This is a genomic window from Simiaoa sp. (assembly GCF_051972595.1).
Lineage (GTDB): Bacteria > Bacillota > Clostridia > Lachnospirales > Lachnospiraceae > Acetatifactor > Acetatifactor hominis.
This window is the reverse complement of record NZ_JBOKRY010000002.1, coordinates 115,343-157,858: the sequence shown is the minus strand read 5'-3', so window position 1 is coordinate 157,858 and position 42,516 is coordinate 115,343. Positions and strand designations below refer to the sequence as shown.

The 42,516-nt window shown below is 48.1% G+C and carries 28 protein-coding genes (1 of these 28 running past the window's edge); 23 read left to right on the top strand and 5 right to left on the bottom strand.

All coding sequences use genetic code 11. The features are described 5' to 3' along the window. Window positions 1-67 precede the first annotated feature (67 nt). Window positions 68-562 carry a QueT transporter family protein gene (locus ACTRDR_RS01440; protein WP_176865191.1) on the bottom strand — a complete coding sequence of 165 codons (495 nt, stop codon included), beginning with the start codon at window positions 560-562 and terminating at the stop codon, window positions 68-70. 612 nt (window positions 563-1,174) lie between these two features. Here ACTRDR_RS01440 and ACTRDR_RS01435 point away from each other — a divergent pair. The 9 genes from ACTRDR_RS01435 to ACTRDR_RS01395 all read left to right on the top strand — a co-directional run bounded on the left by ACTRDR_RS01435 (window position 1,175) and on the right by ACTRDR_RS01395 (window position 19,996). Next, complete coding sequence (locus ACTRDR_RS01435; RefSeq protein WP_440525892.1) at window positions 1,175-8,290, top strand: InlB B-repeat-containing protein; 7,116 nt, start codon at window positions 1,175-1,177, stop codon at window positions 8,288-8,290. 30 nt (window positions 8,291-8,320) lie between these two features. After that, on the top strand, window positions 8,321-9,262 hold the full coding sequence (locus ACTRDR_RS01430) for a S8 family peptidase (protein WP_440525891.1): 942 nt from the start codon (window positions 8,321-8,323) through the stop codon (window positions 9,260-9,262). 85 nt (window positions 9,263-9,347) lie between these two features. Continuing rightward, window positions 9,348-9,920: an aminoacyl-tRNA hydrolase gene (gene pth, locus ACTRDR_RS01425; RefSeq protein ID WP_440525890.1), complete on the top strand. Its 573-nt coding sequence runs from the start codon at window positions 9,348-9,350 to the stop codon at window positions 9,918-9,920. A gap of 28 nt (window positions 9,921-9,948) precedes the next feature. Continuing rightward, on the top strand, window positions 9,949-13,515 hold the full coding sequence (gene mfd, locus ACTRDR_RS01420) for a transcription-repair coupling factor (RefSeq protein WP_440525889.1): 3,567 nt from the start codon (window positions 9,949-9,951) through the stop codon (window positions 13,513-13,515). A gap of 339 nt (window positions 13,516-13,854) precedes the next feature. Further along, a complete protein-coding gene (locus tag ACTRDR_RS01415; RefSeq protein ID WP_440525888.1) occupies window positions 13,855-14,889 on the top strand; it encodes a sugar kinase in 1,035 nt (344 codons plus the stop codon). 232 nt (window positions 14,890-15,121) lie between these two features. Then, window positions 15,122-15,790, top strand: coding sequence for a hypothetical protein (locus ACTRDR_RS01410; RefSeq protein WP_440525887.1), 669 nt, complete (start codon window positions 15,122-15,124; stop codon window positions 15,788-15,790). An 81-nt stretch (window positions 15,791-15,871) separates the two neighbouring features. Next, on the top strand, window positions 15,872-16,528 hold the full coding sequence (locus ACTRDR_RS01405; protein ID WP_440525886.1) for an NUDIX hydrolase: 657 nt from the start codon (window positions 15,872-15,874) through the stop codon (window positions 16,526-16,528). A 130-nt stretch (window positions 16,529-16,658) separates the two neighbouring features. Continuing rightward, window positions 16,659-18,866, top strand: coding sequence for an alpha-galactosidase (locus ACTRDR_RS01400; protein WP_440525885.1), 2,208 nt, complete (start codon window positions 16,659-16,661; stop codon window positions 18,864-18,866). Between the two features lie 110 nt (window positions 18,867-18,976). Further along, window positions 18,977-19,996 (top strand): substrate-binding domain-containing protein, encoded by a 1,020-nt coding sequence (locus ACTRDR_RS01395; RefSeq protein WP_440525884.1) that lies wholly within the window; start codon window positions 18,977-18,979, stop codon window positions 19,994-19,996. On the opposite strand, the gene ACTRDR_RS01390 is transcribed toward ACTRDR_RS01395, so the two are convergent. After that, on the bottom strand, window positions 19,944-20,891 hold the full coding sequence (locus ACTRDR_RS01390; protein ID WP_440525883.1) for a helix-turn-helix domain-containing protein: 948 nt from the start codon (window positions 20,889-20,891) through the stop codon (window positions 19,944-19,946). The genes ACTRDR_RS01395 and ACTRDR_RS01390 overlap by 53 nt on opposite strands. A gap of 337 nt (window positions 20,892-21,228) precedes the next feature. On the opposite strand from ACTRDR_RS01390, the gene ACTRDR_RS01385 reads away from it, so the two are divergent. From ACTRDR_RS01385 to manA, 8 genes are all read left to right on the top strand, one after another. Beyond that, on the top strand, window positions 21,229-22,668 hold the full coding sequence (locus tag ACTRDR_RS01385) for an ABC transporter substrate-binding protein (RefSeq protein ID WP_440525882.1): 1,440 nt from the start codon (window positions 21,229-21,231) through the stop codon (window positions 22,666-22,668). Between the two features lie 108 nt (window positions 22,669-22,776). Further along, on the top strand, window positions 22,777-23,787 hold the full coding sequence (locus tag ACTRDR_RS01380) for an ABC transporter permease subunit (protein WP_176865209.1): 1,011 nt from the start codon (window positions 22,777-22,779) through the stop codon (window positions 23,785-23,787). A gap of 1 nt (window position 23,788) precedes the next feature. Beyond that, the gene (locus tag ACTRDR_RS01375; protein ID WP_440525881.1) at window positions 23,789-24,655 is read left to right on the top strand and encodes a carbohydrate ABC transporter permease; all 867 of its coding nucleotides are present in this window, start codon (window positions 23,789-23,791) and stop codon (window positions 24,653-24,655) included. A gap of 20 nt (window positions 24,656-24,675) precedes the next feature. Then, window positions 24,676-25,866 carry an AGE family epimerase/isomerase gene (locus ACTRDR_RS01370; RefSeq protein WP_440525880.1) on the top strand — a complete coding sequence of 397 codons (1,191 nt, stop codon included), beginning with the start codon at window positions 24,676-24,678 and terminating at the stop codon, window positions 25,864-25,866. Window positions 25,867-25,971: 105 nt separating this feature from the next. Then, entirely contained in the window at window positions 25,972-27,150 is a 1,179-nt protein-coding gene (locus ACTRDR_RS01365) for a glycoside hydrolase family 130 protein (protein WP_440525879.1), read from the top strand. A gap of 91 nt (window positions 27,151-27,241) precedes the next feature. Further along, entirely contained in the window at window positions 27,242-28,264 is a 1,023-nt protein-coding gene (locus ACTRDR_RS01360; protein ID WP_440525878.1) for a glycoside hydrolase family 130 protein, read from the top strand. 51 nt (window positions 28,265-28,315) lie between these two features. Next, window positions 28,316-31,072 (top strand): diguanylate cyclase domain-containing protein, encoded by a 2,757-nt coding sequence (locus ACTRDR_RS01355; protein WP_440525877.1) that lies wholly within the window; start codon window positions 28,316-28,318, stop codon window positions 31,070-31,072. A 156-nt stretch (window positions 31,073-31,228) separates the two neighbouring features. Beyond that, window positions 31,229-32,164, top strand: a complete 936-nt coding sequence (manA, locus tag ACTRDR_RS01350) for a mannose-6-phosphate isomerase, class I (RefSeq protein ID WP_440525876.1) — start codon at window positions 31,229-31,231, stop codon at window positions 32,162-32,164. Between the two features lie 51 nt (window positions 32,165-32,215). Here the strand turns inward: manA and ACTRDR_RS01345 are convergent, their stop codons facing one another. Both ACTRDR_RS01345 and ACTRDR_RS01340 read right to left on the bottom strand, forming a co-directional pair. Further along, the gene (locus tag ACTRDR_RS01345; protein ID WP_440525875.1) at window positions 32,216-34,279 is read right to left on the bottom strand and encodes a hypothetical protein; all 2,064 of its coding nucleotides are present in this window, start codon (window positions 34,277-34,279) and stop codon (window positions 32,216-32,218) included. After that, window positions 34,279-34,701 carry a response regulator gene (locus ACTRDR_RS01340; protein ID WP_440525874.1) on the bottom strand — a complete coding sequence of 141 codons (423 nt, stop codon included), beginning with the start codon at window positions 34,699-34,701 and terminating at the stop codon, window positions 34,279-34,281. Before ACTRDR_RS01340 ends, ACTRDR_RS01345 begins: the two co-directional genes overlap by 1 nt. A gap of 198 nt (window positions 34,702-34,899) precedes the next feature. Between ACTRDR_RS01340 and ACTRDR_RS01335 the strand changes: the two genes are divergently transcribed. The 3 genes from ACTRDR_RS01335 (at window position 34,900) to ACTRDR_RS01325 (ending at window position 37,470) form a co-directional block, all read left to right on the top strand. Continuing rightward, window positions 34,900-35,616 (top strand): LytR/AlgR family response regulator transcription factor, encoded by a 717-nt coding sequence (locus ACTRDR_RS01335; RefSeq protein WP_440525873.1) that lies wholly within the window; start codon window positions 34,900-34,902, stop codon window positions 35,614-35,616. Between the two features lies 1 nt (window position 35,617). After that, window positions 35,618-36,937 (top strand): GHKL domain-containing protein, encoded by a 1,320-nt coding sequence (locus ACTRDR_RS01330; protein WP_440525872.1) that lies wholly within the window; start codon window positions 35,618-35,620, stop codon window positions 36,935-36,937. A 176-nt stretch (window positions 36,938-37,113) separates the two neighbouring features. Beyond that, window positions 37,114-37,470, top strand: coding sequence for a hypothetical protein (locus ACTRDR_RS01325; RefSeq protein WP_440525871.1), 357 nt, complete (start codon window positions 37,114-37,116; stop codon window positions 37,468-37,470). Window positions 37,471-37,510: 40 nt separating this feature from the next. On the opposite strand, the gene ACTRDR_RS01320 is transcribed toward ACTRDR_RS01325, so the two are convergent. Continuing rightward, window positions 37,511-38,332 (bottom strand): AraC family transcriptional regulator, encoded by an 822-nt coding sequence (locus tag ACTRDR_RS01320; protein WP_440525870.1) that lies wholly within the window; start codon window positions 38,330-38,332, stop codon window positions 37,511-37,513. 218 nt (window positions 38,333-38,550) lie between these two features. On the opposite strand from ACTRDR_RS01320, the gene ACTRDR_RS01315 reads away from it, so the two are divergent. The 3 genes in view from ACTRDR_RS01315 to ACTRDR_RS01305 are tightly spaced (at most 47 nt apart) and all read left to right on the top strand, a layout consistent with a single transcriptional unit that may run on beyond the window. Then, window positions 38,551-39,702 (top strand): glycoside hydrolase family 88 protein, encoded by a 1,152-nt coding sequence (locus ACTRDR_RS01315; protein WP_440525869.1) that lies wholly within the window; start codon window positions 38,551-38,553, stop codon window positions 39,700-39,702. A 47-nt stretch (window positions 39,703-39,749) separates the two neighbouring features. Beyond that, window positions 39,750-40,631: an ROK family protein gene (locus ACTRDR_RS01310; RefSeq protein WP_440525868.1), complete on the top strand. Its 882-nt coding sequence runs from the start codon at window positions 39,750-39,752 to the stop codon at window positions 40,629-40,631. Beyond that, window positions 40,619-42,516 carry the 5' portion of a TIM-barrel domain-containing protein gene (locus tag ACTRDR_RS01305; protein ID WP_440525867.1) on the top strand. 154 nt of this gene lie beyond the right edge of the window, so only the first 1,898 of its 2,052 coding nucleotides appear in the window; it begins with the start codon at window positions 40,619-40,621; its stop codon lies off the right edge, out of view. Before ACTRDR_RS01310 ends, ACTRDR_RS01305 begins: the two co-directional genes overlap by 13 nt.

Genomic DNA, 42,516 nt, shown 5'->3' with positions numbered 1-42,516 from the left:
ACAGAGGCTTATAGCCTCAGAGCAAACCACCCGTTAGACGGGTGGTGGTGATTGTGAATGCTGGAAATTATTTCTGTACGTCAAAAATGTATTTGCGATATTTCTGCAACACGGTGCGAAGCAGCATACCCAGGATGCCGCAGGAAATCACTTCACCGATGCCGACGGTCAGCATAAAATAAGGAATACCACCCTCTAAATGATATACATAAGCCAGCACGAAAGGAACGATGATGGTGTTAGCGATGATGGGAGGCAGAGGAGCCAGCCATTTGTTCTTATCACGCAGCAGATAAGTGCCAAAGGCACCAATCAGCGTTGCCAGGCTTCCGAAGATAATGTCAAGCAGCATGCAACCGGTCATGGTATTGCTGATGATACATCCCAGGAAAAGTCCCGGTATGGCAGCAGGGGTAAATACGGGAAGAATCGTCAGGGCTTCCGAGAAGCGGACCTGAATGGCATAATTTGCCAGTCCCAGAGCGTTGGCTAACATGGTCAGCACAACATAGAGAGCAGCGATCACCGCTCCGTGTACGAGGTACAGTACTTTCTTGTTCATTTGTTTTCTCCTTTAGTTTTTATTTACGAGTGGAAGGTCACGAACACTCGATTCATTTTACGCCGGGAATCGGCGAGCCCTGTAAGACCTTGTTTTTATGGGCTGTGCAACTGTTTTAGTATAACAATAATCCGGAAAAAGTCAAGAGCTGGTACAATTTAGACTCAATTTGCATCAATTTTTTGTAAATGGTGAGTTTTATTGACGAAATCAAAAAAGCAACTCAATCCTTGGTCGGGCGGTTGCTTTTTTGATGTTTATGTTTCCGTGCAGTCTGTACGAGTACCTTTCAATAGATTTCCCATCTGTATCACCTCCAATAATACTGGAAGCTCGCAAAATGTCATCATTTTGGCGAAAGGTGAACCGCTTACCGTTTTGGTAACACTCCATTTTTATTATAAGCGATAGATTAACAAAAGCGTGAAACTCGTTTACAAAACGGGAATTTCGGGTGACTATTGAGCCTCCTGAGATCCTCTGGGTCGATTCATGACATATTTGGGTCGATTCATGCAAAAAATGGTTTTGGGCAAAATTTTAGAGTACAATCAAAATAAGTAGAAAACTGTCCTAAAACTGCCATAAAGGCACAAAGAGAGGAAGGAACATATGAAAAAGGTACGAAAGCAATGCAAGAGAGCATTATCTATGATACTGGCACTGACCATGGTCGTGGGTATGCTTTCCGGATGCGGTCTCGGAGAGAAACCGGCATCTGATCCGGTACCGGATACCGTGATGGCGGTAGAAGAGGTTAATGAGGTCACCCTGAGTAGTAAGGGTGAGGAAAATTTCTTACTTACCGCTGGAGAGAAACCGGAACTGGAATTTGATACTATGAACGGAAAGGTAACGAATATTACTGTGACCCCGGCAGATAAGACATTAGAGGCTTATCAGTATTATACCGTTACCGTTACGCTGACTGCGAAGAATGGCGAGAGCTTCGCAAAATCAGTGACGATCACACTGGATGGCGTGGAGCTTACGGTAAAGGAGCAGTCAGAGGACAGACTGGTAGTGGAATATACAACGCTGGCACTGCCTGAGACGATTACCACGGATGAGATGGCGAAGGTATCCACATACGGAGAGGCAGCGTCCGAAAAAGCACTGGGCACAGCGAAAATCCAGGCACTGCTGGATGCAGACCTGACTGTCTATTCCGAGGATGGCAAGACTTCTTACATAGTTAAGAAGGGATATGTCCCTCTGTTTATGGTGCCCTCCTTTGTAGCAAACGGAGAGCCGGAACAGATCAGGGATGGAGAAAGCGTTCAGATCATCAGTGAACACGGGGAAGAGGATTTCTCCGGAGCATATGGAGCCTGGTACAAGATTGCCTATCATGGAAAAGTGGGTTATCTTCCCATTACCTTTGTAAAAGATACTAAGCTCCAGACAAATGCGGCAGCTACACCGGCACCTGCAGCTACACCGAAGAAAACCGCACAGACCAGACCTGCGGCGAAACCGGCAGTCGGTCAGACGGCTCAGCAGACCGCAGCAGCGGATAACAATGACAGCGGAAGCTCCGGCTCCGGCAGTGGAAGTTCAGGAACCAACAACGGAAGCAGTTCGAACAATGGCTCCGGTAACAATACGACAAAGACGGTCTACTATCGGGTGGATTTTGCACTGGGCGGAGGAATCAGCAGTGCAGATGCTATACTTCCGAGCGCACTTATGGTGGAAGAAAATTCCACACTGGACATTAATCAACTGGCAACTCCGTCAGTGCCCGGTTATCTGTTTGAAGCATGGTATTATGATTCTGCCCTGACTAAGCAGGTGAGAAGCGGTGACAGAATCAACGCGAATACCACGTTATATGCAAAAGTTACGGAGATCACAGGGACAGAGGTTGCCTGGGGACAAGATAATTATATCTCTAAAACGGATGTTAATGCAGATAACTTTACGATTACCGTATTAAAGCCCGCAGGAGGAAATTCTACGGAAAAGAGTGCAGATGTGGCAGAACTGCATGATCTTGCCGATCAGAATACGTCTCTGTCATTAAAAATTTCAGAGCCTGAGAATTTCACTGCTGATGAGAAAAGCTACGAAAAGTATACGATTTCTTTCGATGAATTAGAGGCAGGTGATACCTATCAGCTGCAGTTGTTAGACGGTGGCTATGTCTTCTACGAGGACAGTCAGGTACAACCTACTGTGGTCAGACTTTATAATTTCACCACAGCGATGCAGGAAGAAGAGAACTTAGAACTTAACAGCAATTTGGTCTATCTGCCGAAATCTGAAGTGAAATATACAGAGGGCAGTGATTACCTGTCCGGTCTGTTTACGGTATCTGTAAATGATGACATGACACAGTTAAATACGGTGGATGGTAAGGGAAGCTTTACCTATAACGGAGATCAGACGATCGAAGTAGGAACCACTGTTGTAATTTACGACGGTCAAAAAGCACCGAAATTAGGAGACGGTGTCAAAGCAGCAGATCAGTATGACGGAAATGCCGCTTATGTGACCATCTCAAAAATAGATGGAAATACCTATTATTACGGTGTTGCTGAGGCAGAGGATGTTCTGTTTACACCGGATGTATTGCCTGTAAATGTGAAAGATGATGAGGATAACAGTGACACCACTGTAACGATTGACACAGCAAAACTGGACTTTTCCGGAAGTGAGTACCAGGATATGGGACTGGATGCAAGCACAACAGTAGATGTAGGTGACTATCTTGCATTCTATGAGGGCAGTATGGACACTGCTACGGAACTCACTTATGGAAGAATTACGGCAATTACAGTATCCGGAGAGGATACAATCCTGACCTATGAAAAGGTGTCGGAAGCTACTGTACTGAATTCCATGACGGTCTACAGTACGGAAGAGATGGATATCGAGATGGATGAAAAAACAGCACGGTCCATCGAGGAAGAAATTGAGAAGGATGCCATTGACAGCGGTTTTGCGCTGGAAGCAGCTAATTACCTGGCAACGGTTGCGCTGGCAACGGACCAGTTGCAATCGATTGCCGAGGAGAGAGGGCTGCAGGAACTGACGCTTACCAGAGAAGATGGCTCAGCACTTACGCAGAGCGATCTGCAGCTGATGGCAAGCAACAGCGTCTCCGTGGAAGGGCTGTCTGTGAAAGCAAATATCAGCCGGCAACTGCAGAATTTGAAGGGCGGATCCCAGAAAGGTGCACGTGCGCAGCTGGAGGTCAGCTTTAAAGTAGTAATAGGTTCCGGAAAAAATCAGCTGACACTGAAGGTAGCGGCTACCTTTGAACAGGAGATTGCACTGAACCTGAATATCAAGGGTAAGACTGTCTGGGGTAGGAAATGGATTTTCTATTATATTAAGGATTACAGCATTACCACGAACCTGGATGTCGGCTCCTACACCGGTGTAGGTATTACAGCAACGGTCGTGGCAGAAAAAGATGAGGATAACTTTGACTGGTCTTCTGTGGCCGGGAATACCCTTGGCGAACAGATCAAGAACCTGATGCAGACTCAGGATAAATTCTTCAATCAGGACATCACCGGCACAGGTGGCGGACTGGCAGAAAAATATGCTGACATGCTGGAAAACAATCCGGACTGGATCGACCTGGTGAATGTAAATATTTTCTCAAACGAATCCAGAATTTTGGCGGGCATTGTTGTAGTAGGTGTACAGGGTGATTTCGTAGTATCTGCCAAGGTAAATATCATGCTGGGCATGAGTTTCCAGTACAGCGTATATAAGAGATATACCTTTACAATGAATGTATTCAGCAAGAGCAGTAGCAGTAACTGCGTGGATCTGACCAAGTCGAACTACCAGTTTGATATGTACGTAATGGGTACCCTGGGACTACGGGCAGGCATTCGGTTGACGGTTTATACGGGACTGTTCAGTAAAAAAGTGGCATGTATCGGCATCACGGCAGAAGCCGGTGCTTATGTACAGATGTGGGGTTATTTCTACTACAGTACAAGATGGGAGGCTGGCAGCAGTAAAACATCCAGTGCATCCGGAGCAATGCTCTTAGAAGTGGGTGCATATCTGGAGATCCGTTTCTTGGCTTCCGCGTTCAACGGCAGATTTAAGTATGCTCCGGTATTGTATGATAAATACTGGCCGTTGTGGAATATGGGATCGGTAGAGAATGTCTATGGATTTCATTACGAGACGATAGAAGGGGAAAAGGACGACAAGGATATTAACATGGGAGCTAACACCAGTGTGGCACTTCCCGTGGACAGACTGAACATGTCCTATATGAACCTGCGCAACGGCAACACTACAGATAAGACTTATACGTACGGTGACTTTGACATCACGACCACCGGCAACTTCAAGTATGAGAACGGCGTCATCAGTGTGGATATTCAGGATGGCAGCAATGAGGAGAAGGGAACGGTAACGCTGACCTGGAAGGGTGCACCTCTGTCCTTCACAAGTAAGCCTCTGTCCTGTACACTCGATATTACCTGGAGTGATCCTTCCAGAGTGCATAGCGTAAGCTATGATTTGAATGGAGGTACCGCTTATGAGAACGGAGAGGCTCTGACAGACGGTATTCACAGTGAGACAGCTATTACAGGAGCCAGGCTGACCGCACCTTCCGCAGAACTGAAGAAGGAATTCTATGTCTTCGACGGATGGTATCAGGATGTGGCATGTAAGACTCCCTGGAACTTTGATAAGGATAAGGTGACGGAGAATCTTGTGCTTCATGCGAAGTGGAATCCGGAACCCTATGAGATCACTTATGAACTGGACGGTGGTGCGAATTCTGAGGCAAACCCCGCCTCCTACACAGCAGAGGATACGGTAAAGCTGGCAGATCCTGTGAAGGCAGGCTATGTCTTCCTGGGCTGGTATACTACAGCAGACGGTACGGGTATGAAGGTAACGGAGATCGCAGCAGGCAACAGAGGAGCCAAGACCTTCTATGCATTGTGGACTCCGATGGAGCAGACTTACGAGATCCATCATATGTTACAGACTGTGGATGGCAAAGATTATGAGGATGCAGAAACTGTGAAAGCAACCGCATTGACAGGAACGAAGGTTACGGTGGGAGCAGAACAGAGTAAGACCTATACAGGATTTACTTTCGGTGGAATCCTGACAGACGACAGCACGGGAATCATTCCGGCTGAAGGTACGCTGATATTGAAGCTGTACTACAGCAGAAATACATACGATGTGACCTTCAGCGGTACGGATTCCGAAGATCAGATGGTGAAAGTCCCTTATCAGGGCAAGGTAGCTGAGCCGCAGGCACCGGTGAAAGCGGGTTATACCTTCACCGGATGGTATATCACGGAGGAACCTTCCAGACTTTGGGATTTCGGAACGGATGTTGTAACAGGCACTACCGAACTTCGTGCCGGATGGTCGGCGAATACTTACAATGTAACGTTTGATCTCCGGGGCGGAGCCGGTGGAGACAGCAATGTACAGGCAACCTATGGCAGTGCAATGCCTGCGATCACAGTACCTGCTCTGGCAGGCTATCAGTTCGCCGGATATTATGATCAGGCAGAGGGCGGCACACAGTATTACAATGCAGACGGAAGCAGTGCAGCAGACTGGAATAAGGCAGGAGATACTACGCTGTATGCACATTGGACAGCCAATAGCTATCAGGTGAGCTTTAACGCCAACGGCGGATCCGGCAGCATGGATGCAGAGGAATTTGTCTATGGAGAGACAAAGCAGTTAAGTACGAACAGCTTCACCAAGACCGGTTATGCATTTGTCGGCTGGACCCCTGAGGAAATTGCCGGTGATGTAATATACGCGGATGAAGCAAGCGTAAGCAGCCTTACCACAGAGCAGGGAGGAATTGTGAACCTGTATGCGGTATGGAGGCCCATTACTTATACGGTAGTATTTAATGGCAATGGAGCCGACGGAAGCATGGAAGATCAGCAGATGACCTATGATACGGAAGCTGCATTGAGCCCGAACGGTTATACGAAGACCGGCTATCATTTCCTGGGATGGTCTAAGACCTCCGCTGCCAAAACAAAGGATTATGACAACCAGAAAAGCGTGAGCAATCTGGCAGACACCGAAGGCAGTACGGTAACCCTGTATGCTGTATGGGAGGCAAATACTTATACTGTTGCTTTCTATGCAAACGGTGGTACCGGAAGTCCGATGGCAGAACAGAGCTTCACTTATGATGAGGCAGCAAAGGCATTAAGCAAGAATCAGTACACTAGAACCGGTTACACCTTTAAGGGCTGGGCATTAACAGACACAGCAACAGAGGTAGAATATGCAGACCAGGCGAACGTACGGAACCTGGTAGTTATGCAGGGCGGAGTGCTGCATCTGTATGCGGTATGGACAGCACAGAGCTACACGGTAAGCTTCGATGCAAATGGAGGAAACATGATGACAGATTCAACCTCCAAGAAAGTGACTTACGGAAGTACCTACGGAACCCTGCTTGCCGCAACCAGAATCGGTTATGATTTTGCCGGATGGTATACCGCAAAAGAAGATGGAACAGCAATTATCGCTGACAATACAGTCAACATCACCGAGGACATTACCTTGTATGCCCACTGGACAGCAAAGACGTTCACGGTAAGCTTCGATACGAATCAGGGAAGCGGCAGCAGTACTCCTACATCGGTAAGTCCCATTCACGTGACTTATGATTTTAGCTATGGTGGTTTGCCCGTAACCAGTAGAACCGGTTATACCTTTAACGGCTGGTACACCGCAAGCAGCGGAGGCAACAAAGTAACTGAGAAGACAAAGGTAACTCTGACAGCGGATCAGACCCTGTATGCGCAGTGGACGGCAAATACCTATATGGTAACGTTTAACGCAAATGGCGGAAACTTTGCAGATAGTACGACAGATAAGAGGATTGATCAGACCTATGATGCAAATTATAAGCTTCCGGGAGAGATACCTACCAGAGCCGGTTATGCTTTCGAGGGCTGGTACACCTCAAGTACTGCCGGAGATCAGATTGCAGCAACTACGAAGATGACAACGGCAGGAACACAGACATTATATGCCCAGTGGTCTAAAGACAACTCTGTAAGGGTAGGAAATGTAGTACTGGAATCTTCTTCTACGGCGGTTTATGCAAAAACAGATACGTATGGTAGAGTAACGCAAGGAGGAGATGAGACCAACTATAATGTCAAGCTGGTAGATGGTGTCCTTACTCTGAAAAATGCAACGATATCGTATGGGCAGGTTTCCGCTAATGCAACAGGAGCAATCTATGCGGGAAGCGGTCTGAAAATTGTACTTGAAGGAACCAATAAGGTTACAAGCACCAGCACAAATACAGCAGACACTGCATGGAACTGCGGTATTTACGTAGGCGGCGATTTATGGATACAGGGATCCGGCAGTCTGACCGTTACCGGAGGCAAAGGTGCCATAAGCCATGGTATTAGTGTAGCAGGAGCACTTGTGATACATAGTGTAACATTGACTGCAACAGGTCAGAATGCGCAGAGCTCCAGCGGAATTTATGCATCAGATAAAGTGACTATAGCAGCTAGTGCAAAAGTAACCGCAACCGGAGGAAATGCAAGCATGGGAAACAGCTATGGAATTGAGAGTAACGGTGATATCTCTATCGTCAATGGTAGTGGAAAAGCAAGTGCAGGCACGGCGCAGGGTAATGCCTGGGCAGCGAGTAGAAACCTGTCGTATGCTTATGCAAAGATTACAGGCTACTACACCGACCAAACTGTGACCTGGACTACGCCTTAACAATCTAACAGAAAGACAGGGATGCAAGGAATGAAACGAAAGCAATGGTGCCTCATTCTTCTTCTGGGAAGTCTCCTGTTATCGTCCTGTGGCACTACAGCCACAGGACAGATCACAGAGGTGGCAACCGTCATGGAGATTGTGACCACCGCGGAGACGGAGGCTTCGGACCAGACAGCGGTCGGACAGACACCTGTCCGCATTGCTATTTTGGACTCCGGTATTTCCACTGCGGCGATCGATCCCGAATCTCTCGAAGGGGGCTTGAACAGAATCAAGCCCCTTTCTGATACAGAGGACACGATCGGGCATGGTACGGCGGTGGCATCTATCATTGTAGGAAGTGAGGCTGCCGGGGTGGAAGGGATCTGCCCGCACGCAGTGCTGATCCCGTTGGTGTATTGCGCGGCGGATTACCTGGGGAGAACTGAGAATACGGATGCGGCGATGGTAGGAGAGATGATCAGAGAGGCAGTGGACACGTTTCACTGCGATATCATCAACATCAGTTCAGCCTCGACCACAGACGACAGTTCTCTGCGGGAAGCTGTGGAATATGCGTTGAAGCGGGGCGTGATCGTGATTACCTGCGCGGGGAATGCGAACCTGACAGCCCCGGACAATATTTACTATCCGGGAGCGTACGACGGCGTGATCTGTGTGGGGAGCGTGAACGAAGAGGGGCAGGTCTCTGATTTTTCCCAAAGAGGAGATGATATCGACTTTGTGGCACCGGGAGAAGAGCTTCCTGCGGCAGCTATGGAGGGAGAACGGACATCCGTGACGGGGACATCCTATGCGGCAGCGTACGTGACCGGTATTGTCGCCAGGATCCTGACGGAACAGCCGGACCTGCGTGAGAGATCTGAGAATCTCAGCGCCATTGTACTGGAACAGTTAAAACAACGCGCAGAAGACATTTGTGAACCGGGCTGGGATGAAGATTCCGGCTGGGGTGCACTGAAACGTTAAAAGCAACTGCAACAGTTGCTTTTTTTCTGCAAAAATGCGAAAATATAAGATAGTGCATTGAATGCAAGAAAGTAAGGAGAGAGCTATGTATATTATCGCAGGGCTGGGGAATCCCGGCAAAGAATATGAAAATACGAGACATAATATCGGTTTTGATGTCATAGACAGATTAGCAGAGGAAGAAAATATTGCCGTCATGGAGAGCAAGCATAAGGCACTGATCGGCAAGGGCTACGTGGCAGGGCAGAAGGTGATCCTGGCAAAGCCACAGACCTTCATGAACCTGAGCGGAGAGAGCATCCGGGAGATCGTAGACTATTATAAGGTGGACGATACGACAGAGCTGATCGTGATCTCTGACGACATCAGTCTGGATGTGGGACAGATCCGCATCCGCAAAAAAGGCAGCGCCGGCGGGCATAATGGACTCAAGAATATCATTAAGATGTTAGGGCATGATACTTTTACCCGCGTACGTATGGGTGTGGGTGAGAAACCGAAGAATTATGACCTGGCAGATTATGTATTGGGACATTTCCCTTCGGAAGAACGTACCGTCATGGATGAAGCGACGAAGACTGCCGCAGAAGCGATCCGCATGATCATCACCGAGAGCGCGGATGCTGCCATGAACCATTTTAACAGTAAGAAAGCGTAACGGTCATTAAATTTAAGAGGAAAAAGAAATGCAGGCACTACTTGCGCCATTGAAAGAACTGGCGGAATATGATGAGATCCGTAAAAACGTCAGACAGGGAAAGGGAACCATCGCTCTGTCCGGCTGCGTGGACTCACAGAAACTTCACATGATCTACGGACTCAGCGATGGCCTGAAATACAAGGTCATCGTTACTTATAATGACTTAAAAGCCAAGGAAATCTACGAGGAATACCGCTTTTATGACAGAAATGTCATGCTTTATCCGGCAAAGGACCTGATCTTTTTCCAGGCAGATATTCATGGTAATCAGCTGGTGCAGGAGCGGATCAAGACCTTGCGCAGAGTCGTGGAGGGCAAGCCTGTCACCATCGTCACCACTTACGCGGCACTGATGACACCTCAGGTATTGTGGCAGGAGCAGGATATTATCCGCACCGAACGGGGCGGAAGCTTGGATGAGAGCAAATTGGCATCCAGACTGGTGGCAATGGGATATGAGAAGGCATACCAGGTGGAGAGCCCGGGACAGTTCTCCATCCGCGGCGGCATCGTAGATATTTTTGATCTGACGGAGGAGAATCCCTACCGTATTGAATTGTGGGGGGATGAAGTGGAATCCATCCGCAGCTTCGATATCTTAAGCCAGCGTTCCATTGAGAAGCTGGAGAGCATCACGGTCTACCCGGCGACGGAGTTTGTATTGTCAGAGGAACAGATTCATAAGGGTATCGCGAAGCTGGAAAAAGAAGCAGTAAAACAGGAAAAAGTCTTCCGGGATGCCCACCAGCCGGAGGAAGCCCACAGGATCGCCACTCAGGTAAGCGAGCTGAAGGAACAGCTGCTGGAGTTCCAGAGCAAGATCAATCTGGAGGGTTACATCCGTTATTTTTATGAAGATACCGTAACCATGCCGGAATTGCTGGCAGATATGGCAGGACGATCTCTGGCTTTTTTCATTGATGAGCCGGCGCGAGTGAAAGAGCAGGCGGATGCCATCGAGCTGGAATTCAGAGAGAGCATGGAGCAGCGTGCGAGAAAAGGTTATGTGCTGCCGGGACAGATGAATATTCTATACAGCGGGGAGCAGGTAGCGGCAACATTAGAGAAAAATGCTGTGGTGACACTTGCGACTATGGAGACAAAGTACGGGTATTTTCGGACGGAAAAACATATGGATATTGCAGCCCGCAACATTGCCCCCTATAACAACAGCTTTGAATCCCTGGTCAAGGATCTGAAGAAATATAAAAAGAACGGCTACCGGGTGCTGTTACTGTCCGGTTCCCGTACCAGAGCAAAGCGCCTGGCGGAGGATCTGCGTAATTCCGAGGATGCAGGACTGACAGCGATATACACGGAAGACCCCATGCGGGAGGTACAGCCCGGAGAGATTCTGACCTATTACGGTCATGTGAATAAGGGATTTGAATACCCGTGGCTGAAATTCGTGGTGCTGTCCGAGAGCGATATTTTCGGGGCGGAGAAGCGCAAGAAAAAAAAGAAAAAACTCTACCAGGGGCAGAAGATCAATGATTTCAACGACCTGAAGATCGGTGATTATGTGGTGCATGAGACCCACGGACTGGGGATATACAAAGGCATCGAGAAGGTAGAGGTAGACAAAGTTGTTAAGGATTACCTGAAGATCGAGTACCGGGATGGCGGCAATCTGTACATTCTCGCTACCGGACTGGATGTAATTCAGAAATATGCCTCCGCCGATGCGGCGAAGAAGCCGAAGCTGAATAAATTAGGCGGCAAGGAATGGGAGCACACCAAGACCAAGGTGCGCAGCGCGGTCAGCGCCGTGGCAAAGGATCTGGTGGAGCTGTATGCGGTCCGCCAACAGAGCGAGGGCTATTCCTTCGGAAAAGATACCGTATGGCAGCGGGAGTTCGAGGAGATGTTTCCTTTCGAGGAGACGGAGGATCAGCTGAATGCCATCGCGGATACCAAGGCGGATATGGAGAGCCACCGGATCATGGACCGTCTGATCTGCGGAGATGTGGGATATGGTAAGACCGAGATCGCCATCCGTGCTGCCTTCAAGGCAGTGCAGGAGGGCAAACAGGTGGTATACCTGGTGCCCACCACCATTTTAGCGCAGCAGCATTACAACACTTTTGTGCAGAGAATGAAGGATTTCCCGGTCAATATTGCCCTGATGAGCCGGTTCCGCACGCCTTCGGAGATCAAAAAGACAGTAAAGGATCTGGAAAAGGGTATGGTGGATATCGTCATCGGAACCCACAGAGTATTGTCGGCGGATGTGAAATTCAAGGATCTGGGGCTTTTGATCATCGATGAGGAGCAGCGTTTCGGCGTGGCTCATAAGGAGAAGATCAAGAAATTAAAAGAGAACGTGGATGTGCTGACATTAACGGCAACACCCATTCCCCGTACGCTGCACATGAGCCTGATCGGTATCCGGGATATGAGCGTGTTAGAGGAGGCACCCAACGACAGACTGCCGATCCAGACCTTCGTCTGTGAATACAATGATGAGCTGGTCAGAGAGGCGATCGTCCGGGAGATGGCGCGGGGCGGACAGGTCTACTATGTCTACAATCGTGTGAACAATATCGCGGATATTGCAGCACAGATCGCGAAGCTGGTGCCGGAGGCTAACGTGGCTTATGCCCATGGGCAGATGAAGGAGCATGAGCTGGAGCGGATCATGTTTGATTTCATCAACGGGGAGATTGATGTTCTGGTGTCCACTACGATTATCGAAACAGGACTGGATATCTCCAATGTAAACACCATGATCATCCATGACTCGGATAACCTGGGGCTGTCCCAGCTCTACCAGCTCAGGGGACGCGTGGGTCGGTCCAACCGAAATGCGTATGCTTTTCTGATGTACAAGCGGGATAAAATGTTAAAAGAAGTAGCGGAGAAACGGCTGGCGGCGATCAAGGAATTCACGGATCTGGGCAGTGGCTTCAAGATCGCCATGCGTGACCTGGAGATCCGCGGTGCCGGGAATCTGCTGGGGATGAGCCAGCATGGACATATGGAAGCTGTGGGATACGATCTGTACTGCAAGATGTTGAATGAAGCGGTGCAGAACCTGAAAGGAGTCCACACGACGGTGGATTTCACGACGGTGATCGACTTGGATGTGGATGCTTATATTCCTGCGGAATACATTGTGAATGAGACGCAGAAGCTGGACATTTACAAGCGTATCGCCGGTATCGAGACCATAAAAGAGCGGGATGAGATGAAGGATGAACTGTTAGACCGTTTTGGCAATATCCCCAAGGCGGTGGACAATCTGCTTCGGATCGCGCTGATCCGTATGGCGGCACACGCACTGGACATGACGGAGATCAAGGGCAAGAACGGCCGGATCACATTCAACTTCCGACCGGATGCAGGGATAGATCCGCTGAAAATCCCCGCATTTTTGAAAAAACATGGAGAAAATCTTAGCTTTACCGCCTATGGCAATCCGTTTTTTACTTATAAATATAAGAAAACGGAGCTGGTGGAGACCGATGCGGAACTTCTGATGGGTAAAACCGAGGAACTGCTGGAAGAGATGAAATCCCTGGCGCTGGAACTGGAATCGGTGCAGAAAAATTAAGAGATTTTTATAGGACTGTAAAAATGATACCTTCTTATCAGAACAGTGAACAAAGGGCTTCTGATAAGGAGGTATTTTATGAAAGGTTATGTAACAGCCAGCGGATATATGGGATATGTGGAGAACGAATATATTTTATTTGCCAGTGAAGATGATTATTTTGAATACGTGGATTCGTTAAATTTTTAATTAATGTCCAGTGTCTTTACCGCCACAGCCTATCTGTGATATAGTACAAATGTAAAGGAAAAATGTAAGGGGTTTCAGCACGCTCTGCGAGGAGTAATGGTGATACTCTGATAAAGCATTAGGCAAAATAAACAGATGGGAGTTTATATTATGGAACTGACTGAGAAGAAGGAATTTGATCTGCTCTCCCTGGGAGAGATTATGCTGAGATTATCACCGCCCGATAACGAGCGTATCACCAGAGGCGACAGCTTCAGCAAGCAGGCGGGAGGTGCAGAACTGAATGCCATCACCGGCGCGGCAATGCTGGGATTGCGCTGTGGTATCATTTCCAAGCTTCCGGCCAATGACCTGGGTGTATATATTAAGAACCGTGTACGTCTCTGCGGCGTCAGCGATGACTATCTGGTATACGATGATGACAAGGACGCCAGACTGGGTGTGTACTATTATGAGAATGGTGCTTATCCGAGAAAGCCCCGTATTGTATATGACCGTAAGAATACCTCTATCAACAAGCTGAGCGTTGCGGATTATGATGGCAGCCTGTATAGCGCTACACGCTGCTTCCATACCAGCGGCATTACGCTGGCACTGAGCCCCGAACTGAGAGCAACCGCAATTGAAATGATCAAGCGTTTTAAGGAGCAGGGAGCCATCATCTCCTTTGATGTGAACTTCCGTGGGAACCTGTGGACCGGTGCCGAGGCGAAGGAATGCATCGAATCCATTCTGCCTTATGTAGATATCTTCTTCTGTTCCGAAGATACCGCACGCCTGACTTTCCTGAAGGAAGGCGATGCCAAGAGCATTATGAAGAGCTTCACGGAAGAATATCCGATCTCTATTGTGGCATCCACACAGCGTATCGTACATAGCCCGAAGCGCCATACCTTCGGTTCTATCATCTACAGTGCCAAGGACGATACATATTATGAAGAAGCACCTTACACCGATATCGAAGTCGTAGACCGTATCGGAAGCGGTGACGCTTATATCTCCGGTGTCCTCTACGGACTGCTGGCACATCCCGGCGAGTACCAGCGGGCACTGGAATACGGTAATGCCATCAGTGCACTTAAGAACACCATCCCCGGTGACCTGCTGTGCACCGACTTAAAGGAGATTCAGGGAATCATCAAGGAGCATAAGTCCACCGGGCGTATTGCGGAGATGGACCGCTAAGGCATTTACCCTTCTTATATGATTGAAGAAATAGAAAACACAAAGCTCTGTCATGTTAATTTCAGTGCATGACAGGGCTTTTTCTGTTTATTTTTAACAATAATAAACCTAAAATATATTAAAAAGTCTGCTATACAAGATTAAATTAGTTTGATATACTAAAGATTGATATAGTATTAAAAGCAGAATGTTATCAGATGGAAGATTTGAGAAACAGAAGGGAGACAGCAATTTGGAAAAGGAAGACCGTATCCGGCAGAAAGAACAATGGAAACAACTGTCTCCTTCTGAAAAATGGCAGTATTTTACGGACTATTATCTGTGGGTCACCATAGGCGTGGCAACGGGAATCGTCATTCTGATCTTCCTGATCGTACATTTTGCCACCAAGACCAGCTTCGTCATGGGAGTCATGGCAGTGAATACGGACGGAGAGTACATCGAAGCCACCGGTCCGGATTATTTTACGGATTTCCTGCGGGAACACGGTGTGACCTCCAGGCGTGACGTGGTGAATCTGAACTATACGATCTGGATCGATCCGAATTCAGATACCGATGTGGATTCCACGAATCTCAGTACGATCCAGGTATTGTTCATGACTCGGTCGGTGGATGTATTTTTCTCCGACGAAGAGTTTTTGAAGCTCATGGGCGGCACGGATTATCTGGTAGATTTAAGGGATTATCTGTCTAAGGAGCTATTGGACAGATATGAAGATCATCAGATCAAAGTGTTAAATACCATGACAGGAGAGACAATCGTGGCGGGGATCCGGCTGGAAGATAATGTCTGGGTGCAAAAGACCGGCTGGTATGAGCACTCGGCAGCAGTAGGACTGGCGGATGGCATGAAAAACCCGGAACTGGCGGTGGCACTGCTGGAGGAAATCCTACAGTAGTTTTGTCACGGCTGCCTGCGCCTGCGGCAGGTAATGCTCTGTTGGAACGTGGATGCCAGATCACGATGGGAGCAGAAAGACATGGAGCATAAAGAGGGAATGGAAAACATGGACGTAAAAGAAAATGATAGAAAACACTATCGGGGAATCGAGAAACAGACGGACAATCCGTTTTTAAATCTGTATCATATCGATGCACTGGGACGGGACGGCACACCGTTTCACTACTATTTTGCTTCCCGCAATGATGAGGATAATATCAAACATAAGACTCATAGCTTACGCCCTGAAGGTATGGCGGTCTATGCGGTAACGGAGGATGGACAACATCTGGTACTGGTGCGGCAGTACCGTTACCCTATGGACGATTATCTCTATGAACTGCCTGCAGGATTGATCGAGCCGGGAGAGACGGCTTCGGAGGCTGCCTGCCGGGAGATGATCGAGGAGACCGGATGGAAACTGGAGGTTTATGAAGGCGGGGAACCGGCATTCCGCAGAGGCTTTTTCCTGGCACAGGGGCTGACGGACGAGAGCGGCAGTATGATCTTCGGCACGGTGACGGAGCAGGTGGGACAGCAGATGGAGAACACTGAGGATATTCAGGTGATCCTGGCAGACAGGCAGGAAGCATTCCGGATCTTGCGGGAAGAACGGGTCTCCATGCGTTGCGGACTGATGCTGATGCAGTTTTTGAAGGCAGAAAAGGAAGCACCATTTGCTTTTTTATATTTATGACAGCTGTGTCAGCAAAAAATGGGAGACCAGGGCAGATATGCTGCGCAGAGAAGCTTGAAAATGATGGTTTTGGAAAAACGGCTTCCGGTTTTTTAGAAAGATTTTTATTCCGGAAAGAAAGAGGTAAATTATGGCAATCAGATACATAGAACAGGACAGAACCTTCTGGTTAGATACGGAGCACACCAGCTATCTGCTGGCGATCGTAGATCAGGAGAATTTTGTGGGACACGTATATTACGGCGGAAAATTGCAGTATACCGAAGGAACACCGGCACCGGTATATCTGATGCGCACCGGTGAAGCCCCCTTTGTACCGTCTAAGAATAACCGGGAGCGTGTTTCCTTCCTGGATTCCTTCCCCATGGAGTATCCGGGGAATGGATTGGGAGATTACAGAGAAAGCGCTATTTCTGTGCGCACGGTACAAGGACATGCAGGAGTACAGCTGCAATACGTCTCCTATGAGATCGTAAAACAGAAGCCCACACTGCCGGGACTGCCTTCCACTTTCCCAAGAGAAGAAGACTGTGATACCCTGATCCTGCATCTGGCGGATCCTGTGATCGGTCTTGCTGCGGATCTGTTATACACTACATTTGAAAAAGAAGATGTGATCACCCGCAGTGTGATCCTCAAAAATACAGCAGAACAGCCGATTTATCTGACGAAAGTTATGTCTGCCTGCCTGGATCTGGATTGCACGGATGAAAAGTATGACATCCTTACCTTGCATGGTTCCTGGGGGAGAGAACGTCAGATGGAGAGGAGAAGTCTGATGCATGGTAAGCAAAGCGTTGGGTCTGTCAGAGGAGAATCCTCCCACCAGGAGCATCCGTTTATTGCATTGTTGTCGGAAAATGCGACGCAGGATACGGGTGAAGTCTATGGCATGCATTTTGTATATTCCGGTAATTTCCTGGCACAGGCAGAGCTGTCACAGTTTGACTCCATCCGTATGACTATGGGGATCCATCCGGAGAATTTTGTATGGAAGTTGGAGCAGGGAGAAAGCTTTTCTGCGCCCGAAGTAGTAATGACTTATTCTTCAGAGGGGCTTAGCGGTATGACACATCATTATCATGATATGTACCGCGAGCATCTGATCCGTGGAGAATACCGGGATAAAAAGCGCCCGATTCTGATCAACAACTGGGAAGCTACGTATTTTGATTTTAATACCGATAAATTATTAAAGATTGCAAAGCAGGCATCAAAGCTCGGGATTGAAATGTTGGTTATGGACGACGGGTGGTTTGGACACCGTAATGATGACAGCACGAGCCTGGGTGACTGGAAGGTCAATGAGCAGAAGCTGCCGGGAGGTCTGAAACTTCTGGTGGATCAGGTAAATGCTATGGGACTTAAGTTCGGTATCTGGTTCGAACCGGAGATGATCTCGCCGGATTCGGAGCTGTACAGAGAACATCCTGACTGGGCAATCGCCATTCCGGGACGTGCGGGAAGCCTGTGCCGGAATCAATATGTGCTGGATCTGTCCCGTAAGGAAGTCAGAGATCATGCCTTTGAAAGCGTGGCGGCAGTCTTGCACAGTGCCAATATTGAATATGTAAAATGGGATATGAACAGGCAGCTGTCGGATCTGGGCAGCGTGGAACTGCCTGCGGATCGTCAGGGAGAGTTGTACCACAGATATGTGTTGGGGGTATACGAACTGCAGGAGAGACTGCTTGCGGAATTTCCTCATCTGCTCTTAGAGAATTGTTCCGGTGGTGGAGCAAGATTCGATCCGGGCATGCTGTATTATAGTCCGCAGATCTGGTGCTCGGATGATACGGATGCCATTGAACGGTTGAAGATTCAGGAAGGCACGATGTTGCTATATCCGTTATCCACTATGGGAGCCCATGTATCGGATTGCCCCAACCACGCCTTAGGAAGAGTGACACCTTTTGAGACCAGGGGTCATGTGGCACTGGCAGGCACCTTTGGCTACGAGCTTGATATCACGAAGATTCCTGAGGAGGACAGGCAGCAGATCCCCGCACAGACCGCTATGTATCACAAGTACAACGATCTGATCCGCAGAGGGGATTACTGGCGGATTGCGTCATATTTAGAAAATGGCAGCTACGACTGCTACATGGTAGCTTCCAAGGATAAAAAGGAAGCGCTGGTAACTTATGTACAGGTATTATCAAGACCGAATTTCCACAGCAGAAGAGTGCGCCTGAAAGGACTGGTGCCGGAAAACCGCTACCGTATCGAGGAGACCGGAGAAGTATTTGGCGGTGATGTGTTGATGCAGGCCGGCATGTTGATAGCACCTCAGTGGGGTGACTACCGCAGCAGGCTGATCCATTTGACTGAGGTGTAAAACTGGGCAGGAGCATGCCTTGACAAAAGATTTTCAGATTACTAAGATTTAAGTAGCTTTGATGATTTAACGGAGATGACAGTGAAAATGGCGATAAGGAGTACACAAATATGGCAAAAACAGTAAAATTAGCAGATATCGCAGAACGGGTAGGAGTCAGCACAGTGACCGTGTCCAAGGCATTGTCCGGACAAAAGGGTGTCAGTGAGGAAGTCCGGGAGAAGATCCGCAGTATTGCAGAGGAACTGGGCTACCAGCAGCCATCCGCAGCAAGAAAGAGCCAGAACCAGAAAAGCTACAATATCGGCATTTTGATCTCTGAGAGATTTTTGGATAAATATGAGTCCTTTTACTGGCAGATGTATCAGTCGGTCGCTACCAGAGCCACAGCAAAGGAATGCTTTACCATGCTGGAGGTCATCGGAATGGCAGAGGAAGAGAATGGCAGATTGCCGAAGCTGGTACAGGAACGCAAGGTGGATGGCATTATCGTCATTGGTAAAATGATGGATGATTACCTGCAACATTTGAATACAGAAGCCGGGATCCCGGTGATCTATCTGGATTATTATAACGGCAGAGAAGCCAGTGATTCCGTGATCTCCAACAGCTACTACGGAACCTATGAGCTGACATATTATCTGTATCGGATGGGACACCGCAAGATCGCTTATGTGGGAACCCTGCTGGCCACCGAGAGCATTACGGACCGATATTTCGGTTATCAAAAGGCTCTTTTAGAGCTGGGACTGGAACAGAAGAAGGAATGGGTGCTGGATGATCGTCATATTGAGACCGGCAAGATCGATACGGTGAATATGTTGCAGCTTCCGAAGGATATGCCTACCGCGTTCGTATGCAACTGCGATCTGACCGCAAGCTTTCTCATTAAGAAGCTGAAAGAGAACGGATATCGTGTACCGGAGGATATCTCAGTGGTTGGCTTTGATAATTACCTGTATCCCGGACTCAGTGATATCCGTATTACTACTTATGAAGTAGATATGGGAGAGATGGCGAGGAGAGCCATTCATAATATGATTAAGAAGATCACCAGTGATAATTTCAAAGGGGGAGTCACCGTGGTGGAAGGGCGTCTGGTATTGAAGGACAGCGTGTCTCGCGTATGACTTGCGGGGCATTCTGTCTGTAGACAAGGGGAGTGACCCCGGTGTGCTTCTTGAATAAGTGAATGAAGTGGTTGGTATTGTCAATGCCCACGGCTGCCCCTACTTCATGAATCGGGTCGTCCGTAGATAGAAGCAGTGATTTTGCTGCTTCTATTTTTTTCTCCTGAAGATATTGTAACGGTGAGGTATGGAATGTGGCGGAGAATTCCCGGCACAGGCGGTAACGGCTGATGCCGAGGCTTTGCTCAAAGTATTCCAAGGAATGGTTCTCGGCATAATTGTCCTCAAAGTCGGCCTTCATACGCATAAGATAGGATGGCAGGGGTCTGGCGTTTTGTGAGACAGGCAGAGAAGACAGGGCAATCTCCGTGAACATATCGGTGAGTTCTCTGTGAATCTGCAGCTGATCGGCGGGTGTCGGGGTAAAGGGAAGCATGGTCAGCTGCTGCATCCGCTGTGCTACACCGGATCCGATAGGGATAGGATAACAGCAGGGATTCGTCTGCCTGAAAATGCTATAATAAGAAGAAAGGTCCTGACCGCTCAGAAAAAATAACTGGAAGCGCCATTTTCCTTGGGAAAGATGCAGAGAGAATTCCTGACTGCAGTCCCAGAACAACAGATGCTCATGATCCAGGATGACATCGAGGTTATGCGAGGAGAAGGAACAGCTTCCTTCCAGGGTGTAAATCAAAAGATATACGGGAAAAGGATTCCATTCATAGCAAAAAGGAGTGGTAAGGCGGAATTCACCGCCAGCCAGAGGGAGGATGAAGCCGTTTTCTTCCAGACACACATCATAGACCTGACCCAGGAGAAGTTCCGGGGAACGCTGCCCCTCGATGGCGGATGAAGTTCGCTTTAAAGCATTGAGAAAAGTGGTTGAAATGTTCATAAAATCCCTCCTCGGATAGCTCCCGCACAGCAAATTAATTTAGCCTAAACATATTATAAACGATTATTTAACCGGTTTCAACGGTAAAAGAAACTTAGAAAAGCAAAATCAGGTAAAAAAATAAGCTAAATTAATCTAAAACAATTAACCAAATGGTGCAAAATGTACAAAAAGTAAACTATAAACTTGTGAAAATAGAAGATAATAACGAAAATAGCAAGAATAAGAGATTAAAAACAAGAATAACTGATGCTTAATTAATGCAATTATGTATAATTAAATTAAGCTACAAAACAGCAAACGCTATCAAAGGTAACAAAAACAAGGAGGATTTCTTATGAAGATGAAAAAGTTCTTAGCTCTTTCCACAGCATCTGTCATGGCATTGTCTATGGTAGCATGTGGAAGCACAGACAACGGTGCTGCTGAAAGCAGTGCAAGTACCACCCCTGCAAACGCAGAAGCTTCTACCGAAGCAGGAGCAGAGGTGACCAGCCTGAATTACGCAGACATTACTTTGGGTGAGGATTACACAGATGTTACTACAACCATTAAGGTTCTGACCAACCGTACCGACCTGTTGGAGGACGGCGCAGCGGTTCCTTACCAGACCTATATCGATGCATTCAATGCAATGTATCCCAACATCACTGTTGATATAGAAGGTATCACCGATTACGCAAGTGACACACTGCTTCGTCTGCAGGGTGGTGACTGGGGCGATGTAATGATGATCCCCGCAGTTGACAAGGCTGATTTAAGCACTTACTTCCTTCCTCTTGGAACTACTACCGAGATGGACGGCCAGCTGAACTACTACAATCAGATGTACGAAGGTGTTGTATACGGCGTTCCTTACACCGCGGGCGTTAGCGGCGGTATCGTATATAACAAGGCAGTATTCGAAGCAGCAGGAATCACCGAGATGCCTAAGACTCCCGAGGATTTCATCGCAGCATTAAAGCAGATCAAAGAGTATGACAGCTCTATCATTCCTATGTACACCAACTACGCAGCAGGCTGGGCAATGGGCGGCCAGTGGGATCCCGCTATCAGCGGCAGTGCTACCGGCGACAGCACTTACATGAATCAGAAGTTATTACATACTGCGAATCCTTTTGCTGATCCCGGCGACGGAACAGGCGCTTACAACGTATACAAAGTAATGTACGATGCAGTTGCGGAAGGTCTTACCGAGGAAGACTACTCCACCACTGACTGGGAAGGTTGTAAGGGTATGATCAACAATGGCCAGATCGCATGCATGGTTCTTGGCTCCTGGGCAGTTCCTCAGATGAAGGAAGCCGGCGACAATGCTGACGACATCGCTTACATGCCTTTCCCTATTACTTTAGCTAGCGGTAAACAGGCAGCTTCCGTAGGCCCTGACTACAGCTTTGGTATCAATGCAGATGCATCTGAAGAGAACCAGGCAGCAGCTCTGTGCTTCGTAAAGTTCATGGCAGAAGAATCCGGCTTCTCCTATGACTGCGGCGGACTTCCCGTTGCTATCAAGGATACCAGATTACCGGACTTCTATGCAGCATTCAAGGGTATCGACTTTGTAGTGGATGATCCTGCGATCGAAGGCGAAGAGACTCTGTTAAATGATCTGAACGCTGCAAGTGGTCTGAATATCAACAATAACGGTGAGACCAAGCTGCAGGAGCTGGTTGAGTGTGCATCCGACGGCTCCAAGACCTACGATGAGATCATCGACGAGTGGAACGAAGAGTGGACTTCCGCACAGGAGAGCTGTGGCGTAGAGATCCAGTAATTTCATCAAGCAGTAAACATTAAGCGATTAACTTAATCTTCTGAAGTAAGAGGGAACCTTTTATCCGGTTCCCTCTTATCTAAGAGAGAAGGGTATGGAGGTATTTCGATGAATGCAGAGACAATGAAGAAAACAAAAAAACCCTTCAGCATGAAAAAATGGGTAAAGAGCAGGAACGGACAACAGACCATCGTTATCTTGTCCTTCATGATCATTCCCCTGCTCTTGCTGTTCGTGTTCACCTATCTCCCCTTCGGAGAAATGGTAAAATTCAGTTTTTATAAAATGAAATATGCTACCCCGGTAGACAAAAGACAATTTGTGGGATTTCAGAATTACATCGATGTATTTAAAAAGGATGAATGCTTCAGTGCATTGAAACTGAGCCTTTACTACATGGCTGGTGCCATGGTGCAGCTGGCGCTCGCATTGTATCTGGCAACGATTTTAAGTTTCAAGACCAAATTTGGCAATATGTTCAAGGGATTCATGTTCTTCCCTTATCTGATCAGTGGTATTGCCATTGGATTTATCTTCAAATTCTTCTACACCAGAGGTTTCGTATTCGATACCGTATTGCAGTGGTGTGGATTTAACTTAGAAAACCTTCCGTACTGGCTGAAAGACAAGAGTATTAACAATATCTCTCTGGTAGCTTCCTCCGTATGGCGTTATTACGGCAACAACATGGTACTCTTCATCGGTGCCATCATGTCCGTAGATTCCGAGATGTACGAGGCAGCAGAGCTGGACGGTGCCAATAAATTCCAACAGTTTATACATATTATTTTACCAAGCATCAAAACCATCGTTACACTGAATGTGATCCTGTCTATCACGGGTTCCCTGAGTGCTTTCGATCCTCCCTACGTTATCACCAAGGGTGGCGGCGGAACCGCAACCTACTTCGTATTGATGGATAAGATCGCACATACCAACCAGCAGGTAGGTCTGGCGTCTGCTATGGCGGTGGTACTGTTACTGATCATTTTTGCGGCAACAATTTTACAGAAGCTCTTCTTTAAACTGGTATTTAGAAGCTCCGATGCGGACAATGAAGAATATACCAGAAGAAAACGTCTCAGAAGAGAGAGAAGATGGAAGAAGGAGGCAGTGTAAAATGGCAAAGATGAAAACTAACCATAAACATTACAGCGCAGGCGCTGTCATCTGGATCGTTATTAAGTATTTCAGTCTGGTATTCTTCTCCTTCGTGGCACTTTTGCCCATCGTATCCTGCGTCATCACGGCGTTCAAGACCGATGCGGAATATCAGAGCACCAATGTTATGACATTACCTGAAAGCTGGCTGAACTTCCAGAACTTTATTGATGCATTTAACCGCGCCAACATGGGTAGAGCATATCTGAATTCAGCGATCATCCTGGTATTTGTACTGTTAGGCTCCGTCCTGGTGGGAACACAGCTTGCATATGTGCTGAACCGATTCAAGTTCCCCGGCAACGGACTGATCCGCAGCCTGTTCCTGTTCGCAACCCTCCTTCCCGGAATTGCCATGCAGGTATCTGTGTACCAGATCATGAGTAACCTTGGATTTATCAACCACCTGTATGGTTATATCATTATGAGTATGGGTACGGATGTTATCTCCATCTACATCTTTATCCAGTTCATGGAAAATATTTCGGTATCGTTGGATGAATCCGCATTTATCGACGGAGCCTCCTACTTTACTATTTACTGGAAGATCATTCTTCCGCTTCTGAAGCCTGCCATTGTGACATCCATGGTATTAAAGGGCGTAGGCGTGTATAATGAATATTATTGTGCCAGTCTGTATCTGCAGGACAAGAGGACTCTCGGTGTGGTAGCAACCTCCCTGTATACCTTCACCGGACCTCTTGGAAGCAAATACAATCTGATCTGTGCAGGTGTACTGATGTCTCTGCTGCCTGCCCTGATCATATTCCTGCTCTGTCAGAAACAGATCTACAGTGGAATCACCTCCGGCGCTGTCAAAGGTTAATACAAAGGAGAGTGCGGAACATGATGAACACAGAAACAACGAAAATGAGGGAAGAAATTAAAAACCATCTGACAGAGGGGATCATTCCCTTCTGGAAAGGGATGAGAGATGACGAGTTCGGCGGCTATTACGGCTACCTGGATTATGATCTGAAGCTGGATAAAAAGGCAGAAAAGGGCTGTATCCTGAACAGCAGGATCACCTGGTTCTTCTCCAATGCCTATACTCTTTTGAAGGATGAGAGCCTGTTGGACGAAGCAAAGCATGGATATGCTTTCCTGAAAGACTATTGCCTGGACAAAGAATACGGCGGAATCTACTGGTCCTTAAATTACGACGGAACACCGAAGGATACTACAAAGCACACGTACAATCAGGCATTTTGCATTTATGCACTGTCCTCCTATTATGAGGCAAGCGGTGACGCAGAAGCCCTGGAGCTGGCGAAAAAGCTTTTTACTCTGATCGAGACTACATGTATGGATGAGGTGGGTTATCTGGAAGCATTCACCAGAGATTTCAAGCCGGAATCCAACGAAAAATTATCGGAGAACGGTGTCCTGGCCGATAAGACCATGAATACATTGTTACATGTATTTGAAGCATATACGGAGCTGTACCGGGTATCCGGTGACGAAAAGGTGCGTAGACGCCTGCTTTGGATCATGGATCTGTTCGCTGAAAAGGTCTATAATCCCAAGCTGCACAGACAGGAAGTGTTCTTTGATAAGCATTACAATACCATTCTGGATCTGCATTCCTATGGTCACGATATTGAGACAGCATGGCTGATCGACAGAGGCTGTCAGGTGCTGGATGATCCGGAATTGACGCAGAAGATGTATGCCATCACCAAAGACCTGACAGCGCAGATCTATAAGGTGGCATTCGACGGACACTCTTTGGCAAACGAATGTGACAGAGGTGTCGTAAATGTGCACAGAGTCTGGTGGGTACAGGCAGAGACTGTGATCGGATTCCTGAATGGCTATGAGAAAGAACCGGAGAAGACAGAGTATCTGGAAGCCGCTGAGAAGGAATGGGCATTTATCAGAGATCATGTGATCGATAAGAGACCCGGTTCCGAATGGTTCTGGGAAGTGAATCCGGAAGGAAAACCCTATCCCGACCGCCCCATCGTGGAGCCCTGGAAGTGTCCCTACCATAACGGCAGAATGTGCATGGAGGTTATCAAACGCATTTCAGAGTGAAGTAAACGAGACTTCCAGGAAGTCATTAAGCGTACTTAGAGTGAAGTAAATGAGACTTCCTGGAAGTTATGAAACGTATATAAAAAATTAGAGAGGATGCCCACTATGTTAGCAGAGCGTTATTACATAGAGAAAGAAAAGCAGGAGAAGCTACTCTCCCGTAAAAATGTAAAGTCAGATTTTTACAACGGTATTTATGACCGTTATGAATATCCGGTTCTGACCAGAGACCATATTCCCCTGACCTGGAGATATGATCTCAACCCCAAGACCAACCCTTATTTCATGGAGCGTCTGGGTATTAATGCTGTCATGAATTCCGGAGCAATCGAATTAAACGGTAAGTATTATCTGGTAGCCCGCATTGAAGGGAATGACAGAAAGTCCTTCTTCGGCGTGGCGGAAAGTGACAACGGTATTGACGGATTCCGTTTCTGGGATTACCCGATTCTGTTGGATGATACCTGCCCGGAAGAGACCAATGTCTATGACATGCGTCTGACTAAACATGAAGACGGTTATATCTACGGTGTGTTCTGCTCCGAGAGCAAGGATACTTCCGTGAATGACTTATCCGCAGCAGTAGCGGCTGCCGGTATTGTGAGAACCAAGGATTTGAAGCACTGGGAGAGACTGGAGAACTTAAAGACCCTTCGCTCTCCCCAGCAGAGAAATGTAGTGCTGCACCCGGAATTCGTGGATGGCAAGTATGCTTTCTACACCAGACCGATGGATGATTTCATCGAGACCGGAAGCGGCGGAGGAATCGGTTTTGGACTGTGTGACGATATCACCCATGCAGTGATCGACGAAGAGCGTATGACCAGCCTGCGTAAATATCACACCATTACTGAGGCCAAAAACGGTGCGGGCGCTACCCCCATCAAGACAGACAGAGGTTGGATACATATCGCACATGGAGTACGTAATACCGCAGCCGGTTTGCGTTACGTCATTTATGCTTTTGCAACGGATTTGAAGGATCCGGCAAAAGTGATCGCAGAGCCTTCGGGCCTGCTGATCGGACCCAGAGGGGATGAGAGAGTGGGAGATGTTTCAAACGTAGTATTTACCAATGGGGCGATTGCAAATGAAAGAGGGGAAGTCTTCATTTATTATGCATCCAGCGATACCCGCATGCATGTGGCAACTACTACCATAGATAAGCTTGTGGATTATGTATTCAACACTCCTTCCGATCCCGGAAGAAGCGTGGAGTGCGTAGCACAGAGATGTGCATTGATCCGCAAAAATGAATCTTTCTTAAAACAGGAAGCAAGATAAACATCCCACGATATGCGCATAACGAGTAGGATTGTGAGAGCGCGTAGCATGAAACAATCTGTAGGTAAAAAATAGAAATGAGGGACAATACATGAGCAAAGTTAAAATGATCAGCCAGCCCGTACCCAATGTACCCTGGCAGGATAAACCCAAAGGACATACCGGAGCTCCGGTATGGAGATACAGCGAGAACCCTATCATTGGCAGAAATCCGGTAGAAGGAGTAGCCAGAATTTTTAACAGTGCCGTAATGCCTTACGGTGATGAATTCATCGGCGTGTTCCGTGGGGAACAGGTCAACGGTATTCCTTATATCTACCTGGGTCGCAGCAAAGATGCAATCCACTGGGATTTTGAGAAGAATAAGATTCCTTTTGTAGACGAAGAGGGCAAGCCTTTTATGCCCATTTACGCTTACGATCCCAGACTGGTAAAGGTAGAAGATACCTATTACATCATCTGGTGTCAGGATTTCTACGGTGCAGCCATCGGTATTGCTAAAACGACAGATTTCAAGACTTTTGTAAGAATTGAAAATCCGTTCCTGCCGTTTAACCGTAACGCTGTACTGTTTCCAAGAAAAGTACACGGCAATTTCATGATGTTGTCCCGACCTTCCGACAGCGGACATACACCTTTCGGAGATATCTTTGTCAGTGAGAGCCCGGATATGCTATACTGGGGCAAACACAGACATGTGATGGGAAAGTCTTCCGAATGGTGGGAGTCCTTGAAGATCGGTGGTGGTGCAGCTCCCATTGAGACTTCCGAAGGGTGGCTATTGTTCTATCATGGTGTGAGCGGAACCTGTAATGGTTATGTCTATTCCATCGGTGGAGCAATCCTGGATATTGACAACCCGTCCATCGTAAAATATCGTTGTGAGAACTTCCTGCTGACACCGGAAGAGTGGTATGAGGAGAGAGGATTCGTACCGAATGTATGCTTCCCTTGCGCTACCATTCATGATTCCGAGAGCGGCAAGATTGCCATTTACTATGGCGCAGCAGACAGCTACGTAGGGCTGGCGTTTACGACCATCGATGAAGTGGTTGACTATATCAAAGAACACAGCGTGGTCACAACAAGCGATACAGAAGAAGGCAGAAGATAGAATCGAGGGACCCGCGATGAGCGGGTCCTTTTTAAGTGATGGAGACAGCGTATGATGGAAAAAGAGGAATTATATGCCAGAATCGAAGAACTGGAAAGAGAACTGGCAGAAGAACGTATCAGGAGGAAGATTACCGAGGACAATTCCGACTGTGCGCTGTGGGAGTATGAAATTGCGACAAAAAAATATGTGCTTTCCAAAAAACTCGGGGGAAAATGGAACACAACAAATATGGTCATCGAAAATTATCAGGAGCAGATGCACAAATGGGGATTTGTACATCCGGATGACTGGTCTGTTTTTGATGCCTTCTGCGAGGCAATGGACCGCGGTGATGAGCATATTTCCTATGAAGTCAGACAAGTCAGTGATGAATCGGTATTTGTCTGGTTCCGTTATGTAGGGATTCCGGTCTATGATAAGGATCATAAGCCATATAAGATTATGGGGAAGACGCTTGATATTACAGGAGAAAAAAAGAACCAGGAGCTGTTGGAACAGAAGGCAGAGAGGGACTCCCTGACAGATCTGTACAATAAAGCGAAAATGCGTAAGCTGGTGGAAAAGCATATCCGGCAGGCCGATGACACAGAAGGAGCTTTTCTCATCATTGATATTGATGACTTTAAAACGATCAATGACACTTGCGGACATTTATACGGTGATGAAGTATTGATCAAAATTGCCAATACGATTTTGATCAGTGCAGGCATGGAGGATTATGCGGGCCGCATCGGTGGAGACGAGTTTTGTGTATTCTGCCGTGGGAAAAATGTGGGACAGCATGCTGTGGAGACAGCAGAGAGAATATCCCGTATGGCGGATCAGATCCAGCTGTCAGGCAGACGAGTGACTTTAAGTATGGGAATCTCCCGGTATCCGGAGGATGCTTCCTCTTATGAGGAACTGTATCAAAAAGCGGATCAGGCGCTGTACCGGGTAAAGCGAAGCGGCAAAAATGCATTCAGCGTGTACGACAAGAACTATAATTATGTCGATTATACCTCAGAACGGAAAGGAACAGACCGGGAGACCGGTCTCTGGCAGGAGCTGGAGAAATATTATAAAGGACGTCAGTGGACAGAAACGGAAAGTGAAATTCTGTCTACTATGACGCGGATGATGGAAAGCTATCTGAACCATGAAGAATATGCAGGGAATGTCAGGGAGCAGGAAAAGGATACAGAAAAGCCGGAACCGGACATTGCCGGAATGGAGACAACGGAAAGCTTTTCGATAAAACTGGAACAGATCCTGCCCTGGCAGGACGGTCAGTATGCAGAGGTATTTCTGGGCATCCGGGATTACGATGAGATTTCCGCGAACATGAGTGAGGAAGTGAAAAACAGCCTTCTGTACCATCTGGGGACGCACATTCAAAAGCACCTGAAGGGACAGGAAATGGTGTACCATGCGAAAAAGGATGAGTTCCTATTGCTGTTGGACAATCATGTGGAAGCTGCTTCGGAGAAAATCGGTCATATTATGATCATGTTCGAAGCTATGATCGGAGATAAATACCCCGATGTATCGATCAACCTGTACAGCGGCATTTATTATCTGGAGTCCAGAGGATACCGCCCGGAGGAAATTTTCCGCATCGGCAAGACTCTGAAAAACAAGGCGAAACGTTATTGCACTCTGGAAAACAGCATCTATGAGAACCGCAAGAGTGCGGGGAACATCATTGATAAAGAAGCCGGAATCCTGAACCGGGGCAACCTGACCAGACTGAAAGGTTTTATGAACCGTGCAGCCAAAGGAGAGCGGCTTACGGTAGGATTTATCGGCGGTTCCATTACCCAGGGATTTTCCGCTACGGATCCGGAAAAATGTTATGCGGCAAGGACGTTTGGCTGGATGAAAAAGGTATTTCCCAATACGGAATTTGATTATGTGAACGCCGGAATCGGAGCTACCGATTCCCAGTTCGGGGCGGCGAGAGTGCAGGAGGACCTGCTGCGCAGACTGCCGGATCTGGTATTTGTAGAATTTTCCGTGAATGATCACAGTACGCCGCATTTCTGCGAGACCTACGAAGGCCTGGTGAGGCAGATTTATGGCAGTGCGAGCGCACCGGCAATGGTGCTGATCCATAATGTCTATTATGATACCGGCAAAAGTGCGGCATATTATCATGCGCAGGTAGGGCGACATTATGATCTGCCCTGCATCAGTATACAGAACAGCATCTATCCGGCAGTGGCAGCAGGAAGACTTCCGGCAGAGAAAATTACTGCGGATTTCCTGCACCCCAATGATCTGGGACATGAACTGGTGGCATCCGTGATCACGAACTTCCTGGAAAAGGTGATCCATGATAAAACGCAAGAGCCGCAGGAAATTTTCCCGGCCCCGCTGACAGAGAATGCCTATGAGCATTGCGTGAGACTGCAATATTTTAATTCCACACCGGGGAAGAGTGTTTTTGTAGAAGATATGACACCGCAGAGAGATATCACGGATATTTTCCGCAACGGATGGAGCGCCGGGGAAAAAGGAGCTTATCTGGAGTTTACTTTCCGGGGAACCGGTGCAGCCGTGCAATACCGCCGAGTGAAGGACGGACCTGCACCCATTGCCACGGCAGTGGTCGATGAGAACCCTGAGACGGCGTGCGTGTTGGACGGAACCTTTGATGAGACCTGGGGAGATAAGATGGAACTGGCAACGATTGCGGAGCATCTGCCCTATGGGGAACACCGGGTGAGAATCGAGATCACGGAGACACACGAGAACGATAAGGCTGGATTTTATCTGGTGTCATTGATTGTATCCGGGGTAAGAACAGAAACAGAAGCGGAATAGGCATAGTACGGAAGTAAGGTAGACAGATTGGAAGAAATGTGTTACATATCAGATAGAATATTTTTCCAGAAACGGACGTTGCAAAGCTAAGTAGCGGAATAACGGGAAAGATGCAGTGCAATACATAGTAAGTATCATGGGAAAGGATAGATGATCATGAACAAAGATATTATTTTTTTAACACCGGTGTGTACCCACAATATCTGGGGCGGGACCCGGTTAAACAGAGAATTCGGGTACCCCATCGAGGGCGACGACATCGGTGAGTGCTGGGGTATCAGCGCCCATCCCAACGGAGACGGCACCGTGGCAAGCGGCGCTTATAAGGGAATGAAGCTGTCCGAGCTGTGGGAGAAGCACCCCGAGCTGTTCGGAGACACGGGAATGGATCGTTTCCCGCTGCTGATCAAGATCATTGATGCAAAGGACGACTTAAGCATCCAGGTGCATCCGGATGACGCTTATGCGAAGGTACATGAGAACGGATCCCTGGGCAAAACAGAGTGCTGGTTCATCTTAGACTGTAAGGAAAATGCTACGCTGGTAGCCGGACACAATGCGAAGACGAAGGAAGAACTGGAGAAAATGATCCATGAGGGCAGATGGAAGGAATTCATCCGTGAGATCCCCATTAAGCCCGGCGATTTCATTCAGATCGATCCCGGTACCGTACATGCCATTAAGGGCGGTACACTGCTCTTAGAGACCCAGCAGAGCAGCGATATTACCTACCGGGTGTATGATTATGACCGACTGAGTAACGGCAAGCCCAGACAGCTGCACATCGCACAGAGTATCGATGTGATCACGGTTCCCGCAAAATCCGCAGAGAACAGTGTGGTGCATACCGAGAAGAAGGACGATGCCATTCAGCAGCTGATTCAGTGCCCTTACTACACCGTATACCGCATTGATGTGGAACACCGTGTGGAGACCTGGCAGGATAAGCCCTTTGTCCTCATGAGCGTGGTAGAAGGAGAAGGCACCCTGAACGGCAGCAGACTGAAAAAGGGCGATCACCTGATCCTGCCCGACGGCTACGGTAAGGTAGAGTTACAGGGCAGGATGCAGATCATCGCATCTACGATCTAAGTTCACCGCAGATGAAAAATCCGGTAAATGACAGCTGTCTTCAAAACAGATTTATTTCCCAAGTACAACGGATAGCTTGATTTCTTTTTCTGTTTCGCTCAGGTCGAAATCACCGCCGTCGGAGACGGTCACACGCAGTTCATAGAGCACACCGTCTGTCAGCTCCGTCACATTCGCTCCGGTCTCGTCTGTGAGCGACCACAGTTCAGAGTCAACCTTTTCCAGCTTGCCGTCTGCACCATAGGCGTAGAGCGTCAGATCGGAGGCGTTGCCGGACAGGTTGTTCATACGGAAGGCTACCATGGTGTTGGGATGCACGTTGCAGATGGTCGCGGTGTTGTGCCAGCTTGCAACCGTACCTTCACCGCCATCCTGCTCAAACTGATCCTGCGAAAGAACATTTCTTGCCACTTGATCAAGATCAACCTCACGGTACGGAAGCTCGGGCAGGTACACAAAGCGATCCTGCAAACGCAGCAGTTCCAGATAGCCTGTCGGGCAGTAGAGCGTATTTCCGTTGCTGCCGGTGTACATGCCGATAGCCATATTATTGTAGCCGTATTTGTTGGACACATCCATCGTGAAGACGGTTTCGCCTGTTGCAAAGTCCAAAATAATGTACTGCCACATGCCGGTATCCAAATCCTGTACATAACCGTAGATATAGCCTGTTGCAGTGGAGAGCTTCATGATCGCCGTGTCGCGCAAATCGTTCCGGCTCCAGATGCTCTTCATTTCATAGCCATCCGAGGTTTTTAAGGTGTCCACCCGCTCAACGCCCGGGGCGATCATAACATTACCCTTCATCAGCCAATTCTGGTCATAAATGTTGGCGTAGCTCTGAATCGAAGAGTCATTGTCGGGGTCGGCAAGACCTGCGTTACCGGCACCGAACCAGTTGCAGACGATCGTGCTGACGGTACCTTCACCGTCGTCATAAACGATTGCAGAGTTCTCAACCGCCACCTGATACCCATCGGGCAGATCATCCAAAACAGGCATGCTGGCTACGACCTCTCCGGTCTTCATGTCGAGCGCGAGAAGCTTAACGGGGTCTGCGTTGTCGGTGAAGAGTACAAGGTTTGGTGTCAGTGTGGGCGAGCAGCCACCACCCCAGGCAAGACCGCCTCCGGTTGTCTTATCGCCATCGCGGCTGACCTTCGCGCCGACACTCTCATATGGCGTGCGCCACACAACGTTCACACCTTCTTCCGCGCGCAACAGATAGCAGTTCTGGTTCGTCAGAATGACCGCACCGTCTTTGGAGGCAGCAATGCCGTTCTCTGCGCCCTCGCCAGGGGTCAGCTCGTAAACAAAGACAGCCTTTGAAAGATCGGGTTGTTCGCCGTTCAGAATGGATTCTATCGCTGTGTGGGCAATGTAGCCGAGAACGCCCTGCTGCTGCCGTTCGGGATAGATTCGGAAGCCGCCGGTGGCGAACCAAAGGTTTCCGTCGTAGTCAAAGACCACGGACAGAAGATTCTGTGTCAGTTCCTTGCCGAGCGCGGTCTCAGCAGCCGCCTTGATATCAATATCCAGAACCTTTTCAAATTCCGGAATGACGCTGCCGTCGTCCTCTGTCGCACGCAGTATCAGTACATGGTTGTTGCTTGTCGGGCAGACAATACGGTTTTTGGAGTCAAGGAAGGTGTAGGAGCTCTGGATGACGTAACCGCCGCCATCATGCTGCATCGGTGAAAAATAGCCGAGCGTCTTCGTCTCTTTGGCATTCAGATCACGGATGGCGATGCCGCCGAGCAGTGGCACGACCGCGTGACCGTAGTTGTCAAAGTAAATCGCGGGTGAGGCGTTCGGGTTCGTTGTCTCAAAGGAAACATTGATTTCCGGATAGATGCCGAGCGGCAGAATTTCATCCGTTGAGTCGGTGTTGTAGCCGTCGTGATGGATGTTAGCATCGCTTTTTGCCATATAAGGGTTTTCATCCACGTGTTTGGGATGCAAAGCCTTCACGGGCAGTGCACCGGATAACGGTGCAGAAGATGTTGTTTCGTCTTCTGCCGGTGTGGGCGTTCCACCGCAGGCCGCCATAGATAGGCACAGTGTTCCCGCCAGAAGAAAGCTAAATACAGAATAAATCTTTTTTCTCTTGTTCATCAATAATCCTCCTCATTGTTATGTTTGTTGTGATCCGTTCGGAATAAGGCAGACGTTTTTTTCCCATCTGACCATGTAGAAAGTCCTTGCTGAAACGCTTCTTCTGTTATTGGCTCTAACAGAAAATAGTCTACACGCAGCCGAAATGCATGCAGGGAAAAATCCAGATCGCTGCACCAGATGATGCGTGTTTCGGGAAAAAGCGTTCGCAGATGCTCCACCGCATTCAACCCTTCTACTCCCGGAAGTGCGATCACAGTGCAGGTTGGCGCATTTACACGCGCCACATCAAAGAACAACTCCTGCCCATGGTAACAGTCCATTTTGGGAAACAGACCGCGTTCAAAGCAGAACCGTGAAAGCTGCTCTATATAAAAGGCTTCCTGTGTTTCACTATTTGTCAGCACGGCAATGTGGTACACGGCACTCCCTCCTTTCTGCCGTCATTGATGCTTTCTGCTTGTCAGTATACGGATATGCAAACGCTTTTCAAGCCGTTTGGCACGAAACCCTCAATTCCGTCACGAAATCTGAGCTTTTCACTGTGCCGGTGTTGGACAGGTATGATATAATTTAGTTGGAATAGTTACTGGAATTTTTTACAAAGGAGTCAGTCCGATATGAGGATAGCAATAGTGGATGATATCGAGACCGAACGTGCGCTGTTGAAAATGCGGCTTGAGCGACAGCTGAGCTTGTACGGTGTAGAGACGGAGATCTTAGAATTTGACAGCAGCGAGAGCTTTCTCGCAGCAGAAAAAGAACGGCACTTTACTGTGGCATTTCTGGACATTTACATGAAAGGATTAAGCGGTATGGATGCCGCAAAGGAACTTCGGAAGATGGATGCAGACTGCTTTCTGATCTTCACCACAACATCTACCGATCATGCACTGGAGGGCTTTCAGGTGCGGGCATTTCACTACCTCGTGAAGCCCTTTTCCGAGGGAGAACTTGCCGCTCTGCTTGCTGAAATGCTCACTAAACTTCCGCGTCCGGAGCCGATTCTGACGGTGAAAGTCAGTGGCAGCGACATTCGCCTTCGCTATAGGGACATTATCTTTGCCGAGCATTTTGCTCATATGATCAACATTCGCACAACTGCCGGAAAAACGCTTGCCACGCGGCAAAGCTTTAAGGCATTTACCGAGCCGCTTAAAAAAGATCCACGCTTTTTTGTATGCAGCCGCGGTGTGATTGTCAATTTAGAACATGCCGCTGATTTTCAGGCCGCCGCTTTCTGCATGACCGACGGCAGCCGCGTATATGTCAACCAGGAACTTTTGAAGCCTGCCAGGCAGGCATTTATGGAATTTCTGCTGCAAGGGGGTGTATGAGATGAAAGATATTCTGCGTCCGATCCTGGAGTTGTCCGTTGTACTCCCCGGTCTTTTACTTGCATATTTCCCTGTAAAATCCTATCTGAAGCAGTCCCCCGGAAAGCTTGCCGCCCGGATTCTCCCACTGATGGCAGGATTATGTATCGGTGGTGGAATCGTCTGCTATCAGCTTCATGCGTCTACTGCGTCTGCCCTGGCAGGGATCACATTGCTTGCAATTGGGCTATATACCGGAACACTCCAAATCTCCATCTGGAAATCCGGAACAATTGCACTGACTGTCTGCGCAGTATTTGCATGCATCAACAGCTTGTCTCGAGCTATCAGTGTTGCGATTGCTCTGCATATGCAGCTGCCACAGGACGAACCGTGGTTCTGCCTTGCAGCCTGTGTATTTTATAATGTTGTTTGCTGGATTTTAGTGCTGACAGCGTTCTATCCGTCAACCCATGCAGTTCGTGTGATGGTCGAGGACGATAATTTTGCGCAGACATGGTATGTGTTCTGGGTTTTGCCGCTGGTGTTCATTTTTTTGAACCTTTTTATGATTCCGCGCTATCAGACGACACTTAGGACCGGTCGTGTATTGCAGGGATATATTGTGATAAGTATTGCACTTCTTTTGCTTTTGCTCTGGTTCAACGCAATTTTCCTGCTAATGGCCACCAGTCTCAACCGCAACGTGAGACTACAGCAGGAAAACCAGCTTCTTTTCATGCAGCAGCAACGCTATGAGAATCTCAAAGCTGCCATCGAAGAAGTGCGGCAGGCGCGGCATGATATGCGCCATCAACTGAATCAAATTTCCGCACTGGCTGAGACCGGCGATATGGAGGGATTGAAAAGCTACCTTGAAAAAAACATTTCCCGCATCCCGAATCTCGGTATACATTTCTGCGAAAACCGCGCAGCAGATAGCGTCATCGGCTATTATTGTGCCCTGGCAAAGCGTGAAGACATTCCCTTTTGTGCAAAGCTCGATCTGCCGCAGAATCTTCCAATCGATGAGATCAACATGTGTCTGGTCTTGTCCAACTTGTTGGAAAATGCGCTCGAAGCCAGTATCCGCACTGCACCAGACAGACGGCAGATCAAAATCACTGCATACCTGCATGCCGGGCGGCTGCTTCTGATCGAAGTTGAGAATGCCTATGACGGCGAAATCAGGGAGAAGGACGGTGTTTTCCAATCCTCCAAACGAAAGGGAAACGGCGTCGGCATCCAGTCTATCCAACATATTGCAGAAAAAAGCGGCGGTGCAAGTACGTTTGCCTATCAGAATGGTGTTTTCTCCGCTAAAGTTATGCTCTGCGGCTAAATGCACATTTCTCCCGGCCGGATCGCTATGATGCATGCAGACACCGCAGAGAGACATCACGGATATCAAGGCAGAATTCTACCTGGTGTCGGCAATCGTGTCCGGGGTGTACCCACAATATCCGGGGCGGTACACTGCTTCTTGAGACCCAGCAGAGCAACGATATTACCTACCGGGTGTATGATTATGACCGACTGAGTAACGGCAAGGCCAGACAGTTGCACATCACCCAGAGTATTGATGTCATTACTGTCCCTGCCAAATCCGCAGAGAACAGCGTGGTACACACGGAGAAAAAGGACGATGCAATCCAACAGCTGATCCACTGCCCTTACTACACGGTATATCGCATCGATGTGGAGCATCGCATGGAGACCTGGCAGGACAAGCCTTTCATCCTGATGAGCGTGGTAGAAGGCGAAGGCACCCTGAATGGTACTCATTTAAAAAAGGGCGATCACCTAATCCTGCCTGATGGCTACGGTAAGGTAGAGTTACAAGGCAGGATGCAGATCATCGCATCTACCATTTAATGATGTCATTATTTATTCTTATGCAAAAAGTCCGGTCACTTTAGTGTGCGACCGGACTTTTTGCGTGTGTGCCTATCGGCGCATGCTTTCGCCGATATTCTGTCGGCGTCATTCCCACAAATTTCTTAAACTGCCGCATAAAGTGCAGTTCATTGTCATACCCGCAGAAATCCGACAGGCTGCGGATATTCATATTGCTTCCGGTCAGATAAAATTTTGCCAGCTCCAGACGGGCATTTATGATATCCTGTTGACAGGAACAGTCAAAAAACTGCTTATACAAATGCTGGAAATAAGAGAGGCTTAGGGCGAGGGAATCCGCCAGTGCCGGAACGCTCCAGTTATTTGCCGGATTGTTATAAACTTGCGTCCGAAGACCGGAGAAAGCAGGATAATACTTCTGTACACTGGAATCACCAAAAGCTGTTGCCAGTTCGTCCTGCAAGGCGTATAGAAAAATATGCAGAAAAGCATCAATGGATTTTTCCCTATGGCAGGAGTGACCATGAAAAATATCCGACAGCATACGGACATATTCTGACAGCCTGTGAAAATTATAAGGCTGTAAAATCTGGCACAGGGGCGGCAGTAAGTCGCGGACGGAAGAGCTCTCCTGTTCATCTGGGAGAAAATGGATCCAGTCATCATTATACCCGATCATGTCGCAACCATAGTGAATATAAGTATTTGGAGGAAAACAGATCAGAGAATTCGGAGCGACCGTGTGCTTCTCTCCATTCAGATAAATCCAGGATTCCTGCTTGATAAGCAGAATAAGGTAGTCTGGGACTCCCTGCTTATGTTCTATATTGCAAGGCTTTGGATGATGAGAATCGTGTCCACAATTATTAACGTATATCATAAAAGATCTCCTAAAAAAGCAGAATATGTCAGTTATTAGCATTGTAAGATATTGTAACAGTCATGTCAATGGATTACCATGAAAGTAAGAAAACGGAAAGGAACCGTACCTAATTGAGAACAGCGGCATTGTCAGGCAGAATATTCGTGTCAAGCATAGACAGTGTGCAGACAAAGAAATCAAATAAACAATGAGATCAAAAAGAACAGGAGAAGGACATGGAAAATTATCAGGCATGGGCAGAGGAAACATTAAAAAAAGTAAGAGAAAAAATGGCATGGGTAAGTGAAAAAAACAAGGACATCATTCCTTACACCACGGATGAGAACGGCAATTATGACGATCGGTCCGCAGAAGACAAAGAGTGGAATCATGATGATGGATTAAACTGGTGGACCAACGGATTCTGGGGTGGCATTATGTGGCTGCTGTATCAGGATACCAAGGATGAAAAATATGCGCAGATCGCACGGGTTTCCGAACAGAAAATGGAGAAATGCTTTGAGAGCTATTTCGGACTGCATCATGATGTGGGATTTATGTTTCTGCCTACCGCAGTAGCGGATTATCGTCTGACGGGTAATGAAGATTCCAGACGAATCGCCATGCATGCAGCAAGTCTCCTGGCAGGAAGATTTAATCCCGTGGGAAGATTTATACGGGCATGGAACCAGGTGCCGGGCAGTGACACCAGGGGCTGGGCTATCATTGACTGTATGTTCAATATCTGTCTGCTCTACTGGGTCTCTGAGGAAAGCGGGGATCCGCGATTCCGTCAGATGGCCATGATGCATGCGGATACCGTGATGGAGAACTTCATTCGTCCGGACGGATCGGTATGCCATATCGTGGAATTTGATCCGGAAACCGGTGCCATGGTGAAGAGCCACGGCGGACAAGGATACGCGGAAGGATCTTCCTGGACCAGAGGACAGGGCTGGGCACTTTATGGATTTGCCAACAGCTATACCCATATCGGTAAGCAGGAATATCTCGATACAGCAAAAAAAGTAGCGCATTATTGCATTGCCAATATTCCGGAGAGCGGAATCATCCCGGTAGACTTCAGACAGCCGGCAGAGCCGGCCTGGGAGGATTCCTGCGGAGCCTGCATTATTGCAGGAGGACTCTTAGAGGTGGCAAAGCATGTACCGGAGCTGGAAAAAGAGCTGTATATCCGTGCAGCGGTTAAGATCCTGAAGGCTATTGCAGAGACCAGAGCGGACTGGACAAAGAACTGTGATGCCATCGTACAGAACTGTACCGGTGCTTATCATGACAGCAGACATCATTTTACCATGGTATATGCGGATTATTATTTCATTGAAGCATTGTATAAGCTTACCGGAACAGGCATTTTGCTGTGGTAGGATTTGGAATAGCAGAATAAAGATCTGCGGAGAGGAAGAACTGACAAATGAAATTAGGTGGAATTGAAGCCGGTGGCACCAAAATGGTATGTGCCATAGGAGATGAGCAGGGCAATATTTTTGACAGAACGGTATTTCCCACGGAGACACCGGATATCACCGTACCGAAGATGATTGACTATTTTCGGGACAAAAGTATTGAAGCATTGGGAATCGGCTGCTTCGGGCCGGTGGATCTGAATAGAAAATCGGACACTTATGGATTTATCACCAGTACGCCGAAGCTGGCATGGAGATTTTATGATATTGTGGGAGCTTTCCGGGAGGCATTACAGGTTCCTGTTGGCTTTGATACGGATGTGAACGGAGCTGTGCTGGGAGAGGTACGCTTCGGTGCGGCAAAGGGGTGTGAAAATGCCCTCTATATTACGATCGGTACCGGAGTGGGAGTAGGTGTTTATATCAATGGGAAACTGTTGCACGGATTGATGCATCCGGAAGCGGGTCATATTTTCCTGCAAAAGCATCCGGAAGACACCTATGAAGGCTGCTGCCCTTACCACGGCACCTGTCTGGAAGGTCTGGCCTCCGGGCCGGCGATTCAGGGCAGATATGGTAAAAAGGGGGCAGAATTGGCCGGAAGAGAGGATGTCTGGGAACTGGAAAGCTATTACATCGGTCAGGCGGTAGCAGACTATATGATGACCTATTCTCCGGAGAAAATCATCCTCTGGGGCGGTGTCATGCATCAGGAGAAGGTCTTTGACATGGTCAGAAAAAATGCGAAGGAGTTCCTGAACGGTTATCTGCCGGAGGTAAGTCTGCCGAAGGATCTGTCACAGTACATTGTAGCCCCGGCACTGGGAGAGAATCCGGGGATCATCGGGGCGTTGTGCCTGGCACAGGAGGAAATTAAATGCAGCAGATAGCAAAAGGAATCTGGAAAATCGTATTGGGAGAACCGGAAGAATTTACTCCGGAGCATTTTAGGCAGTTTTCGGTCAGAACAGAAGCTATAGAACAGATTCCGGTGAGCCGGGAATGCAGAGTCAGCGAGGAGAAAATCCACTGGAGAAAGACAAAACGGGGGATCACGGTCACCCTTCCCATGGAGACACAGGAAGATATCTATGGCTTCGGACTGCAGCTACAGGGCTTTAATCAGGCGGGCAGAAGACGCTATCTGAAGGTGAACTCCGATCCGGCAGCCAATACCGGAGAGAGTCATGCCCCGGTTCCGTTTTATATTTCCTCCGCAGGGTATGGACTGTTCGTAAATACTTTCCGATATACAACGTTTTTATGTGGAACAAATAGTGAAAGAGGACAATCCTCCGGTATGACTGCCGAGAATGAAATACATGAAGAATTTTCCGAAGCTGCCATTTATGCGTTAAAGAGAGCAAAGGAAGAACGTAAAATAATCATAGACATTCCTGCGGCGGAAGGCGTTGAATTATATTTGTTTGAAGGAAATATCCCGGAAGTGGTGCAGCGATACAACCTATTCTCCGGCGGAGGATGTGTGCCTCCCATGTGGGGACTTGGTATGTGGTACCGTATCTACGGGGGCAGTGATGAGAAGGCATTAGAGAAGCTGGCAGAACAGTTCCGGGAAGAGAAGCTTCCCATGGATGTTCTGGGGCTGGAGCCCGGATGGCATTCCCACAGCTATTCCTGCACCTACAAGTGGTCCTATCTATTCCCCCATCCGGAGGAGATGATAGAGAAGATGTCACAGCAGGGATATAAGCTGAATCTGTGGGAGCATCTATATGTGTATCCGAAAGCCCCGTTTTATAAGGAACTCGTGCCTTACAGCGGAGATTATGAGGTGTGGAACGGTCTGGTGCCTGATTTTGCCACGAAAGGTGCTTCGGAATTATTCGAGAACTATCACAGAGATACTTTTGTGAAAAAAGGCATTGCCGGTTTCAAACTGGATGAATGTGATAATTCTGACTATAATCCGTCCAACTGGGCTTTCCCGGATTCCACGGAATTCCCTTCCGGTATGGATGGAGAACAGATGCATCAGGCTATCGGCACTCTGTATCAGAATCTGATTTACAGAATTTACCGGAAGGAGAACCGGAGAACCTATTCTCAGGTACGATCTTCCGGGGCACTGGCAGCACCGCTGCCCTTCGTATTGTATTCGGATCTGTATGACCACAAGCAGTTTATCCGGGGAGTCGTGAATTCTGGATTTTCTGGACTTTTATGGTGCCCGGAGGTGAGAGACTGCGCAAATGGAGATGATCTTCTGCGAAGACTGCAGACGGTAGTATTCTCTTCACATTCCCTGATCAACAGCTGGCGGATTCCCAGTCCCCCTTGGAAACAGACAGATATCGAGAAAAATCTTGCCGGGGAACCCATGGATACAGCAGATTATTATACGGCGGAATGCAGAAAACTGTTTGAACTGCGTATGAGTCTGCTGCCCTATTTGTACAGCGCTTTCGTGGAATACAGTCATAGCGGCAAGCCTCCCATCCGTGCACTGGTCATGGATTATCCGGAGGATATGGCAGCACGTATGGTGGATGATGAGTATCTGTTCGGAGAGAGCATGTTGGTCTGCCCTCTGACTTACGAGGAGGGTACTTCACGGAAAGTGTATCTGCCACAGGGACGCTGGTACAACTTTTTCACAGGCATGGCAGTGGAAGGCGGACGGACGATGGAGACAGAGGCAGCCTATAATGAGATTCCTGTGTTTGTGAAGGACGGAGCAATAATTCCGTTGGCAAAGCCGGTTATGCATGTAGATAAAGATACGGTATTCGAGATGACGGTAAAGATATTTGG

What these genes read in the sequence shown, in the direction of transcription:
- ACTRDR_RS01440 (WP_176865191.1), bottom strand. Translation starts at nt 562, where the DNA reads ATGAACAAGAAAGTACTGTACCTCGTACACGGAGCGGTGATCGCTGCT.
- ACTRDR_RS01435 (WP_440525892.1), top strand. Translation starts at nt 1,175, where the DNA reads ATGAAAAAGGTACGAAAGCAATGCAAGAGAGCATTATCTATGATACTG.
- ACTRDR_RS01430 (WP_440525891.1), top strand. Translation starts at nt 8,321, where the DNA reads ATGAAACGAAAGCAATGGTGCCTCATTCTTCTTCTGGGAAGTCTCCTG.
- pth (WP_440525890.1), top strand. Translation starts at nt 9,348, where the DNA reads ATGTATATTATCGCAGGGCTGGGGAATCCCGGCAAAGAATATGAAAAT.
- mfd (WP_440525889.1), top strand. Translation starts at nt 9,949, where the DNA reads ATGCAGGCACTACTTGCGCCATTGAAAGAACTGGCGGAATATGATGAG.
- ACTRDR_RS01415 (WP_440525888.1), top strand. Translation starts at nt 13,855, where the DNA reads ATGGAACTGACTGAGAAGAAGGAATTTGATCTGCTCTCCCTGGGAGAG.
- ACTRDR_RS01405 (WP_440525886.1), top strand. Translation starts at nt 15,872, where the DNA reads ATGGAGCATAAAGAGGGAATGGAAAACATGGACGTAAAAGAAAATGAT.
- ACTRDR_RS01400 (WP_440525885.1), top strand. Translation starts at nt 16,659, where the DNA reads ATGGCAATCAGATACATAGAACAGGACAGAACCTTCTGGTTAGATACG.
- ACTRDR_RS01395 (WP_440525884.1), top strand. Translation starts at nt 18,977, where the DNA reads ATGGCAAAAACAGTAAAATTAGCAGATATCGCAGAACGGGTAGGAGTC.
- ACTRDR_RS01390 (WP_440525883.1), bottom strand. Translation starts at nt 20,891, where the DNA reads ATGAACATTTCAACCACTTTTCTCAATGCTTTAAAGCGAACTTCATCC.
- ACTRDR_RS01385 (WP_440525882.1), top strand. Translation starts at nt 21,229, where the DNA reads ATGAAGATGAAAAAGTTCTTAGCTCTTTCCACAGCATCTGTCATGGCA.
- ACTRDR_RS01380 (WP_176865209.1), top strand. Translation starts at nt 22,777, where the DNA reads ATGAATGCAGAGACAATGAAGAAAACAAAAAAACCCTTCAGCATGAAA.
- ACTRDR_RS01375 (WP_440525881.1), top strand. Translation starts at nt 23,789, where the DNA reads ATGGCAAAGATGAAAACTAACCATAAACATTACAGCGCAGGCGCTGTC.
- ACTRDR_RS01370 (WP_440525880.1), top strand. Translation starts at nt 24,676, where the DNA reads ATGATGAACACAGAAACAACGAAAATGAGGGAAGAAATTAAAAACCAT.
- ACTRDR_RS01365 (WP_440525879.1), top strand. Translation starts at nt 25,972, where the DNA reads ATGTTAGCAGAGCGTTATTACATAGAGAAAGAAAAGCAGGAGAAGCTA.
- ACTRDR_RS01360 (WP_440525878.1), top strand. Translation starts at nt 27,242, where the DNA reads ATGAGCAAAGTTAAAATGATCAGCCAGCCCGTACCCAATGTACCCTGG.
- ACTRDR_RS01355 (WP_440525877.1), top strand. Translation starts at nt 28,316, where the DNA reads ATGATGGAAAAAGAGGAATTATATGCCAGAATCGAAGAACTGGAAAGA.
- manA (WP_440525876.1), top strand. Translation starts at nt 31,229, where the DNA reads ATGAACAAAGATATTATTTTTTTAACACCGGTGTGTACCCACAATATC.
- ACTRDR_RS01345 (WP_440525875.1), bottom strand. Translation starts at nt 34,279, where the DNA reads ATGAACAAGAGAAAAAAGATTTATTCTGTATTTAGCTTTCTTCTGGCG.
- ACTRDR_RS01335 (WP_440525873.1), top strand. Translation starts at nt 34,900, where the DNA reads ATGAGGATAGCAATAGTGGATGATATCGAGACCGAACGTGCGCTGTTG.
- ACTRDR_RS01330 (WP_440525872.1), top strand. Translation starts at nt 35,618, where the DNA reads ATGAAAGATATTCTGCGTCCGATCCTGGAGTTGTCCGTTGTACTCCCC.
- ACTRDR_RS01320 (WP_440525870.1), bottom strand. Translation starts at nt 38,332, where the DNA reads ATGATATACGTTAATAATTGTGGACACGATTCTCATCATCCAAAGCCT.
- ACTRDR_RS01315 (WP_440525869.1), top strand. Translation starts at nt 38,551, where the DNA reads ATGGAAAATTATCAGGCATGGGCAGAGGAAACATTAAAAAAAGTAAGA.
- ACTRDR_RS01310 (WP_440525868.1), top strand. Translation starts at nt 39,750, where the DNA reads ATGAAATTAGGTGGAATTGAAGCCGGTGGCACCAAAATGGTATGTGCC.